Source organism: Ensifer sp. R1-3 (assembly GCF_056739175.1).
Genome location: NZ_CP096516.1, coordinates 796,857 through 854,325, shown reverse-complemented (window position 1 = coordinate 854,325; position 57,469 = coordinate 796,857). Strand labels below are relative to the sequence as shown.

48 protein-coding genes (2 of these 48 only partly in view) are annotated in these 57,469 nt (G+C 63.5%); 15 read left to right on the top strand and 33 right to left on the bottom strand.

What is annotated here, in order from left to right; translation table 11 throughout:
* The 4 genes in view from hutI to hutU are tightly spaced (at most 2 nt apart) and all read left to right on the top strand, a layout consistent with a single transcriptional unit that may run on beyond the window.
* Positions 1 to 1,202, top strand: partial view of an imidazolonepropionase gene (gene hutI, locus M1D43_RS21285; RefSeq protein ID WP_014527217.1) — the 3' portion only. 46 nt of this gene lie to the left of the window's left edge; the window shows 1,202 of its 1,248 coding nt (coding positions 47–1,248); its start codon lies beyond the left edge, outside the window; its stop codon occupies positions 1,200 to 1,202.
* On the top strand, positions 1,199 to 2,734 hold the full coding sequence (gene hutH / locus M1D43_RS21280) for a histidine ammonia-lyase (protein ID WP_010975687.1): 1,536 nt from the start codon (positions 1,199 to 1,201) through the stop codon (positions 2,732 to 2,734). The genes hutI and hutH overlap by 4 nt, the downstream gene beginning before the upstream one ends.
* Position 2,735: 1 nt before the next feature.
* Entirely contained in the window at positions 2,736 to 3,551 is an 816-nt protein-coding gene (hutG, locus tag M1D43_RS21275; protein ID WP_010975686.1) for an N-formylglutamate deformylase, read from the top strand.
* 2 nt (positions 3,552 to 3,553) lie between these two features.
* Complete coding sequence (gene hutU / locus M1D43_RS21270) at positions 3,554 to 5,227, top strand: urocanate hydratase (protein ID WP_033043727.1); 1,674 nt, start codon at positions 3,554 to 3,556, stop codon at positions 5,225 to 5,227.
* 197 nt (positions 5,228 to 5,424) lie between these two features.
* Here the strand turns inward: hutU and M1D43_RS21265 are convergent, their stop codons facing one another.
* The 6 genes from M1D43_RS21265 to M1D43_RS21240 all read right to left on the bottom strand — a co-directional run bounded on the left by M1D43_RS21265 (position 5,425) and on the right by M1D43_RS21240 (position 12,168).
* Complete coding sequence (locus M1D43_RS21265) at positions 5,425 to 6,639, bottom strand: MFS transporter (protein WP_014527219.1); 1,215 nt, start codon at positions 6,637 to 6,639, stop codon at positions 5,425 to 5,427.
* A 73-nt stretch (positions 6,640 to 6,712) separates the two neighbouring features.
* Positions 6,713 to 8,146 carry a M81 family metallopeptidase gene (locus M1D43_RS21260; protein ID WP_010975683.1) on the bottom strand — a complete coding sequence of 478 codons (1,434 nt, stop codon included), beginning with the start codon at positions 8,144 to 8,146 and terminating at the stop codon, positions 6,713 to 6,715.
* 8 nt (positions 8,147 to 8,154) lie between these two features.
* Complete coding sequence (locus M1D43_RS21255; protein WP_014527221.1) at positions 8,155 to 10,074, bottom strand: beta-N-acetylhexosaminidase; 1,920 nt, start codon at positions 10,072 to 10,074, stop codon at positions 8,155 to 8,157.
* A gap of 24 nt (positions 10,075 to 10,098) precedes the next feature.
* Positions 10,099 to 10,875 carry an SDR family oxidoreductase gene (locus M1D43_RS21250; RefSeq protein ID WP_010975681.1) on the bottom strand — a complete coding sequence of 259 codons (777 nt, stop codon included), beginning with the start codon at positions 10,873 to 10,875 and terminating at the stop codon, positions 10,099 to 10,101.
* Positions 10,876 to 10,894: 19 nt separating this feature from the next.
* The gene (locus M1D43_RS21245; protein WP_014527222.1) at positions 10,895 to 11,758 is read right to left on the bottom strand and encodes a MurR/RpiR family transcriptional regulator; all 864 of its coding nucleotides are present in this window, start codon (positions 11,756 to 11,758) and stop codon (positions 10,895 to 10,897) included.
* Positions 11,759 to 11,778: 20 nt separating this feature from the next.
* On the bottom strand, positions 11,779 to 12,168 hold the full coding sequence (locus tag M1D43_RS21240; RefSeq protein ID WP_010975679.1) for a RidA family protein: 390 nt from the start codon (positions 12,166 to 12,168) through the stop codon (positions 11,779 to 11,781).
* 117 nt (positions 12,169 to 12,285) lie between these two features.
* Here M1D43_RS21240 and M1D43_RS21235 point away from each other — a divergent pair, with 117 nt between their 5' ends.
* Together M1D43_RS21235 and M1D43_RS21230 are read left to right on the top strand one after the other, a co-directional pair.
* Entirely contained in the window at positions 12,286 to 12,777 is a 492-nt protein-coding gene (locus M1D43_RS21235) for a hypothetical protein (RefSeq protein WP_033044300.1), read from the top strand.
* 22 nt (positions 12,778 to 12,799) lie between these two features.
* Positions 12,800 to 14,272: a M81 family metallopeptidase gene (locus M1D43_RS21230; RefSeq protein WP_014527224.1), complete on the top strand. Its 1,473-nt coding sequence runs from the start codon at positions 12,800 to 12,802 to the stop codon at positions 14,270 to 14,272.
* 80 nt (positions 14,273 to 14,352) lie between these two features.
* Here M1D43_RS21230 and M1D43_RS21225 read toward each other — a convergent pair whose 3' ends face one another.
* The 11 genes from M1D43_RS21225 to osmF form a co-directional block, all read right to left on the bottom strand.
* Positions 14,353 to 14,736: a VOC family protein gene (locus M1D43_RS21225; RefSeq protein WP_010975676.1), complete on the bottom strand. Its 384-nt coding sequence runs from the start codon at positions 14,734 to 14,736 to the stop codon at positions 14,353 to 14,355.
* 150 nt (positions 14,737 to 14,886) lie between these two features.
* Positions 14,887 to 15,387: a GNAT family N-acetyltransferase gene (locus tag M1D43_RS21220; protein WP_010975675.1), complete on the bottom strand. Its 501-nt coding sequence runs from the start codon at positions 15,385 to 15,387 to the stop codon at positions 14,887 to 14,889.
* 2 nt (positions 15,388 to 15,389) lie between these two features.
* The gene (locus M1D43_RS21215; RefSeq protein ID WP_014527225.1) at positions 15,390 to 16,523 is read right to left on the bottom strand and encodes an ABC transporter ATP-binding protein; all 1,134 of its coding nucleotides are present in this window, start codon (positions 16,521 to 16,523) and stop codon (positions 15,390 to 15,392) included.
* A gap of 88 nt (positions 16,524 to 16,611) precedes the next feature.
* Positions 16,612 to 17,841, bottom strand: a complete 1,230-nt coding sequence (locus tag M1D43_RS21210) for an ABC transporter substrate-binding protein (RefSeq protein WP_010975673.1) — start codon at positions 17,839 to 17,841, stop codon at positions 16,612 to 16,614.
* Positions 17,842 to 17,870: 29 nt separating this feature from the next.
* Positions 17,871 to 18,728 carry a carbohydrate ABC transporter permease gene (locus M1D43_RS21205; RefSeq protein ID WP_010975672.1) on the bottom strand — a complete coding sequence of 286 codons (858 nt, stop codon included), beginning with the start codon at positions 18,726 to 18,728 and terminating at the stop codon, positions 17,871 to 17,873.
* A complete protein-coding gene (locus tag M1D43_RS21200) occupies positions 18,725 to 19,609 on the bottom strand; it encodes a carbohydrate ABC transporter permease (protein WP_010975671.1) in 885 nt (294 codons plus the stop codon). Before M1D43_RS21200 ends, M1D43_RS21205 begins: the two co-directional genes overlap by 4 nt.
* 12 nt (positions 19,610 to 19,621) lie before the next feature.
* Positions 19,622 to 20,782 carry a Gfo/Idh/MocA family protein gene (locus M1D43_RS21195; protein WP_014527226.1) on the bottom strand — a complete coding sequence of 387 codons (1,161 nt, stop codon included), beginning with the start codon at positions 20,780 to 20,782 and terminating at the stop codon, positions 19,622 to 19,624.
* A gap of 189 nt (positions 20,783 to 20,971) precedes the next feature.
* On the bottom strand, positions 20,972 to 21,709 hold the full coding sequence (locus tag M1D43_RS21190) for an ABC transporter permease (RefSeq protein ID WP_010975669.1): 738 nt from the start codon (positions 21,707 to 21,709) through the stop codon (positions 20,972 to 20,974).
* Positions 21,709 to 22,647 carry an ABC transporter ATP-binding protein gene (locus M1D43_RS21185; protein ID WP_010975668.1) on the bottom strand — a complete coding sequence of 313 codons (939 nt, stop codon included), beginning with the start codon at positions 22,645 to 22,647 and terminating at the stop codon, positions 21,709 to 21,711. The genes M1D43_RS21190 and M1D43_RS21185 overlap by 1 nt, the downstream gene beginning before the upstream one ends.
* Complete coding sequence (locus tag M1D43_RS21180) at positions 22,644 to 23,843, bottom strand: ABC transporter permease (RefSeq protein ID WP_014527228.1); 1,200 nt, start codon at positions 23,841 to 23,843, stop codon at positions 22,644 to 22,646. The genes M1D43_RS21185 and M1D43_RS21180 overlap by 4 nt, the downstream gene beginning before the upstream one ends.
* Positions 23,844 to 23,920: 77 nt before the next feature.
* Positions 23,921 to 24,838 (bottom strand): glycine betaine ABC transporter substrate-binding protein OsmF, encoded by a 918-nt coding sequence (gene osmF, locus M1D43_RS21175; RefSeq protein ID WP_014527229.1) that lies wholly within the window; start codon positions 24,836 to 24,838, stop codon positions 23,921 to 23,923.
* 238 nt (positions 24,839 to 25,076) lie between these two features.
* On the opposite strand from osmF, the gene M1D43_RS21170 reads away from it, so the two are divergent.
* Positions 25,077 to 26,450 (top strand): FAD-containing oxidoreductase, encoded by a 1,374-nt coding sequence (locus tag M1D43_RS21170; RefSeq protein WP_014527230.1) that lies wholly within the window; start codon positions 25,077 to 25,079, stop codon positions 26,448 to 26,450.
* Positions 26,451 to 26,643: 193 nt separating this feature from the next.
* Here the strand turns inward: M1D43_RS21170 and M1D43_RS21165 are convergent, their stop codons facing one another.
* The 6 genes from M1D43_RS21165 to M1D43_RS21140 all read right to left on the bottom strand — a co-directional run bounded on the left by M1D43_RS21165 (position 26,644) and on the right by M1D43_RS21140 (position 32,780).
* Positions 26,644 to 27,438, bottom strand: a complete 795-nt coding sequence (locus M1D43_RS21165) for a dimethylarginine dimethylaminohydrolase family protein (RefSeq protein WP_010975664.1) — start codon at positions 27,436 to 27,438, stop codon at positions 26,644 to 26,646.
* 33 nt (positions 27,439 to 27,471) lie between these two features.
* Complete coding sequence (locus M1D43_RS21160; protein ID WP_010975663.1) at positions 27,472 to 27,900, bottom strand: OsmC family protein; 429 nt, start codon at positions 27,898 to 27,900, stop codon at positions 27,472 to 27,474.
* A gap of 20 nt (positions 27,901 to 27,920) precedes the next feature.
* Positions 27,921 to 28,376: an RbsD/FucU family protein gene (locus M1D43_RS21155; RefSeq protein WP_013850735.1), complete on the bottom strand. Its 456-nt coding sequence runs from the start codon at positions 28,374 to 28,376 to the stop codon at positions 27,921 to 27,923.
* Positions 28,377 to 28,500: 124 nt separating this feature from the next.
* Positions 28,501 to 30,885, bottom strand: a complete 2,385-nt coding sequence (locus M1D43_RS21150; protein ID WP_014527231.1) for an aldehyde dehydrogenase family protein — start codon at positions 30,883 to 30,885, stop codon at positions 28,501 to 28,503.
* Between the two features lie 4 nt (positions 30,886 to 30,889).
* The gene (gene deoC / locus M1D43_RS21145; RefSeq protein ID WP_014527232.1) at positions 30,890 to 31,894 is read right to left on the bottom strand and encodes a deoxyribose-phosphate aldolase; all 1,005 of its coding nucleotides are present in this window, start codon (positions 31,892 to 31,894) and stop codon (positions 30,890 to 30,892) included.
* Between the two features lie 94 nt (positions 31,895 to 31,988).
* On the bottom strand, positions 31,989 to 32,780 hold the full coding sequence (locus M1D43_RS21140; RefSeq protein WP_014527233.1) for a DeoR family transcriptional regulator: 792 nt from the start codon (positions 32,778 to 32,780) through the stop codon (positions 31,989 to 31,991).
* Between the two features lie 241 nt (positions 32,781 to 33,021).
* Between M1D43_RS21140 and M1D43_RS21135 the strand changes: the two genes are divergently transcribed.
* Positions 33,022 to 38,469, top strand: coding sequence for an MG2 domain-containing protein (locus tag M1D43_RS21135; protein ID WP_498814502.1), 5,448 nt, complete (start codon positions 33,022 to 33,024; stop codon positions 38,467 to 38,469).
* Positions 38,470 to 38,477: 8 nt separating this feature from the next.
* On the top strand, positions 38,478 to 40,619 hold the full coding sequence (pbpC, locus tag M1D43_RS21130) for a penicillin-binding protein 1C (protein WP_027990133.1): 2,142 nt from the start codon (positions 38,478 to 38,480) through the stop codon (positions 40,617 to 40,619).
* A gap of 38 nt (positions 40,620 to 40,657) precedes the next feature.
* Here pbpC and M1D43_RS21125 read toward each other — a convergent pair whose 3' ends face one another.
* The gene (locus tag M1D43_RS21125; protein WP_010975656.1) at positions 40,658 to 40,963 is read right to left on the bottom strand and encodes a DUF982 domain-containing protein; all 306 of its coding nucleotides are present in this window, start codon (positions 40,961 to 40,963) and stop codon (positions 40,658 to 40,660) included.
* Between the two features lie 375 nt (positions 40,964 to 41,338).
* Between M1D43_RS21125 and M1D43_RS21120 the strand changes: the two genes are divergently transcribed.
* Together M1D43_RS21120 and M1D43_RS21115 are read left to right on the top strand one after the other, a co-directional pair.
* Positions 41,339 to 41,818 (top strand): Hsp20 family protein, encoded by a 480-nt coding sequence (locus M1D43_RS21120; protein ID WP_013850739.1) that lies wholly within the window; start codon positions 41,339 to 41,341, stop codon positions 41,816 to 41,818.
* Positions 41,819 to 41,941: 123 nt separating this feature from the next.
* Positions 41,942 to 42,448, top strand: a complete 507-nt coding sequence (locus M1D43_RS21115; protein WP_014527237.1) for an Hsp20/alpha crystallin family protein — start codon at positions 41,942 to 41,944, stop codon at positions 42,446 to 42,448.
* 206 nt (positions 42,449 to 42,654) lie between these two features.
* Here M1D43_RS21115 and guaD read toward each other — a convergent pair whose 3' ends face one another.
* Together guaD and M1D43_RS21105 are read right to left on the bottom strand one after the other, a co-directional pair.
* Positions 42,655 to 43,998, bottom strand: coding sequence for a guanine deaminase (gene guaD / locus M1D43_RS21110; RefSeq protein ID WP_014527238.1), 1,344 nt, complete (start codon positions 43,996 to 43,998; stop codon positions 42,655 to 42,657).
* A complete protein-coding gene (locus M1D43_RS21105; protein WP_013850741.1) occupies positions 43,995 to 45,233 on the bottom strand; it encodes a urate hydroxylase PuuD in 1,239 nt (412 codons plus the stop codon). Before M1D43_RS21105 ends, guaD begins: the two co-directional genes overlap by 4 nt.
* Positions 45,234 to 45,382: 149 nt before the next feature.
* On the opposite strand from M1D43_RS21105, the gene M1D43_RS21100 reads away from it, so the two are divergent.
* A complete protein-coding gene (locus tag M1D43_RS21100) occupies positions 45,383 to 46,330 on the top strand; it encodes a LysR family transcriptional regulator (protein WP_010975651.1) in 948 nt (315 codons plus the stop codon).
* Between the two features lie 11 nt (positions 46,331 to 46,341).
* On the opposite strand, the gene M1D43_RS21095 is transcribed toward M1D43_RS21100, so the two are convergent.
* Positions 46,342 to 47,322, bottom strand: a complete 981-nt coding sequence (locus M1D43_RS21095) for a quinone oxidoreductase family protein (RefSeq protein ID WP_014527239.1) — start codon at positions 47,320 to 47,322, stop codon at positions 46,342 to 46,344.
* Between the two features lie 100 nt (positions 47,323 to 47,422).
* Between M1D43_RS21095 and M1D43_RS21090 the strand changes: the two genes are divergently transcribed.
* Complete coding sequence (locus M1D43_RS21090) at positions 47,423 to 47,815, top strand: winged helix-turn-helix transcriptional regulator (RefSeq protein ID WP_014527240.1); 393 nt, start codon at positions 47,423 to 47,425, stop codon at positions 47,813 to 47,815.
* On the opposite strand, the gene xdhC is transcribed toward M1D43_RS21090, so the two are convergent.
* From xdhC to uraH, 4 genes are read right to left on the bottom strand one after another with little or no spacing between them, the layout of a single operon-like run.
* On the bottom strand, positions 47,805 to 48,662 hold the full coding sequence (xdhC, locus tag M1D43_RS21085) for a xanthine dehydrogenase accessory protein XdhC (RefSeq protein WP_013850744.1): 858 nt from the start codon (positions 48,660 to 48,662) through the stop codon (positions 47,805 to 47,807). The two genes, M1D43_RS21090 and xdhC, sit on opposite strands and share 11 nt — an antisense overlap.
* A gap of 35 nt (positions 48,663 to 48,697) precedes the next feature.
* Positions 48,698 to 51,031 (bottom strand): xanthine dehydrogenase molybdopterin binding subunit, encoded by a 2,334-nt coding sequence (xdhB, locus tag M1D43_RS21080; RefSeq protein ID WP_014527241.1) that lies wholly within the window; start codon positions 51,029 to 51,031, stop codon positions 48,698 to 48,700.
* A 13-nt stretch (positions 51,032 to 51,044) separates the two neighbouring features.
* Positions 51,045 to 52,526 (bottom strand): xanthine dehydrogenase small subunit, encoded by a 1,482-nt coding sequence (gene xdhA / locus M1D43_RS21075; RefSeq protein ID WP_014527242.1) that lies wholly within the window; start codon positions 52,524 to 52,526, stop codon positions 51,045 to 51,047.
* Positions 52,527 to 52,531: 5 nt separating this feature from the next.
* Entirely contained in the window at positions 52,532 to 52,903 is a 372-nt protein-coding gene (gene uraH, locus M1D43_RS21070) for a hydroxyisourate hydrolase (protein WP_010975645.1), read from the bottom strand.
* A 167-nt stretch (positions 52,904 to 53,070) separates the two neighbouring features.
* Here uraH and puuE point away from each other — a divergent pair, with 167 nt between their 5' ends.
* Both puuE and alc read left to right on the top strand, forming a co-directional pair.
* Entirely contained in the window at positions 53,071 to 54,486 is a 1,416-nt protein-coding gene (gene puuE / locus M1D43_RS21065) for an allantoinase PuuE (RefSeq protein WP_014527243.1), read from the top strand.
* Between the two features lie 9 nt (positions 54,487 to 54,495).
* Complete coding sequence (gene alc / locus M1D43_RS21060; protein WP_014527244.1) at positions 54,496 to 55,518, top strand: allantoicase; 1,023 nt, start codon at positions 54,496 to 54,498, stop codon at positions 55,516 to 55,518.
* A 93-nt stretch (positions 55,519 to 55,611) separates the two neighbouring features.
* On the opposite strand, the gene M1D43_RS21055 is transcribed toward alc, so the two are convergent.
* Both M1D43_RS21055 and M1D43_RS21050 read right to left on the bottom strand, forming a co-directional pair.
* Positions 55,612 to 56,019: a DUF2442 domain-containing protein gene (locus M1D43_RS21055; protein ID WP_014527245.1), complete on the bottom strand. Its 408-nt coding sequence runs from the start codon at positions 56,017 to 56,019 to the stop codon at positions 55,612 to 55,614.
* Between the two features lie 272 nt (positions 56,020 to 56,291).
* Positions 56,292 to 57,469 carry the 3' portion of an NCS2 family permease gene (locus M1D43_RS21050; RefSeq protein ID WP_014527246.1) on the bottom strand. Its footprint extends 115 nt past the window's final position, so only the last 1,178 of its 1,293 coding nucleotides appear in the window; its start codon lies off the right edge, out of view; its stop codon occupies positions 56,292 to 56,294.

The window sequence follows — 57,469 nt, the reverse complement described above, 5'->3', positions numbered from 1 at the left end:
GCAATGCACGCCTTGCCACACTTCGTGAGGAGCTGGGCCCACTCGGGATCATCGAAGACGGCGTTATCGCCGTTCGCGGCGAGCGGATCGTCTATGCCGGTCCCGAAGCCGGTCTGCCTTCGGAGCTTGCTCGCGCCGACCAGGTCTTCGATTGCGAAGGCCGCTGGGTCACCCCGGCGCTGATCGACTGCCACACGCATATCGTCCATGGCGGCAACCGCGCCCGGGAGTTCCAGCTCCGCCTCGAAGGCGCGACCTATGAGGAGATCGCGCGTGCCGGAGGCGGCATCGCTTCGACCGTCGAGGCAACCAACGCCCTTTCCGTCGAGGCACTCGTGGAGGCCGCACTTCCACGGCTCGACACCCTTCTCGCCGAAGGCGTGTCCACCGTCGAGGTTAAGTCGGGCTACGGTCTCAACGTCGAGGCCGAACTCAAGATGCTGCGCGCCGCCCGCCGGCTGGAAAGCCTGCGCCCGGTGCGCATCGTCACCAGTTATCTCGCAGCCCATGCGACCCCGCCGGAATTTCGCGGACGCAACGGCGACTACATCGCCGAAGTCGTCCTGCCAGGCCTCACCGCAGCTCACGCCGAAGGGCTCGCCGACGCCGTCGACGGCTTCTGTGAAGGCATAGCCTTTTCGCCGGCGGAAATCGCTTCGGTCTTCGGCAGGGCGAAGTCGCTCGGCCTGCCCGTGAAGCTTCACGCCGAACAGCTTTCGGATCTCGGCGGCGCGAAGCTCGCTGCTTCCTACGGCGCTCTCTCGGCCGACCACCTCGAATATCTCGACGCTGCGGGAGCCGCCGCCATGGCGAAGGCCGGCACGGTCGCCGTCCTCCTGCCTGGGGCTTTCTACACCCTCCGGGAAAAGCAGCTTCCGCCTGTCGAAGCACTCCGAGAAGCTGGAACGCGCATCGCCATCGCTACCGATTGCAACCCCGGCACTTCGCCGCTGACCTCGCTGCTCCTCACCTTGAACATGTCCGCGACGCTTTTCCGCCTGACGCTGGAGGAATGCCTCGCAGGCGTTACCCGTGAGGCCGCCCGTGCGCTCGGGATCCTCGGAGAGACCGGCACGATCGAAGCCGGCAAGTCTGCGGATCTTGCCATCTGGAACATCGATCAACCGGCGGAATTGATCTACCGTATCGGTTTCAATCCCCTTCGGGAGCGGATCTTCAAGGGTGAAAGGATTCTCCGATGACCGTCATTCTCAGGCCCGGCTCCGTTCCGCTCAGTGACCTCGAAACGATCTACTGGACCGGCGCACCGGCGCGCCTCGATGCCGCCTTCGATGCCGGCATTGCCAAGGCCGCAGCGCGGATCGCCGAGATCGTGGCGGGCAATGCGCCGGTCTACGGCATCAACACGGGCTTCGGCAAACTGGCCTCGATCAAGATCGACAGCTCCGACGTGGCGACGTTGCAGCGCAATCTGATCCTCTCGCACTGCTGCGGCGTAGGCCAGCCGCTCACGGAAGACATCGTGCGCCTGATCATGGCGCTCAAGCTGATCTCGCTCGGCCGCGGCGCCTCCGGCGTTCGGCTGGAGCTCGTCCGGCTGATCGAAGCGATGCTGGACAAGGGCGTGATCCCGCTCATTCCCGAAAAAGGCTCGGTCGGCGCTTCCGGCGACCTGGCGCCCCTTGCCCATATGGCCGCCGTGATGATGGGTCATGGCGAAGCCTTCTTTGCCGGCGAACGCATGAAAGGCGACGCTGCATTGAAGGCGGCGGGGCTCTCGCCGGTAACGCTTGCCGCCAAGGAAGGCCTGGCGCTGATCAACGGCACGCAGGTCTCCACGGCTCTCGCCCTTGCCGGGCTCTTCCGCGCACACCGCGCCGGCCAGGCCGCCCTCATCACCGGCGCCCTTTCGACCGATGCGGCCATGGGCTCTTCCGCCCCCTTCCATCCGGATATTCACACGCTGCGCGGCCATAAGGGCCAGATCGACACGGCCGCCGCCTTACGGCAGCTGCTGACCGGCTCCCCAATTCGGCAGAGCCATATCGAGGGCGACGAGCGGGTTCAGGACCCCTATTGCATCCGCTGCCAGCCGCAGGTGGATGGCGCTTGCCTCGATCTCCTGCGCTCCGTCGCAGCCACGTTGACGATCGAAGCCAATGCCGTCACCGACAATCCGCTGGTGCTTTCGGACAATTCCGTCGTTTCCGGAGGCAACTTCCATGCCGAACCGGTCGCATTTGCCGCCGACCAGATCGCGCTCGCGGTGTGCGAAATCGGCGCCATTTCCCAGCGCCGCATCGCCCTTCTGGTCGACCCTGCGCTCAGCTACGGCCTGCCGGCCTTTCTGGCCAAGAAGCCGGGCCTCAACTCCGGACTGATGATCGCTGAGGTCACTTCGGCGGCGCTGATGTCGGAAAACAAGCAGCTCTCCCATCCGGCCTCCGTCGACTCGACGCCGACCTCGGCGAACCAGGAAGACCACGTGTCCATGGCCTGCCACGGTGCGCGCCGGCTTTTGCAGATGACGGAAAACCTCTTTTCGATCATCGGCATCGAGGCGCTCGCCGCGGTGCAGGGCATCGAGTTCCGCGCGCCGCTCACCACCAGCCCGGAACTTCAAAAGGCTGCCGCAGCCGTGCGCGGCGTCTCCTCGAGTATCGAGGAAGACCGCTACATGGCCGACGACCTCAAGGCCGCGGGCGATCTCGTCGCGTCGGGCCGATTGGCCGCCGCCGTCTCCGCGGGCATTCTTCCGAAACTGGAGAACTGACATGGCCGTCTTCGAAGTCAGGCAGGGCAGCTCGCCCGTCATCCTCGGCTTTCCGCACACGGGCACCGACGTGCCTGCCTCGATCCGGGAACGGCTCAACGACAATGGCCGCATCCTCGCCGATACGGACTGGCATATCCACGATCTCTACCAAGGTCTTCTGCCGGACGCGACCGCGGTTCGCGCGACCTTTCACCGCTACGTCATAGATGCCAATCGCGATCCTGCAGGCGTCAGCCTCTATCCCGGCCAGAACACAACCGGGCTCGTGCCCGAAACTGATTTCGATGGTCTGCCTATCTGGAAAGAAGGCGAAGGTCCGACGGAGGTCGACATAACAGAGCGCCTGCGCGATTTTCACGCGCCCTATCACGCGGCGCTCTCCGCAGAGATCGCCCGCGTCAAGGCGATCCATGGCGTCGTCGTGCTTTACGATTGCCATTCTATCCGCTCGCATATTCCCTTCCTCTTCGAAGGCCGGCTGCCGGACTTCAATATCGGCACCGATATGGGAAAGACCTGCGCCACTGAAATTGAACGGGCAGCCGCAGAAATCGCAGCCGGAGCAGAGTGTTACAGCCATATCCTCAATGGCCGTTTCAAGGGTGGGTGGACGACCCGTCACTATGGCCGCCCGGAACAGGGCGTGCACGCGATCCAGATGGAACTGGCGCAATCGACGCATCTGGCGACGGAAGCACCGCCCTTCGCTTTGGACAGGGCGAAAGCCGACAGGCTTCGCCGTCCGCTGAAAGCCATTCTGGAACGCATCGAAACAGTCGCTAAAGAGCTCAAAAGGACAGGGAGCGAGGCATGAACATGAACAATCCGCGCCACAATATTCGCGAAGTGCGCAGCCCGCGCGGCACCGAGATCAGCGCCAAGAGCTGGCTGACGGAAGCGCCGCTCCGCATGCTGATGAACAATCTCGACCCTGATGTCGCCGAAAATCCGCACGAGCTCGTCGTCTATGGCGGCATCGGCCGCGCAGCCCGCACCTGGGCCGATTTCGACCGCATCGTGGCGTCTCTGAAGGACCTCAACGAGGACGAGACCCTCCTCGTCCAGTCCGGCAAGCCGGTCGGCGTCTTCCGCACGCACAAGGATGCTCCGCGGGTGCTGATCGCCAACTCCAATCTCGTGCCGCACTGGGCGACCTGGGATCACTTCAACGAGCTGGATAAGAAGGGTCTTGCCATGTACGGCCAGATGACCGCCGGCTCGTGGATCTATATCGGCACGCAAGGCATCGTCCAGGGCACCTATGAGACCTTCGTGGAGGCCGGTCGTCAGCACTATGGCGGCAACCTGAAAGGCAAGTGGATCCTGACGGGCGGCCTCGGCGGCATGGGTGGAGCCCAGCCGCTCGCCGCCGTCATGGCCGGCGCCTGCTGCCTCGCCGTCGAATGCAATCCGGACTCGATCGATTTCCGCCTGCGCACGCGCTACCTCGATGAGAAGGCCGAGACGCTCGAAGAAGCCATGGAAATGATCGAGCGCTGGACGAAAGCCGGCGAGCCAAAATCGGTCGGCCTGTTGGGCAATGCAGCCGAGATACTCCCGGAAATGGTCCGTCGCGGCATCCGCCCCGATATGGTCACGGACCAGACCTCGGCGCACGATCCGATCAACGGCTATCTGCCGAAGGGCTGGACGATGGCCGAATGGAAGGCCAAGCGCGAGAGCGACCCGAAGGCGGTCGAGAAGGCCGCCCGCGCCTCGATGCGCGACCATGTCGAGGCGATGCTCGCCTTCTGGGATTCCGGCGTCCCGACCCTCGACTACGGCAACAACATCCGCCAGGTGGCCAAGGACGAAGGTCTCGAGCGCGCTTTCGATTTCCCCGGCTTCGTACCGGCCTATATCCGTCCGCTGTTCTGCAGGGGCATCGGCCCCTTCCGTTGGGCGGCGCTCTCCGGCGATCCGGAAGACATTTACAGGACTGACCGGAAGGTGAAGGAGCTGCTGCCGGACAACAAGCACCTGCACAACTGGCTCGACATGGCGCGCGAGCGCATCGCTTTCCAGGGCCTGCCTGCACGCATCTGCTGGGTCGGACTCGGCGATCGTCACCGCCTCGGCCTCGCCTTCAACGAAATGGTGCGCAGCGGCGAGCTGAAGGCGCCGATCGTGATCGGCCGCGACCATCTCGACTCCGGCTCAGTCGCCTCGCCGAACCGCGAGACCGAGGCGATGAAGGACGGCTCGGATGCGGTCTCCGACTGGCCGCTGCTGAACGCGCTCCTCAACACCGCCTCCGGTGCTACCTGGGTGTCACTGCACCACGGCGGCGGCGTCGGCATGGGCTTCTCGCAGCATTCCGGCATGGTGATCTGCTGCGACGGTACCGACGATGCGGCGCGCCGCATCGAGCGCGTCCTGTGGAACGACCCGGCAACGGGCGTCATGCGCCACGCCGATGCAGGCTATGACATTGCGGTAGACTGCGCTCGTGAAAAGGGCCTGCGCCTGCCGGGCATATTGGGGGAGTGATCTTAGTCGCTCAGTGAACACGGTCAGGACCGTACCCCTCCGCCCCAATCCCTGTGCTCGTCACAGGGATGAGAGCGGCGCCGCGTCTGCGGTGCGGAAGAGTCTTTTCAGCCCAAGGACTTGGGCTGGCTGGACTCCTGTGACAGGCACAGGAATGAGGGGTGGTTGAAGGTGAGGCCGGGCAGCCTCTGTCTTCTTCAGGACGCAGACGCTTTTCCTCGGCGGTCGCCATCCAGGAAAAGCAGCAGCAAGAGCCCGGCGATGCCTGCAAGGGAGCTTAGAAGCGCGGCTCCCGAATAGTCGCTGATGCGCGTTCCGAGCGCAAAAAGAGCGGCGCCGAATCCTGCCCCCAGGAAGACGTTCACCGAGATCAGCGAACTGCCCAGACCGGGCCGGTCCGCGATCAGTTCCTGCAGATAGGTGATCGGGATGCTGATCAGCGCCGCTGCGCCGAAAGCGCTGATGAGCGTCAACGCATAAATGTGCCAGCGCTCGGTCGAAAGCCCGAGCAGGGCCATGTTCAGGACATAGATTGCCGTGCCGAGCGCGAGCGCATCGATATGGCTGAGCCGGTACTGGATACGTCCCCAGACCACGATGAACACCACCTCCAGAAAAGCGACGATACCGACGATGATGCCGATGTCGCTCACCTTGCCGCCGGCTGCACCGGTGACGATCAGCGGCAGCACCGCCGCAGTGACGTGCAGCATTGACGAGATCAGGGCGATGGCGAGAAGCCGTGCCAGAACGCGCAGCGATAATATCTCGCCGAAGGACGCGAGAAACGAGAGGCGTTTGCCCAAAGCACCGTCCACGCTCGCCTTTTCCGGCAGCAGCCGCAAGACGAGCACGAAATTGGCGAGACAGCCGAGGCTTGCCAGAAGATAGGCCGGCAGCATGCTGCCGCGCGCCGACAGCACCAATCCGACCAGTCCGGGAACCAATACCCAGGAGAGCGATATGGCCGCACGAATGCCGGAATTGACTGCAGCCGCATGCCTGCCGCCCATCTCTTTCGCAGCCGTGCGGACATAGGCGAAGAGCAGCGGATTGAGTGCGCCGTGAACGGGCAACAGCATGAGGGCCGCAAGTACGAAGCTCCCCTTAGTCGGCAGCAGATAAACCGCCCCGTAACCGACAACCCCGCAGAGAATGACCGCCAGCATCAGTGTCCGGTAATTGCCGACGCGGTCGGCGACGATGCCGATCGTCACGCTGACCGCAACATTGACCAGTGCCGCTGCGAAGATCAGCGCCGAATAGAACCCGTCGCTCAATCCCAGTTCGGTGATGCCGACGACCGATTGGTAGGGCGACGTCGCGGCCCCCGAAAAACCGAACAGGACGATGGCGATCATGCTCGTCCGGATGACCGGATTGCGCATGGCGATCAACAGCGGGGAAGACATGAGGGGGCAAAGTCCGCGGAAGGGGAACGTCTTGACGAAACCCGCCCGGAGACTCGGGGGCGGGTCTACAATCTCAGGTCCAGCGAGCGGACAGGCTGGCGCTGGGGTGAAACTCGAAATCGCGGTCGAAGGGGAAGATCGGCCGCTGCCGGTGCAGGCTTTCCAGCTTCTCGATATCCTGATTGACGACGCCGTTCGTCAGCGCCATCAGGTTCGGATTGGCGATCGGCGCAAGCTCCGGCGAGAGGTAACCGGACTTGACGACGAGCAGCCGCGCGGTCCCCGGGTGGAGACCGAGGCGGGCAAAGTCCTCGATGTTATGATAGGGGCGGCGTCGCGCCGACAACACGACCACTATGCCTCCGACCTGAACCACCGCCTGCCGCTCGGCAACCGGTCCCGGATCATCCAGATGCACCACTTTGGCCTCGACCTCTGCGGACGGGCTCGACGGGTCGAGACTGCCGCCGATCCGCAACGTCAGCGTTCCGCCCGCGCCGGTCACGAAACAGGCTTCGACGGCCGGCCGATCGGCAATGCCGGCGATCAACGCATCGCGCCAGCCGCGCTCGAGAAGCGCGATCAACACATCCGCCCGGTCGCCGACGCCGCCACCCGTGGGGTTGTCGCCGGAATCGGCAAGGATTACGGGCGCCGTGGTCGCCCGCTCGGCGATGCCGAGCATGTCGGCCAGCGATCCGGTGAGCGATCCGAAATGAAAGTTGTCCCTTTGCTGCCAGTAGTTTGCAGCGATTTCCTCAGCCGCCTTCGAGGCGGCGCCCTTGTCCGAGCCAGTGACGACGGAGCAGGCGGTCGCTCTCGGCTCGTCGGCCCAGACGTAGCCCACCATCAGATTGGCGTCGAGGATGCCGGGCCGCTTGTCGAATTCAGGCAGGACGCGATAGAGGCTCGCCGCCGGCTCGCCCTCCGTCGAAGTGCGTTCTCCGGGAAGGAGAAGCGGCACCCGTGCCCAGGCGACACCGGGCCGCTTGCCGGAACGAAGCGCCTCCACCAGCATCGACCATGCCCGAACCATGGTCTCGCGCGTATCGATATGCGGCGCGGTCCGGTAGGCCGCAAAGATATCGATCTGATCGATGATCCGCTGACTGACATTGCCATGGAGATCGTAGCTGACGGCAAGCGGGCAATCGGGGCCGATGACGGCGCGGGCGGCGGTGATCCAGTCGCCCTCGGCGTCGTCCATCCCGTCGACCTTGATCGCGCCGTGCATGGCGAGATAGAGCCCGTCGAGAGGGAGCGCGGCTTTCAGCCGCGCCAGGAACTCGGTCTTGAAGGCGTCATAGGCCGGGCGCGAAACGGGGCCGCCGGGGATGGCCCGCGCATGCAGGAGCGGAAGGTGGTTTATCCCTTCGGCGCTCAGGAAGCCGAAATAATCAGACCGCAAGAGGTCCTCTCCCCTCAGCACCCGGAAATCTTCGACCGTCATCAATACGGGCGAATAGGTGCTGCATTCCGTATGGATTCCACCGACGGCGACACGCATGGCTCAACTCACAGAATGGGACTCAAGGGCGCGATCGCGGCAAAGCGCAGCCAATCCTTCTTGTCCTTCGGGGTCCAGGCCGCCTCGGCGATTGCCGGCAGCCGGGGAAAGACGAGGCGGTTGAAATAACCGCGTGACAGGAAATGCTCGGACCAGATGCAGGCCTGGACTCCCTTCATCCGGCTCTTCAGCTCTTCCGGGAACTCTCCTTCCGCCTCATAGGCATAGGTGTGCGCCGGCGCCGCCGTGCCGGCCCAGCTCGCGCCGGGCTCCTGCCACGCATCCGCCTGGGCCATGTCGAGATAATAGGCCTGACCCGGGGTCATCACGACGTCGTAGCCTTCGCGCGCAAGCTCGATGCCGACTTTCGGGTTCTCCCAGGCCATCAGCAGCGTGCCCTCGGTTCCAACGCCGCCGCCATGCGCGACCTCGTTCCAGCCAACGAGTTTGCGCCCGCGCGCCGTCAGCATCTGTTTCACCTTCTTGAGGAAATAGGACTGCAGCGCGAAGGTGCCGGAAATCCCTTCCTGCTCCATGAGCTTTCGCGCCAGCGGTGACGCGAGCCATGAGCCGTCGGCCACCTCGTCCCCGCCGACATGGATATACCGGCTGGGAAAGAGCTCGACCATTTCGTCGAACACCTTCTCTAGGAATTCATAGGTGAGCGGGATGGCCGGGTTCAGGGCATTGTTCGGATAGCCCTGGACCGAGTGGTAGCTTTCCGGCGCCTCCTGGCCATCGGAGAGTTCGGGAAGCGCCACGAGCGCGGCAGTGCTGTGGCCGGGTATGTCGATCTCCGGGACGACTTCGATGCTGAGCGCCGCAGCATGCGCGACGATCGCCTTCACGTCCGCGTGGCTGTAGAAGCCGCCGACCGGTTCGGCGCCGTTGCCGAGTTGAGGCAGCATAGGCTCGTCCGGGCCGCGCATGACGCCGAGCGTCGTCAGCGTCGGATAGGCCTTGATCTCCAGCCGCCAGGCTTCGTCGTCGGTCAGGTGCCAGTGGAAGATGTTGAGCTTGAACCAGGCGAGAATATCGATGAGCCGCACGATGTCGGCCGTCGGGTAGAATTGCCGCGAGACATCGAGGTGACAGCCGCGCCAGCCATAGCGTGGCCGGTCCGCGATTTCGCCGGAGGCGGGAAACCTGAAATCGCCTCCGTGGTTTCGCGCGCCGTCGATCAACTGCGCGAGCGTCGTCAGGGCATATTGCCTGCCGGCCGCCGCTCCATAATCAAGCCGGATCTCCCGATCGGAAAAGGCAAGCCTGTAGGCTTCGCCTTCGAGCTCCGCTTTTTTCTTGAAGACGATCGGCAGCCCTTGCGGGGACGGCGCAAGACTGAAGGGAGCGTGTCCGGCCGAAAACAGCCGATGGAATAGAGCGAGGACGTTGGAGACGGCATCGACCTCGTCCGCATTGCTTTCCGCTGCGGGATAGAGGACGTCCGGTACCGCTTCTCCAGGCGCCGCGTCGATCTCGGCAGGCCAGGGCTGCAGCGCGAAAGGAAGCTCGAGCCGGCCTTTGGGAAGACATACCGGCGGCAGCTCGCTCACGGCGCCTTCGAGACGAAGGTCGGAGACCGCCACGGGAACATGACTGCCATCGGCGAGCGTCAGATAGGCCGATTTTGCCCCGTCGGTGCAATGCTTCGCCTCGCGGTGCAGACCATTGACGGTGAACGTCCAGTGTTCGCCATGGGCGAGCGTCAGTCCTTCGGGCGGCGCGAATTCATGGAAATTGGCGTTGCGGCGCAGGAAAACCGCGTTTTCGCAAGCGGCCCCTTCAATGACGCGGGTGAGCGAGGTGTAGACCAGCCGGAAGGCGCTGAGCGGCCCGCCCGATAGATTGAAGAGGCTGAAGGTGAAGCGCCCGAACGGACCGCCATCCGGTTGCCAGGCAGATTCGAGGCGATAGAGAACCGGCAGCATGAACATCCTCCCAAGGTGGAATTGTCAGTAATGGATCGATTGCGAGAAGGTCCGCGCGACTTCCGCCTGTCCGGCGGTCAGCCCGCAGTCGACCGGCAGGCAGATGCCGGAGATGGCTCCGGCGGCGGGGCTGGCAAGGAAATGCACCGCTTCGGCGACGTCCTTCGGGTCGACGATACGCTGCAGGGGATACCAGCGCTTCGCCTCCTCGAAGACCTGCGGATTGGCGGCTGCGCGTGCCTCCCAGGCCTGCGTGCGCACCGTGGCCGGCGCCACCGCATTCGCGCGGATGCCGAACTTGCCGTATTCGACGGCGATCAGTCGCGTCAGGTGCAGAAGGCCCGCCTTGGCGGCGCTATAGGCCGGATGGCCGAAAACATTCATGCCGTTCACCGAGGCGATGTTGACGACCGAGCCCCGGCTCTCTTTCAGCATTTCTTCGACAGCCCGGAAACAGAGAAAGGCCGCTTCGAGGTTGAGTGCATTGTCCATGCGCCAAATGTCCTGCGTGGTGTCGTGCAGGCTGACCGCGCGGGCGGCACCCGCATTGTTCACGAGGGTGCGCACGGTGCCGACGGAGGCGGCAGCCTGCGCCATTGCGGCCACGCTTGCGACGTCCGTCACATCGCAGGGGACGGCCAGGAAGCGCTCCGTTCCGCCGAGTTCACGCGCCGTCCTCTCCGCCGCCTCAGTGTTGATGTCGGCTACGAGAACGGTGTCGTGTCCGTCGCCCAGGCGCGCGGCGATAGCGCGGCCGATGTCGCCGGCAGCTCCTGTGACGATCGCTACGGATTTCGGCATCGGCGTTCCTTCTGGCACGTCAGTCTCCGAGAAGCTGTCGGTCGTCGCCATCCCTGTGCACCACCAGCTGCTGCTTGATGCGCCTGAGCGTCACCGTCGCCTGCGGCTGGACGCGGTAGGCGACGAGGCTCGCGACGATATCGAGCAGTGCGATGTAGGCGATACGGGTGGAGGTCGGACGATAGATGTTGTTTCCTTCCGGCAGGTCGACCGGCACGGTGATATCGGCGGCCTGCGCGACCGGACTGCCGCTCTGGGTAAGCGCGATCGTCGGCACCTTGGCCTCGCGCGCAAGCGTGAAGGCGCGCACGATCTCCGCATTGCGTCCCGAAAAGGAGGAGCCGACAATAACGTCGGCCGGCCGTGCGGCCGCCGCCATCATCATCTGCATGCTGTGATCGGAACTTGCGGTGATGCGCAATCCCAGGCGGAAGAGACGGTTCTGGAACTCCCCGGCGATCATCGAGGAGTTGCCTCCGGAACCGAAGGCATAGATCATTTCCGCTTGCGCAAGCCGGTCGGCTGCCCGCTCGATCGCTACAAGGTCGAGCGAACGGTGCAGCAGGAAGAGCGCATTCTGCGCCTTGGTGATGATATCCTGTGCCACATCCCCGGGCTCCTGGCTCTTCGGCTCGGGCTTCAGGTAGCGCATGCCGACATAGGGTGTGCGTGCCAGCTGCACCTTGAAATCGGAAAAGCTCTCGCAGCCGAGGCGCCGGCAGAAGCGCGTGACCGTCGGCGGCGAAACGTCGGCCTTGCCGGCAAGCTCAATGATCGAAGCGTTCACCGCAAACTCGAAATCGTTGAGCAGGATATCGGCGATGCGGTTCTCCGATTGGGATAACCGCCCCCTCTCCTCCTGCAGTGTCGCGAAAATATCCATCGAACGGCGCCCTTCCCCCTTCAGGCGTCCTTCGGCTTATAGGCGACGCAATCGATCTCCACCTTGCAATCGACCATCATGGAGGACTGTACGCAGGCGCGCGCCGGCGGATGAGCTCCGAAATAATCCTGATAGATCCGGTTGAAGCTCCAGAAATCGCGCGGATCGTCCAGCCAGACGCCAACTCTCACCACGTGCTCGACACCGTAGCCGGCCTCTTTCAAGATGGCCAGAAGATTGCCGATCGCCTTGTGCGTCTGGGCGACGATGTTGCCGCCGATGATCTCGCCGTTTTCCATCGCGACCTGACCGGAGACGTGAAGCCAGCCGCCCGCCTCCACGGCACGTGCGAAAGGCAATGTTTTTCCGCCTGCGCCCACCTGTTCGGCACCATAGCGCTTGATCGACATCGAGGACCCGTTCTGCAAATTATTTTCTTTATCCGTTGACAAATGACCATAGAACACGGAATTTGGCCAGTGAAAATCGACATTTATGAAAAGAATTTCAATACCGGGCAAAAATGCATGCGGAATCCCTTCCAGAATCCGTTTCCAGAAAGCGACACGGCGCGCCATTCCATATGGGAGATGTTGGTTAGCCGCGATATCGACGCGTTCCTGGCCGCCGACTGGTCGATGGTAGCCGACGATTTCGTCGAGGAGAGCTTCATCGGCATCGACGGACGGCGGGAGACGAACCCGGACAAATGGCGGCTCACCTTTCCCTCGCTCGCCGTCTATCGCGACGAATGGCTGCGCCAGGCGCGGGACTTCGCCGGGCAGTCCTTTGCCGAGGATCCGCGGGAAGCGATCTTCACCACCACGACCCTGGAAGACATCGAGGTCGACGGAGAGCTTGCCCTTGCGCGCAAGAAATTCGACGGCGGGCTGAAGAAAGCGGACGGCACGTTCGACGTGATGAAGTGGCAGACGGTTTACTATTGCCGCCTCCACCGGGGCCGGTGGAAAATCTGCGGCTTCACCGGCTATCTCCCCAATCCGATGGGGTTGAACTGAGTTGACGGACAAGGCGAAGCCATTGCGCATCTTCACGGCGGCGCTCGCGACCGAGACGAACACCTTTTCTCCTATCTGCATAGACAGGCGCGCATTCGAGGCATCGCTTTATGCTCCGCCCGGAAAGCACCCCGAAACGCCGACGCTCTGCACCGCGCCGATCACCGTCGGCCGCCGCGTGACCGCGCAAAAAGGCTGGGAACTGATCGAAGGCACCGCAGCCTGGGCGGATCCTGCCGGTCTCGTCAATCGCCAGACCTATGAGGATCTGCGTGACGAAATTCTCGGCCAATTGCGTTCCGCCCTGCCCGTCGATGCCGTCGTTCTGGGCCTGCATGGGGCAATGGTCGCCGACGGCTGCGAGGATACCGAAGGCGACCTGCTTCAGCGCGTGCGCGAAATCGTAGGTGCGGACGTGCTCGTCTGCGCCGAACTCGACCCGCACAGCCACCTCACCGCAAGGAGAGCGGCGGCCGCGGATTTCTTCGTCTTCTTCAAGGAGTTCCCGCACACCGATTTCGTCGAACGCGCCGAAGACCTCTGGCGGATCGCGATCGATACGCTCGAGGGCCGCGTAACGCCGGTGATGTCCATTTTCGACTGCCGGATGATAGACGTCTTCCCCACCTCGCGCGACCCCATGCGCAGCTTCGTGGACAAGCTGATGCAGATCGAGCGGGACGATGCCGATGTGCTGTCATTGTCCGTCGTGCATGGATTCATGGCCGGCGACGTTGCGGAAATGGGCACCAAGATGCTGGTCGTCACCAACGGCAAGGCGGAGAAAGGCGAGGCTCTCGCCCGTGAGCTGGGTCTCGAGCTCTTCTCCCGCCGCGGCACGTATCGCATGCCGGAGATCGACGAACGCCAGGCAGTGGCACAGGCGCTGGCGGCTCCGGCCGGTCCCGTGGTGATTGCCGATATGTGGGATAATCCAGGCGGCGGCACGGCGGGCGATGCGACGGTCGTGTTGGAGGAACTCATTGCGAGGAACGCGACCGACACGGCGATCGGCACGATCTGGGATCCCATGGCCGTGCAGATCTGCATGGCGGCCGGCGAAGACGCCGAGATCCCCTTGCGCTTCGGCGCGAAATCCGGGCCCGGCACGGGGCGGCCGATCGATGGCATCGTCAAGGTCGTCAAGCTGGTGCGCAATGCGGAAATGCGCTTCGGAGAGAGCTTCGCCCCCTTCGGCGACGCCGTTCATATCCGCTTGCATGGCATCGACATCATCCTGAACACGACGCGCGCCCAGAGCTTCGACCCGAGCCTTTTCTCGGTGATGGGCATCGATCCCACGTCGAAAAAGATCCTCGTGATCAAATCCACGAACCACTTCTTCGCGTCATTCTCCAAGATCGCGTCCGAGATCCTCTATTGCTCTGCCGGGACGCCCTACCCCAACGACCCGGCGCGGACTCCCTATCGGCGCGCAAGGCGCGACATCTGGCCGATGACGACCGACCCGCACGGGTTGGCGGGAGGCTTGTGAACCTCCTAGGCGCGCTCGCCGGCTGAACCAAGCGAGCCGACAAGTCGGAACTTTCCGAGCTGATCTGGGGACCTGCGTCGTCAGCGAACCGCCGGCTGAAACAGCTCTACAATGTTGCCGGAAGGATCAATCAGCAGTATCTGCGATCCGCCGGGCCCGGTCACGACGTCGTTGCGAAACCTGACGCCGGCGGCGCGCAGGCGTTCGACCTCGACAGCCAGGTCGTCGACGATGAGATGAATCCGGTTCCAGCCGCCCGGCGAAGGACGTTCGCCGTCCGGCATTGGCCGGCCCGCTGAGCTCAATGGGCCGCTCAGCAATAGCCGCAGGGCTCCCCGCCTGACATCCGCGAAAGCGGGAGCGTGGTTGGAGAGAAGCGAAAAGCCGAGATGCTTCGTGTACCATTCGACCGCAGAATCGACGTCGTCGACCATGTAACGCACGTTGACGGTTGTTTCCGACATTCCCGCCTCCCGATCCGAGTTCACCAAAGCAACCTGAATGCGCCACCGATTTTCGCGCGATTGCTCGTGACGTCAATGTCCTTTCGCAACTGCTGGCCACCCTCGCTCCCACGTGCGGCGAGGGTGGCCGCATGTGGGACGGGCCGGCACTCAATCTGCGATGCGTTTCACCATGATGACATCGTCGATCTCCCGACCCTCGTGAAGAAAACCGCTTGGTATGCGGCCGGCTACAGAAAACCCCTCGCGATGGTAAAATCGGATCGCCGCCGGGTTGTCGGCGCTGACGGCAAGCTCCAGCTGTTTGATGCCCTCGTTTCGTGCGTAATCCGCGACAGCATCCAGAAGCCGCTTCGCAAGCCCGGTTCCGCGCAGTTCCCGGCGCAGATAGACCATGACGAGCGTCGCACGATGCGCCATCTTGCTTGCGCTCTGACGCATCAGGCCCATGATCCCGACTGGAACATCGTCCTGGAAGGCAACGAAGACGGGGTTGCCGACGGTTCTGCGCCGCCACTCCTCGTCCGGCAGCTTTTCCCAATCTTCGGCGCTGCTGGCAAAGAAGGCAGGCTCCGTCCGCAGCGCTTCCAGCCGAATGCTGCGGAAGGCCTCGGCTTCGTCGATACCAAGCAGCCTGATCGTCGCGCTCACGATTACGCCGCCGCCGGGTCGAAGAGCGCCATGTCGATGTCGGTCATCTCGACCCGGCGCTCGAAGGCCGTGCCGTTCTCGTCGAAGAGATGGCAGTCGACGGCGCGGATGCCGGTCCTGATCGGTTCGTCCGCACGAATCGCGAGCGTTCCCGGCAGCATGGCGCAATAGTTCTCGCCCTCTCCGTCGAGCGCCACATAGGCCACGGTGTGAGCGCCGAGACGCTCGATTACCGATGGGGTGACCGTCAGCGTCAGGTCAGCGGCACCCATCTGGATGTGTTCCGGCCGGACACCGAGCGTTAGGGTTCGGCTGGCCATGCCCGCGCGGGGAACGACCGGCACGAGGATAGTCTGCCCCTTGTAGTCCACTTCCACGCCGGCGTCGGTGACGCCGGTGCAGGCGACCGGCAGGAAGTTCATCTTCGGATGCCCGATGAAGCCGGCGACGAATATATTGGCGGGCTTGTGATAGAGCTCGAGCGGCGCTCCCGTCTGAGCGATCTCACCGGCATTCAGCACGACGATCCGGTCCGCCATCGTCATCGCCTCGACCTGGTCGTGCGTGACGTAGATCATCGTCGCCTTCAATTGCCGGTGCAGTTTCGCAAGTTCGATGCGCATGTCGGCGCGCAGTGCAGCGTCGAGGTTCGACAGAGGCTCGTCGAAGAGGAAAATCTTCGGCTCGCGCACGATCGCCCGGCCGATCGCCACGCGCTGGCGCTGGCCGCCCGAAAGCATGCCGGGCTTCTGCTCCAGCCGCTGGTCGAGATGCAATATGCGGGCGGCATGTTCGACCTTCGCCTTCAGCTTCTCCTCGGGCATTTTCTCGACCCTGAGCGGAAAGGCGATATTCTCGAACACGCTCATATGCGGGTAGAGTGCATAGGACTGGAAGACCATGGCGATGCCCCGCCTGACCGGCGGCAGATCGTTGACGCGTTTCCCGTCGATGACGATGTCGCCGGCGGTCGTCTCGTCAAGCCCCGCGATCATTCTGAGCAATGTGGACTTGCCGCAGCCGGAAGGCCCGACAAAGACCACGAATTCGCCATTCCCGACTTCGAGCTCGATGCTCTTCAGCACCTCGTAGCTGCCGTAGAATTTCTGAACCTTGTTGAGAGTGAGCTGTCCCAATAAACTGTCTCCGGCCACCGGCGCAGCGGCATTTCCGCCAATATTGAAGGCGGGACCGCCGAGCCGAAGCCCCGCGGTCCCGGCGCGTTTACTTGTACTGTTCGAGGTCGGCGGCCGCCTTTTTCAAGGCATCCGCCGGCTCGGCCTTGCCGGTCACCACCGACTGGACCATCTCGATCATCGTGTTCTGAAAACCTTTGAAGTCCTTGAAGAGCGGCTCCGGGCCACCATAGGCTATCCCGTCGATAAACGGCTTCCAGGACGGATCGGCCTTGACGAATTCGTCCACCTTCGGAGACGGCCGAAGCGGCGTCAAACCTGCACCGCCCTGCAACTCGTACTCGCCCTGCGGGCCGGGAGAGGTGATGAACTTGGCGAACTCGATCGCCTTTTCTTCGACACCCGTATCCTTGAACACCACAAGGCTGTCGGTGATCAGCAGCGTGCCGTCGCCCTTGGCCGAAGGGCCGAGCGGCAGCGGCGCTACACCCCAATTGACCTTCGTTTCCTTCAGCCGGGCGGCAGCTCCGGAGCCCGATTGGATCATGCCGACTTTCCCGTCAAGGAAGATGGCGCGGATTTCGTTCTGCTCGTAAGCCGTCGCCCCCTCGACAGAAAAGGGAGTGATGTCCTTGTAGGCCTGCAGGGCGGCAAGGACTTCCGGGCTGTCGATGACGATATTGTCGCCGTCGATGACCTTGCCGTTATTGGTATAAACCCAGTGCATGAACTGGTGCATCGTGTTGTCGAAGGTCTTGGCCGGAAGTCCGTAGCCCGCAATGCCGGTCTTTTCCTTGATCTGCTTGGCGAAGGCGATCTCCTCGGCCCAGGTTTTGGGCGGGACTTCCGGGTCGAGACCGGCCTGCTTGAAAAGGTCCTTGTTCCAGTAGAGTGCCTTGGTGGAAAATGCGATAGGCACGCCCCACTGCGTTCCCTCGAACGTCACCGTGTCGACGATATTCGGATAGTAGCCCTTTTTCTCGTCCTCGGTCATCGGGACCGGAACGATCAATTCGTTCTCGGCGAACTCCTTGAGCGCGCGCGATCCGACATAGGCCATGCCGACCGGAGTCCCGGCCACGGCAAGCGTCGTCGCCTTGTCCTGACACTGGGCCCAGCCGACGACTTCGGGCGTCACCTTCCAGCCGGGATTCTTCCCCTCCCATTCCTTGATGTATTTCTCGTGGATAGGATCGATCGTGTCGCCGCAATAGATCCAGCTGATTTCCTGGTCCGCGGCCTGTGCGGCGACGCTGCCGAGAGCGGTCGATCCGAGCAGCGCAAGCGTGAGAAAGGTAGCTTTGTAGGCAATAGTCACTGATGAAACTCCCCTGTTTTAATGGTTGCTTATTGTTTCACCGCGCCGGCGGTCAGGCCGCTGACGAGATAGCGTTGAAGGAAGAAGATCACGATCACGGCCGGGGCGATGCCGACGAAACTTGCCGCCATCAGCTCGTTCCAGACCACCTCCTGCCGGCCGAAATAGGCGAAAAGGCCCACGGGCAGCGGCATGTACTCGCTCTTCGAGTTGAAGGTCAGCGCGAAAATGAACTGCTGGGCATAGGAGCCGATGAAGGTGGTGATCGCCACTACGGTGATGCCCGGCATGGCGATCGGCAGGATCACCCGGCGTAGCGTGTAGAAATGGCTTGCACCGTCGACGAAGGCTGCCTCGTCCAGCTCGCGCGGGATGCGCATCATGTAGGTGCGCAGAAGCCAGATAGCGGAGGGGATCAGGAAGGCGACACCCGGCACGATCATGGCGAAATAGGTGTTCAGTACGCCGAAGCTGCGCATCAGCCGAAAGAGAGGGATGAGCAGCACGGCGCCCGAGAACATGTTGACCGCCAGGAAAGCGGCAAGCAGCGCCCCGCTGCCGCGGAACTTGAAGCGCGCAAAGGCATAGGCCGCCGGCACCACCAGCGCCAGCACGACGGCTGTCACGATGATGGAGATGAAGAAGGAGTTGAAGATATAGCGGGCGAAGCCCGGCACGCTTACCCACATGGTGCGATAGGCCTCGAAGGAACCGTTCTCCGGCCAGAAGCGGTAGGGAGAGGAAAAGAGGCGGCCCAGCGGCTTCAGAGATACGAGGAAGCCTTCGACGAAAGGCGCGAGGATGAAAGTGAGGAAGACGAAGATGCCCCCATAGATGCCGACGAGCTCGTACCAGCGGTAGCGGTTGATCATTGCGGGCTGGCTCATCGGCTTTCTCCCGTGGCAAGGCGGTGCGTGACGCGGAAATAGGCGATGCAGAAGATCGACAGGAAGATACAGATCAGCACGGCGCGCGCCGCGCCCTCCCCGTATTTCTTCGAGCCGATCGCGGTCCGGTAGGTGTCGATGATCATCGTCGTCGTGTCGCCGTTCGGCCCGCCCTGGGTCAAGATCCAGATGATGTCGAACGAGTTGAAGGTGGCGATCAGCGACAGCATCGACATGGTGATCATCGACGGCACCAGAAGCGGCAGGGTGATGCGGCGGAAGCGGTAGAAGCGCCCTGCTCCGTCAGTCCAGGCGGCCTCGTAGAGATCCTGCGGGATCGCCTGCATCGAGGCGAGCATGTAAAGCGTCACCAGAGGCACGCCGATCCAGACGTCGGTGACGATGGTCGCCCAGAAAGCGGTGGAGCCATGCGCCAGGAAGGCGACCGGACCGTCCACCAGCCCCCAGTTCTGGAGCGTCCCGGAGATCATTCCGAACTGGCCGTTATACATCCAGCCCCACATGAAGATGCCGATCGCCATGGGCACGATCCACGGCGGCATGGTGAGCACGCGAAAAAGCGCCCGCCCCGGCACTGCGGCGTTCAGCATCACCGCTCCGAATGTGCCGATGATCATCTTGATCGTCACCGAGAAGGCGGTCCAGACGAAGGTGCGGAGGATCACTTCCGCGAAGGTGGCGTTGAAGATCTTGTCGTAATTGGCCGTGCCGACCCATTTGGTCGTCTTCTTCAGCGAGGCGTCGGTGAAGGACAGGACGAAGGTATCGACCAGCGGATAGGCGACGATAACCGTCACGTAGAAGACGGCCGGAAGAAGCAGGACCCAGGCGAAGATGATCGTGCTGCGCCGAACGCTCATCCCCTCCCCCTCTCAAGCCGCACGGGCATGCAGGGCTTCGTCGAAGCGGTCCCAGAGCGGCCGAAGATCGACGACCGTCCTCTTCATCCGCGCCTCGTCCATGGACAGCGCCAGAATGCCCGCTTCCAGCGCATCGAGCGGCGAGACCGGCAGGGGACCGCCATCCCGCACATGCGCGATGATCTCGGCCGCCATCTGCTCGTCGGCGCCGTAGTGTTGCGAAAGTGCCGTCTCTTTGGCGTAGCGCTTCTCCACCACCTTCCGGCCCGACAGCACCTCGTGCACGTCCAGATAGCCGCGGATGAAGTCGCCCTCCGCCATGCCGCGCGATCCGATGACGCAAAAGCGACGGAACTGGTCCGGCACGTTGAGGTTGGTGTGGAAGTTCATCGCGACGCCGTTGGCATATTCGACGATGGCGACCTGATAGTCGATGATGTCGCCATCACTGTCGAAGACCTTGTCGGAGCCGAGCCAGCCGCTCGGCTTGCGGTGGAAAAGCTGCAGGTCGTTTACGCCGTCGCGGCTGGGATCATTGGCCGGGATGAAGCTCTTGCGGCCGCCGAAACTGGCGACGCGTTCCGGGCGCGCGCCGACCACGCCGTTGTAGAGATCGAGGTCGTGGCAGCATTTCTCGAGCATGAAGCTTCCGGCATAGCGTCCATAGCGGCGCCAATCGCGCATGAAGAACGCGCCATGATAGGGCTCTATGTGCTCGGCGGCCTCGATCGAAACCACATGGCCGAGCGTTCCTGCGGCTTGCGCGGCGCGCAGGTCACGATAGAGCGGCGCATAACGCAGCACGAGGCCGACCATCAGCCGGTCGGGCCCGTGTTTCGAAAGCAGCGCCGCAAGTTCCAGGCTCTGCTCGATCGTGCTGACGATGGGCTTCTCGCAGAAGATCTTGAGCCCCGCCTCGAGGCCGATACGGATATGATCGAGATGCATGTGGTTCGGCGAGCCGATCATCAGGAGATCGAGCTTTTCGCCGGCGATGAGCTCTTCAGGCGTGGCGTAGGCCCTGCCGGCGGAAATGCCTTTCTCGGTAAGCGTGGCAAGGCCGGCCGGCTCGGGATCCACATATCCCGCGACCTCGAAGGCTTCGTCGATCGCCTTGAAGACATAGCCCAGGTATCCCAGACGGAATCCGAGTCCGATTATCCCGACTTTCATTGCTCGCGCTGTTCCCTTGTCTCGGCGTAATTATTTTTCGTAGACTGGGACAGATTTTTCATTGCGTCAATGAAAAATCGGAAAATGCGCCAGATTGTGAAATTCATTTTCATTCCTGGCGTTAAGTTTAGCTCACGCCCAAGCTGGCGGCCTGACGCATCGCATCAATTCGATTGGACGCGAGGCGCTTCAGATGTGCGCTCGACCCGCGAATGCCCGTTCAAGCCCCTGGAGCGCATCGTGAATGAGGACGGCAAGCGCTCCAACGATCAAGCCGCCCTGGAGGACAAAAGCGAGATTGTTGGACTGAAGTCCGGCGATGATCACCTCGCCGAGCGTCCTGGCCGCGACCGTCGAGCCGATCGTCGCCGTCGCGAGACTGATCACGACGGAAAGGCGGATGCCTGTCAGGATCACCGGCAGCGCCAGCGGAAGCTCGATCCTGAAGAGCCGCTGGCGGCCGGTCATTCCCGCGCCGCGTGCAGCCTCCATCACCGTCGGCGGCAGAGTGGTCAGTCCGGTCAGGGCATTTTCGAAGATCGGCAGAAGGCCATAGAGGAAAAGGGCGATCAGGGTCGGCTTCTCGCCGAAGCCGTAAATCGGTACCGCAAGCGCGAGGACCGCCACCGGCGGGAAAGTCTGGCCGATGTTGACCAGACTGCGCGAGAGCGGCAGAAACTCGGCGCCGGCCTTCCGCGTAACGATGATCGCCAGTGATACGGCGACGATGGTCGCGGCCACCGTCGCGACGAACACGGTCCGCAAGTGCAGGACCGTCAGCCAGAACAGGCTGCCCTGGTTGTAGACGGCCGGCGCGTTCTCTTGCACCAGAGGTTTCAACAGCGGCTCGAACCAGGCGGGCTGCACCAGGAAAGCCAGCAACACGGCGAGCACGGTCAGCCGAAACAGATTGGGCAGCGTGGCCATCACTGCCGCCTCGCCGCACGCTTCACGATCGCTTCGAGCGTGATCTTGCCCAGGATCGCGCCGTCCGCCGCCGCGACCGGCAGTGCCGAACGGCCCGTCCACAGAAGCTCCGACAGCGCGTCACGCTGGCTGAGAACTTCCGGAACCGGCCGGCCCTCGGCCGAGCCGGGCTCGACCGCCTCGCCGACCGTTTCGATGTCGAGCAGCCGGAATGGACGCTCGCTGGCGCCGACCAGCGTCTCGACGAAGGGCGTGGCGGGCCTGACGAGCATTTCGGCCGGCGTCGCATATTGCACCACCTCGCCCTTGTCCATCACCGCGATCCTGTCGGCAAGGTGGAAGGCCTCTTCCATGTCGTGGGTGACGAGGATGATCGTGGTGCCGAAATGTTTCTGGATGGCGGCGAGGTCGTCCTGCGCCTTGGCGCGGATGATCGGATCGAGCGCGCCGAAGGGCTCGTCCATCAGGAGTACGTTGGGCTCCGCCGCAAGTGCCCTTGCAACGCCCACGCGCTGCTGCTGCCCGCCGGAAAGCTCGTGAGGGTAGCGCGGTCCGAATTCCGAGGGATCGAGCTGGAACAGCTTCAGCAGCTCCTCCACCTTGGCATCGATGCGGGCTTTCTCCCAGCCGAGCAGCGTCGGCACGGTCGCGATGTTCTGCGCGACTGTCCTGTGCGGGAAGAGGCCATGGCCTTGAATGGCGTAGCCGATACGCCGGCGCAGCTCGAAACCCGGAATCGATCGATTGTCCTCGCCGTCTATCTTGATCGTCCCTGCCGTCGGCTCGACGAGGCGATTGATCATTCTGAGGAGCGTCGTCTTGCCGGAGCCGGAGGTTCCGACGACGACGGTGACCGTATGCGGCGCGACCGTCAGCGACACGTCGCTCACGACCGTCGTGTCGCCATAGCGCTTGGATATTTCCTCGATTTCGATCATGCGGCGTTGCCTCGGCTGCGGTTCGGCATGGTCATCTCGATCAGCGCGTCGAGCACGATCGCCGCGGTAAAGGCCAGCACGACAGTCGGAATTGCGCCGAGCAGCACCAGGTCCATCGCCGTCTGACCCACCCCCTGGAAGACGAAGACGCCGAAACCCCCGCCGCCAATAAGGGCGGCGATCGTCGCAAGCCCGATGTTCTGCACCAGCACGATGCGGATGCCGGTCAGGATCACCGGAAAGGCCAGCGGAAACTCGATCGCGACGAGGCGCTGGCGGTCCGTCATGCCGATGCCCCGCGCCGCGTCGTTGGCCGCGTGCGGCACGCCGGCAAGCCCGACGACTGTGTTGGCGACGACAGGCAGCAGGGAGTAGAGGAAGAGGGCGACGAAGGCAGGGGCGGCACCGATGCCGCGGATGCCGATCGCCGCAGCGCCGGGAATATTCGCCGCGACCCAGCCGAGCGGCGCGATCAGAATGCCGAAAAGTGCAATGGAAGGGATCGTCTGGATGGCGTTCAGGACATTGAGCACGCCGGCCCGAAGCCGTTCGACGCGGTGACAGAGAATGCCGAGCGGCAATCCGACGACGGTCGCTGCGACCAGCGAGCCGAGCGCCAGCGTCACGTGACGGCCCGCCTCGGTCCAGAACAGGTCGGAGCGGTTGGCATATTCCTTCATGATCGAAAGGTCGTCCCAGCGGCCGGTGACGAGCATTCCTCCAGCGAGGACGAGGACGCCCGCGAAAACGAGAAGCCGCAGACCAGGTCCCGGATTGAGGCGGGTCAAGGCGTCCGCGACCAACAGGGAGAAGGCGAAGACCAGAACCCAGAAGCCGGAAGCCGGAGACACGCGTGCAAAGCTGTTGTCCGGCGGCGTCAGGTGATCGGCCGCCACCCCGATCAGAAGGGCGAGAGCTGCCAGCGCAGCCAGTGCCACGGCCATCCGCAAGAGGCGCGGGGTCCTGAGAAACGCGACGCCGGCGCCGGCAATCACGAGGGCGAGGAGCCCGTAGCCGAGCGGCGGCGGAAGTGCCTCCAGGATTGCCCGTGCTTCGCCCTGAATGATCCGGTTTGCACGAAACGTCGCGAAAGGCGCAAGGAGAGCGCCATAGAGGACGAGGATCGCGATGATCAGGCCGAGCTTGTCGAAACGGAAGGCCAAGCGTTCCCTTGTCTGGATGATGCCAGTCGCCATTCAGCGGTCCGTTCGAGGCAGGTGAAGGAAGAGCGCGGTCGAATCTTATCGGACCAGCGCCCTCCCCCGACGTCAAGCTATTTCAGGAAGCCGTTTGCCTTCAGAAAGTCCTCGGCAACGGCCTTGGCCGACTCGCCGCCGACCTGCACGCGGCCATTGAGCTCCTGCAGGGTGGTGAGGTCGAGCTTTTCGAAGACGGGCTTCAGGATCTCTTCGATCGTCGGATTTTCCTTGAGAACCGCTTCGCGGATGATCGGCGCCGGCTGATAGACCGGCTGGACGGCCTTGTCGTCCTCGAGAACCACGAGACCGGAGGGCGCAATGCCTCCATCGGTGCCGTAGACCATTGCCGCATTGGCGCCATTCGTCTGGTTTGCCGCAGCCGCGATCGTCGCGGCGGTATCGCCTCCGGAGAGCGTGATGAGCTGTTCCGGTTTCAGCTTGAAGGAATAGGTCGTCTGGAACGCAGGCAAGGCAGCGGCGGAGTTGACGAATTCCGACGAAGCCGCGAGCACGACCTCGCCGCCGCCAGAAACGAATTTGCCGAAATCCGATAGCGTCTTGAGGTTGTTCTTCTCGGCAATGTCCTTGCGCAGCGCGATCGCCCAGGTGTTATTGGCCGGAGACGGCGTCAGCCAGACGATCTTGTTGGCGTCATAGTCGAGCTTCTTCGCCTCTTCATAGGCTTTCGCCGCATCCTTCCAGGCCGGATCGTTGGCCTTCTCGAAGAAGAAGGCGGCGTTGCCGGTATATTCGGGATAGATGTCGATCTCGCCGGCGATGATCGCCTTGCGCACGACAGGGGTGGCGCCGAGTTGCACGCGATCCGTCGTCTTGATGTCGTTGGCGTTCAGGACCGAGAGGATGATGTTGCCGAGAACGCCGCCCTCCGTGTCGATCTTCGAGGAAACGACGACCTCGGCTTCGGCAGCCGCGGTGGTGAGTGCAAGCGCAATGGCGGCACCGATCAGTGTCCTGGTGAAGTTCAGTCGCATGATTGTCTCCCTCGGTTTTGATCTCGAATTTTGATCACGCTTTCCGCGCTGCGTCCGGCCAAGACGTTCCATATATGTCAGCTTTCCGGAAAAAATCGAGCTTAAGCTGTCTGCACTTGATATCCGTTCCATGGCGCCGTCCGGATCGGGCGGCAAACGTTGCCGTCGATGCGCATTGCAATCGGACGTAATGTGGACCACTCTTCCGCCCGGCGCCAGCATCTCTCCGGAGGTTGTCATGAACAAGCATTTCGATGCGATCGTCATCGGTGCCGGCCAGGCGGGACCTTCACTCGCCGGACGGTTGTCGGATGCGGGCAAGACCGTTGCACTGATCGAGCGCAAGCTTTTCGGCGGCACCTGCGTCAATACCGGCTGCATGCCGACCAAGGCGATGGTCGCGAGCGCCTATGCGATCCACACCGCCCGACGCGGAGCCGAATACGGCATGACGACAGGGCCTGTCTCGGTCGATTTTGGTCGCGTCATGGCGCGAAAGGAAAAGGTCCGGCTCGATGCCCGCTCAGGCGTCGAGAAGTGGCTCAAGGGTATGAAGAACTGCACCGTCTTCGAGGGCCACGCCCGTTTCGAAGGTCCGCGTGAGGTCCGCATCGGCGACGAACTGATTTCGGGGGAGCGGATCTTCGTCAATGTGGGGGGCCGCGCCGCAGTTGCCGATCTGCCCGGCGTGAACGACGTCCCTTATCTCACCAACAGTTCGATCATGGACCTTGCCGAGCTGCCGGAACATCTCGTCGTGGTGGGCGGCAGCTATATCGGGCTTGAATTCGCCCAGATGTTCCGCCGCTTCGGCTCCGACGTCACCGTCATCGAAAAGGGCGCGCGGCTGATCGGGCGGGAGGATCCGGAGGTCTCCGACGCGATCCGTGAGATCCTCGAGAACGAAGGCGTTCGAATACGCACGAATGCGGAATGCATCCGCTTCTCGAACCATGCGGACAGCGTAGCCGTGGGCGTGGATTGCACATCTGGCGAGCCGGAGGTGAGCGGTTCTCATGTGCTGCTTGCGACCGGCCGCCACCCCAATACGGATGATCTCGGCCTGGACAAGGCGGGCGTGAAGACCGACGAACGGGGCTATATCGAGGTCGACGACAGCCTGCGCACCAATGTTCCGCATATTTTCGCAATGGGAGACTGCAACGGCCGCGGCGCCTTCACGCACACCTCCTATAACGACTTCGAGATCGTCGCCGCCAATCTCATCGACGACGATCCGCGCCGGGTGAGCGACCGCATCCAGACCTACGCCCTCTATATCGACCCGCCGCTCGGCCGCGCCGGCATGACCGAGACCGAGGCCCGCAAGAAAGGACACAAGCTGCTGATCGGGACGCGCCCCATGACAAGGGTCGGCCGCGCGGTCGAAAAGGGCGAGACGCAGGGCTTCATGAAAGTCATCGTCGATGCGGGCACCGACGAGATTCTCGGCGCATCCATCCTGGGCACAGGTGGTGACGAGGCGATCCAGAGCATCCTTGACGTGATGTATGCGAAGAAACCCTACACGATGATCGCCCGCGCGGTGCACATCCACCCGACCGTGTCGGAACTCATCCCGACGGTGTTCGGAGATCTGTCGTCGGCGTAGGGTCGGGGGGATTGCCCCTCATCCGCCTGCCGGCACCTTCTCCCCGCAAGCGGGGCGAAGGGGACCCCTGGGTCCCTCCTCATGCTCCAGCCTCCGCTGGAGAACTGTGGCCGCGCCGCTTGTCCCTTCTCCCCGTCTCGGACGGGGATCCGGCCTGTTGGGCTCATTCAGAACGCTCTCTGCGCGGCTCCCGTCAAACCTTTTCGCTGAACCACCTCAGCGACATGCAGGAAAGCCCCGCGTCGATCTTGCCTATCTCCGTGGTCTTCAGCGGGACGACCCTATAGCCGGCCTTGTCGAGCATCTCGATCGTCCTGGGAAAATCGGAACCGACCAAGACCACGTCGTTGACGCGCAGTGCGTTCGCGGCCGGCTCTTCTCCCTCGGGAATGATCATCTGCCTGAACTCCCCGAAGACGCCGGATCGTGCAAGACGATCGGTGGAAAGGATCGTCTCGTCGTCGAGGAGCGAGCAGTCGGTCTTGAAATGCAGGACGCCCTCCGGGGTCGCGACGACTTCGCTCTTGCGCCCGAGTTTTTCGAGGCAGGCCTGCAGCGCCGCCGCGCCCGCCGTGTCGGTTCTCGCCGACAGGCCGATCATCACGCTTTCGCGCGTTGTCAGCACGTCGCCGCCGTCGGCATAGCCTTGCGGCAGGTCGAGCACCGTCTCGAACATGTCACGCAGCGTCGGCGCGATTTCCTCGACTTCCTTGACGCGCGTGGCCGCTCCCGGCCGAAGCAGGACCGCCCCCTCTGTGAAGACCAGAGCGGGGTCCTCCACGAAAATCGAGTCCGGAAAGGCTTCGAGCGCCGGCAGGACCGTGACCTTCACGCCGGCATCGCGCATCGCCTCGACATAGGCGTCGTGCTCGGCCTTCACTCCCTCGTAGGTGGGGCTGCCGCGATCCTCCGCGCGCAAGCCGTTAACGACCGATCGTGACGGCGAGCGCACGATGATGGAATTGAATTGATAGGCCGGACGCGTCATCGCGGACTCTTCTCCCTCTGGTTGGTTTTTTATTTAAGCGGACACGGTGCTTACGAAATCCGGACTGCCGCGCAACGTGTTGCTGACTGTGCAGATCTCCTCCTCCGCCGCCTCCATGATGGCGTGGCGCACGGTGTCGTCGAAATCGCCCTTGATAACGAAGGCGATATCGAACCGCGCGACGCGCGACGGCTCGTCATGGGCCTTCTCACCGGTGACCTTGACCGTAACTTCCGTGAGCCGGTCGAGCACGCCGAAACGGCTCGCGGCGATGCGTGCGCTGAGCACCAGACAGCTCGCGAGCGATGCGTAAAGAAGGTCGAGCGGCCCGAATCCCGGCTGCGAAGGACTGGTGACGATATCGAGTTCGCCGCCGGTCAGCGATGTCACATGCGGAAAGCCGGTGCGGCCGACTACGGCGGTCGCGCCAGTTTCCCGCGTCCTCACTTTGAGCTCGGCCATGGGGCGTAACCTCGCGCGGCTCAGGCGTTTTCCGGGGGAATGACGCCCTTGGTGAAAAGAAAGCAGCCGTAGAAGCGTGTCTCGCCTGTTGTGATGACGCAGTAGGCCTTCTTTGCTTCCTCGTAGAAGGCAAAGCGCTCGATCCCGTACATCGGAGCGGGCTTCCCTTCGGCGCGGTCGATCTCGGCCTGCACCTCGCGCTGCACCGCCGGGACCTCGTCCGGCGCCCCCATGACTTCCATGCGCCCGGCCGAGGGCTGAAGCGGCGTGTCGAGCGGTAGGACCGAAAGGATCGCCCTTGCCGCGCGCGCCGAAGAAACATTGTCGATGTGCAGCAGTTTGCCGAGCGTGGTCTGCCGGGCGATGGCATCCGACGGGAAATTGGTATCGGAAATCACCAGCGTGTCGCCATGGCCCATCGATCTCAGCGCGTGCAGCACATCGGCATTGAGAGCCGGGTCGATATTCTTGAGCATTCCTGTCCTTCTCCACTGCAAAGCGCGGTCGCATCAGGCCGTTTCTGGCGCGCGCCGTCAACAGCCTGTTGCTCTTTCTCCACGCTTCCGATGCGACGACCACCGCTCTGCGGAGAGCGGGAGGCTATTCGCCGTAGGGAATCCAGATGTTCTTGACATCGACCGCTCGCCGCAGGAACGCCTGTCCTTCGGCGGCCGAGCGATCCGTCCAATCGATCGCCTTGCCGTAATCCACGAAGGTACGCTTGAGGTTGCCGACGGACAGCTTCTCGACGAGTGTCGAAAGTTCCGGCGAGCCGAACGCCCAGAGCGCGTCCACGTCGTTGTGCGCGGCGAGTGCCTTGGCGAGTTCGATCGCAGATCCGGTGACGATATTGATGACGCCGGGCGGCACATCCGAGGTCTCGAGGACCGAATAGAAGTCGGTCGCAGCCAGAGGATGCGCTTCGCTCGGCACGGCGACCACCCGGTTTCCGACTGCAATCAGCGGTGCCACGAGACTGACAAGCCCGAGCAGCGGCGCTTCCGGGGGGCAGATGACGCCGACGACGCCCTGGGGTTCCGGCATGGCCAGTGCCACGCCGCGCAGGGGCGGCTGGTGCACGGTGCCCTCGTATTTGTCCGCCCAGGCTCCGTAGCTGAACAGCCGGGCAATCGAAGCTTCGACCTCCGCTCGGGCATTGGCTGCCGAGGCCCCCGTCATGGCGGCGATGCGGTCGGCGAATTCCGCCCCGCGGCTGCTCAGATTCTCGGCGATGTAATAGAGGATCTGGGCGCGGTTATGCGCTGTTGCCGAAGACCAGCCCGAGGCGCCCCGCGCCGCAACGACGGCATTGCGGATATCCTTGCGGTTGCCCTCGCCGACTTCGCCGATCACCTTGCCTTTCGGGGAAAGCACGGGCCGCGAATAGTTCCCGTCCGGCCGCGCCTGCTTGCCGCCGACGAAGAGCTTGGCAGTGCGATCGAGCGCCGGAACGGCGAAATCACCGGCGGCCTGCTTCGGGGCCGGCAAGCCGTGTTCGGGGCGCAGCTTGCGCCCCATCCAGGCCCTCGGCTTCAGATATTCGTAGCAGCCCTCTCGCCCGCCCTCACGGCCGAAGCCGGATTCGCGCTTTCCGCCGAAGCCGCTCGACGCATCGAAGAGGTTGGTCGCATTGACCCAGACGACACCGGCCGCAAGCTTTGCGGCAACATGCAGGGCAAGACCGATCGTTTCGCTCCAGACGCTCGCGGCAAGGCCGTAGCGGCTATGATTTGCAAGCTGGATCGCCTCCTCCGGCGTACGGAAGGTCATCGATACGGCCACCGGCCCGAAGATTTCCTCGGTCGCGACGACGGAAGTCGGCTGGACGCCGGTCAACAGCGTCGGCCGAAAGAAGCTGCCGCCCTTCGGGAGTTCGATCTTCGGCTGATGCATCGATGCGCCTTCGGCGACGCCCTTCGCCACCAGCTCTTCGATTCGCTGCAACTGCACCGGCGCGACGATCGCCGCCATATCGATCGCCTTGTCGAGCGGATGACCGACGCGGAGCGTCTCCATGCGCCGCTTCAACCGGTCATGAAAGACCGGCGCCACGCCCTCCTGCACCAGAAGGCGTGAACCGGCGCAGCAGACCTGGCCCTGATTGAACCAGATCGCATCCACGACGCCTTCGACCGCCGCGTCGATATCGGCATCGTCAAAGACGATGAAGGGCGACTTGCCGCCAAGCTCCAGCGTCAGCGACTTGCCGCTCCCCGCTGTCTTCTCGCGGATCAGGCGTCCGACTTCGGTCGAGCCGGTAAAGGCGATCTTGTCGATATCCTCGTGCTCGACGATCAGCGCCCCCGTCTCGCCCTCGCCCGTCACCACGTTCAGCACGCCCGGGGGGAGACCCGCTGCAGCGGCAAGCTCCGCGAAGAGCAGCGCCGTCAAGGGCGTAAACTCCGCAGGCTTCAGGATGACGGAATTGCCGAGCGCCAGCGCCGGCGCAACCTTCCAGGCGAGCATCAGGAAGGGGAAGTTCCAGGGGATGACCTGTCCGACAACGCCCACGGGCATCTGGTCGGCGAATTCCGTCTCCTGCAGCTGTGCCCAGCCGGCATGATGATAGAAATGGCGAGCGGCAAGCGGTATGTCGATGTCGCGCGTTTCCCGGATCGGCTTGCCGTTGTCGAGCGCTTCGACGACGGCGATCAGGCGCGCATGGCGCTGAATCAGGCGCGCGAGCGCATAGAGGTGCCGGGCGCGGGCATGTCCGGAGAGCTTTGCCCACGGGCCCTGCGCCTTGCGCGCTGCCGCCACCGCCGCGTTCACGTCGTCGCGCCCGCCATGTGCGATTTTCGCGAGCAATTTGCCCGTTGCGGGCTCGAACGTGTCGAAGGATTTGCCGGATGCTGAACCGACGAATGTGCCGTTTATGAAGTGGCCGAGCTTGCCTTCGTGCCGAGCGAGCCAGGCGCGCGCCTCGGTATCGGCTTCGGGGGCCGGGCCATAGGACATTTCGTCGAAGAAAGTGGCAACGCTCATCTGATTATCCGATCGGGTGTCTGTTGAGGGCCGAATAGGCGCCGCTGACATGATGTTCGAGCTGGCGCTCGATGTCGGCGAGCAGGCTCGATGCCCCGACGCGGAAAAGGTCCGGTTCGAGCCATTCCCGCCCAAGCTCTTCCTTCATCAGGAACTGGTAGTTCAGCACATCCTTCGCGACGGAAATGCCGCCGGCCGGCTTGTAGCCGACCTTGATTCCGGTCCTCTCCTCATAGGCCCTGATCATCCTGAGCATGGCGAGGGTGACGAGCAGGGTCGCGTTCACCCCTTCTTTTCCGGTCGAGGTCTTGATGAAGTCGGCGCCCGCCATCATGCAGACGAGCGAAGCCCGCGCGACGTTGCGAAGCGTCTTGAGATCGCCGGTCGCGAGGATTGCCTTGACATGCGCATCGCCACAGGCCGCACGGAAATCCCGCATTTCGTCGTAGAGCGCCTGCCAATTTCCGGTCAGCACGTGCTCGCGTGTGATGACGATGTCGATTTCCCGAGCACCATCCGCAACCGAGGCCTTGATTTCCCTGAGCTTCACGTCGTGGGGGACGAGACCGGCCGGAAAGCCCGTGGACACTGCCGCCACGGGAATGCCGGAACCCTCCAGGGCCTCCACCGCGGTCGAAACGAAGCGATGATAGACACAGATCGCCCCGGTCGTGATGCCTCGATCGCCCATGCCGAGCGCGTCGAGAATGTCGTGACGCACCGGCTGGCGCGCCTTGGCGCAGAGGCGTTTGACGCGCTCGGCCGTATCGTCGCCGTTGAGCGTCGTGAGATCGATGCAGGTGACGGCTTTCAAGAGCCAGGCGGCCTGCGCATCCTTCTTGACGGTGCGCCGGCCAGGCAGCGTCTGGACGCGGCGCTCTGCCGCAGAGAGATTGACGCGCTGATCGAGCACCCAGGATAGGTCGAGCTCGACACCGTCATTGCGCGGCCAGTTATGGCCCGCGCCGGCGGGGTCCACCGCCGCGCTTTTCAGAGCAAGGTCTTCCAACCGATTTCTCCCTCTTCCCGGACCACCGGCGGCGCGCTTCAAAGAGCGAACAACAGAATGTTAGCTTTCTAACACGATATTTGTTAAACTTTCATCATTTCCGCCGCCTGTCAAGGCGGGGTTGTCCGCTCTCATACATTCCCGGCACAGGCATCAAATCGGCGGCCAACGCGGTTTCGCCGTGTTCTGTGATAAGCGACCGGAAAGCACTGGGCGGAGCAAAGAAAGCCGCCTTCAGCTTGCCGAGCTTGCTGCTGTCGGCGACGAGGTAATTCTCGCGCGCCAGCGAAATTACCTTCTGCTTGACCGGCACCTCGTGGAAATGGACGCAGGTCGCTCCCCTAGCCGGGTCTATTCCGGCCGCCGAAAGAAAGGCGACATTGATGCCGAGCTGGTCGAGCGTCTCGATTCCGGGCGCGCCGGAAAAGGAAGCCGACGACGGGTGATAGACGCCGCCCAGCATTACCATGCGGAGATTTGTTTTCCGCGTCAGCCTTTCGGCCGTGTTCAGGGAATAACATATCGCCGTGATTGCGTAATCGTCCGGTATCAGCTCGACCAGGTATTCCAGCGTCGTACCACAATCGATGAAAATCGTCTCATCGGGGCGAATGTGCCGGGCGGCATGAATGCAAGCCTGCCGCTTGGCGCCGGCGTGAATGTCGGCCGCGCGGGCAAGCTCGTAGGGCGCATCGCCTTCGATCTCAGCGGCCGGTACGATATGCCCGCCCAGATATCCGAACAGTCCAGGGTTGTCGGCGACATCACGGCGGACGGTCATTTCCGATACGCCTAGCAGCGCCGCCGCCTCTTTCAGGTGCACGACCCGCCGCGCCGAAAGCGCGTCGGACAAGGTGGCAATGCGTGTTTCCCTGCGGCTGGCCATGGCTCTTCCAAATTATAAAGAAAGCATTTTGCGCAATGTTAATCTGTGAGAAATATCACACGATCGCCTCGGCCCGCAAGCGATCCGCTGGGGCAAAGCTGGCCGTACGAACTGGCTTGTGGGCTCGTGCTTCAGGGCCGGGTTGTCCCTGAACTCGCCGTTTCCTCGATTGACAACGCCCAGCGAAGGTTGAAAAAGTGATGTACAATCGAAGCGGCCAGCGTCGGGGGGACTTTTGTCTATGCGCGCGTTTCTCGGTCTTTCCACCCTTCTTTTCACACTCGTTTCCCTGGGAATGCCGGTCGCAGCGGCCGAGCCCGAACGCCGGATCGAGATTACCAACGATGCCGACTATTTTGGCTTCGATCTGCGCACCGAGCAGAACGTATCGCTCGACCAATGCCAGAGTGCCTGCATTGCCGACCGCTCCTGCAGGGCCTTCACCTACAATCCAAAGGTGAAGTGGTGCTTCCTCAAGTCCGACTTCAACCAGTTGAATACGTTCCCGGGGGCCATCGCCGGCAAGGTCGCCGAAACCGCCGCCGGCGAAGCCGACATCGGGGCACCGCCGCGCCTCGATTTCGTCTCGGATGATCTCCTGCAGCAGGCGCGCGATGTGAAGGCGAATCTCGTTCTGGCCGACGACCAGCAGGGATTCGGGGTCAACGGCCTCGTCGAGACGGCGCGCAGCGAGTTGACGGCCGGCAACTTCGTCGCCTCTCTCAAGGCCTTCCGCGGCGCGCTTGCAATAACGCCGGAAGACGGTGCGCTGTGGCTGGAGACGGCTGAGGCCGCCAACCGGTTTGACGGCGGCACGGACATGGCGAGCGAAGCCGCCCTTGCCGCGCTCAACGGCTATGAACTGACGCGGACCACGCAACGTCGCGCGCATGCGCTGGCCATTCTCGCCCAGGCACTCGACAAGCTGCAGAACTATCGCGCCGCGCTTCAGTCCTACAAAGCCAGCCTCGAGCTCGTGCAGGCAAATGCAGTCGAGACGGCTTATCTCGATCTCAAGGCGCGGCAAGGTTTTCGGGTCACCGGCCACACGGTCGATGCAGACAGCGCCAGCCCCCGCGCCTGCGTGCAATTCTCAGAGCCGCTTCTGAAGAACGGTCCCGATTATTCCTCCTTCGTGACGCTCGATGGCGCCGCGCCGAAGGCGGTGGAAGCCAAGGGCAGCGAAATCTGCGTCGAAGGCCTGGCGCATGGCCAGCGTTACAAACTCGTGCTGAGGCAGGGCCTGCCCTCCTCCGTCGAGGAAGTCATCGAGACGCCCGTCAGCCTCGACGTCTACGTGAAGGACCGCGCGCCGATGGTCCGCTTCACCGGCGACAGCTTCGTTCTGCCCTCGACTGCACGTCGCGGCATTCCGATCGTCTCGGTCAACACGGAAAGTGCCAAGCTCAAGCTCTACCGTATCGGCGACCGCAACATCTCTTCGCTGCTCACGAGCTCCCAGTTCCTGACCCAGATCGACGGCTACAGCGAGGAGCGCATCAAGGACGAGAGCGGCGAGCTGGTCTGGCAGGGCAGCATCGAAATCGAGACCGAGCTGAACAAGGAAGTGGTGACGAGCTTTCCGGTCGACGAGGCTCTGCCGCAGCGCAAGCCCGGCGTCTACGTGTTGACGGCGAGCTCCGGAACCGGACTTGCACAGGATTGGGATGCGCGCGCCACGCAATGGTTCGTCGTGTCCGACATCGGCATGTCGACCTTTGCAGGCACGGATGGGCTTACCGTCTTCGCGCGTTCGCTTGCGAGCGCCAAGCCTCTTGCAGAGGTCGAATTGCAGCTGGTCGCGAAGAACAATGAGGTGCTCGGGACGGCGACGACCGATGCGGAAGGACGCGCAACCTTTTCCGCCGGGCTGATCCGCGGCACGGCCAGCGTGACGCCGTCGGCGATCACCGCCCGAAAGGGTAGCGACGACTACGTGTTCCTCGACATGACGCGCGCCGGCATCGACCTTTCCGACCGAGGCGTTACCGGCCGCGCCGCACCGGGTGCGATCGACGTCTTCGCCTGGACGGAACGCGGCATCTATCGCGCGGGCGAAACCGTTCATGCCGCAGCGCTCACCCGCGACGTCAACGGTGCCGCGATCGAAAAGTTGCCGCTGACCTTCGTTTTCCTGCGCCCGGACGGCGTCGAGGACCGCCGCCTCGTCAGCGACGGCGGCAAGCTCGGCGGGCACACGCTCGATCTGCCGGTCCCTGAAAATGCGATGCGCGGCACCTGGACGATGCAGATCTTCACCGATCCAAAGGGCTCTGCGATCGCCGAGAAGCAGTTCCTCGTCGACGACTTCGTACCGGACCGCACCGAGTTCGACCTGACGAGCGAAGCAAAGGCGATCGAGGTCGGCACCCCGATCGAAATCGTCGTCGACGGACGCTATCTCTACGGCGCACCGGCCGCGGGCCTGACGCTCGAAGGCGAAATTGCCGTGAGGCCGACACGCCGGAGCGAAGCGTTCAATGGCTATTTCTTCGGCCTCGCCGACGAAGAGGCAAGCGAGGACACGCGCCTGCCGCTGGAGGGGCTGGAGCCGCTCGATGAAAACGGCAAGTCGGTTTTCCATGTCGATCTCGCCGAAGTTCCCGGAACGACGCAGCTGCTCAACGCCAATGTGACCGTTCGCATGCGCGAGGCCGGCGGCCGCGCGATCGAGCGCACATTGACCCTTCCGGTGAAACCCGAGGGACCGATAATCGGCATCAAGCCGGAGTTCTCCGGCGACCTCGCCGAAAACTCGGTCGGGAAATTCCACGTCATCGCGGTCGACGCGGACGGCACCAGGACCGCGATGCCGGGTCTCCCCTGGAAGCTGATCAGCGTCGAACGGAATTACCAGTGGTATCGCGACGGCACCGCCTGGAAATACGAGCCGGTCATCTCCACCAAACAGGTCGCGAGCGGCTCGGCCGACGTGACGGAGGACGGCGCCGAAATTTCGGTCCCGGTCGGCTGGGGCCGTTATCGGCTGGAGATCGAGGCGGCGGCCCTTGACGGGCCGGCTTCGAGCGTTGAGTTCGATGCGGGCTGGTATGTCGAGGCCACCTCCACGGAGACCCCAGACGGGCTGGAGATCGCTCTCGACAAGGAGAACTACGCGGTCGGGGAGACGGCGAAGCTCAAGGTCTCGCCGCGCTTTGCCGGCGAACTGCTGGTGACTGTCGGCACGGAAACCCTGGTGACGGCGAAGACCGCGGCCATTGCCGAAACCGGTGGCGAGGTGGAACTGCCGGTGACGGCCGACTGGGGTACCGGCGCCTATGTCACCGCGACGCTTTACCGCCCGGGCGAAGCCCAGGAGAGCCGCATGCCCATGCGGGCGATCGGTATCAAGTGGCTCGCCGTCGATCCGGCGGACCGAAAGCTCGCCGTCAGCTTGGACGCGCCCGACAAAACCGAGCCGCGCCGGCCGCTCGATATCGGCCTTCAGGTACGGGGCGTCGGCACCAATGAAGACGCCTATGTCACGGTTGCCGCTGTCGATGTCGGCATCCTGAACCTGACGCGCTACGAAGCTCCGGACCCCGACGGATGGTATTTCGGTCAGAGGCGGCTCGGCCTCGAGATGCGCGATCTCTACGGACGATTGATCGACGGCTCGCTCGGCGCGACCGGCCGGCTGCGCACGGGCGGCGACGGCGGACAAATGCCGATCCAGGGCAGCCCCCCGACCGAAAAGCTCGTCGCCTTCTTCTCGGGCGCCATCAAGCTCGACGCCGAAGGCATGGCGAACATGCGCTTCGACATTCCGCAATTCAACGGAACGGCGCGGATTATGGCGGTCGCCTGGACGAAATCCGGCGTCGGCCACGCGGTCAAGGACGTGGTCATCCGCGATCCGGTCGTCGTGACTGCGAGCCTGCCGAAGTTCCTGGCGCCGGGAGACCGGGCCGAATTGCGGCTCGATATCGCCAACGCCGACGGGCCGGCGGGCGATTATCAACTGCAGGTCACGACCAACGGCCCGGTCACCGTCGAACAGACAGCGGCCGAAATGATGAACCTCGACGCCGGCGGCAAATCCGCTCTGACTCTGCCGCTCGCCGGACAGTATTCGGGAGACGGTCTCGTCACCGTCAGGCTCTCGAATGCCGCGGGCCTGTCGCTGGAGCAGACGCTGAACATTCCTGTCCGCCCGGCTGCCCTTCCGGTCACACAGCGTCATGTCGTCAATGTCGCCGCGGGCAGCAGCCTTACGGTGGACGAGCAATTGCTCGCCGACAGCCTGCTGCAGGGCGCCTCTGTCAGCCTCAACGTCACGCGCTCGGCCGCCTTCGACATCCCGGCGCTTCTGATGACGCTCGACCGCTATCCCTACGGCTGCGCCGAGCAGACGACGAGCCGCGCCTTGCCCTTGCTCTATCTCAGCGAGCTTGCCAAGCAAGCCGGGCTTGGAGACGACGAAGGTGTGAAGAAGCGCGTGCAGGAGGCGATCTATCGGGTCCTTGCATATCAATCCTCCGCCGGCAGTTTCGGCCTTTGGAGCCCCGGCTCCGGCGATCTCTGGCTCGATGCATACGTCACCGATTTCCTTACCCGGGCGCGGGAACAGAAATTCGACGTGCCGGAACAATCGATGGTGCAGGCACTCGAAAACCTACAGAACGCGCTGAGCTACGAGACCAACGTCAAGGACCGCGGCAACGAGATCGCCTATGCGCTCTATGTCCTTGCGCGCAACCGCAAGGCCGCTATCAGCGATCTGCGCTATTATGCGGACGCGATGCTCGGCGATTTCCCGACCCCGCTTGCCAAGGCCCATATCGCCGCGGCGCTCGCGCTCTATGGCGATGCCCGGCGCTCGCAGGATATCTTCGCGGCCGCGGCCAATATGTCGACCGGGCTCGTCAATGTCAGCCTCGCCCGCTCCGACTACGGCTCTTCGCTTCGCGACGGCGCGGCCGTGCTGGCGCTGGCAGCCGAGAGCCGGCCCGTGCCGCCGATCATTCCCGAGCTATCCAGGGTCGTTGCCCGGGAGTGGCAGCAGGCTAGATACACGAGCACCCAGGAACAAACCTGGATGCTCCTTGCCGCACGCGCGATCCAGGGGGGCGACGAGGACATGAGGATCGAGGTCAACGGCGCAGCGCGCACGGGCAGTTACGCCGCCCGCATGACCGGCGACGCGCTGATCGAGCATCCGGTCGTTATCCGCAACGAAGGCACCGACGCGGTCTCCGCCGTGGTCACGACCGTGGCGGCGCCGGCGCAGCCGCTCTCGGCCGGCGGCGAAGGCTTCACCATCGAGCGGAGCTATTACACGCTCGACGGAACGGCGGCTAATGTCAGCGAGGCCCGGCAGAACGAGCGCTATGTCGTGGTGCTGAAGGTGACCGAGACCAACGACTGGCCGTCCCGGGTGCTCATCACCGATCTCTTGCCCGCCGGTTTCGAGATCGACAATCCAAGCCTCGTCGACAGCGCCCAGCTCTCGAATTTCGAATGGATCGGCGAAGTCCAGGCCGCCCACACAGAATTCCGCAGCGACCGCTTCGTGGCCGCCTTCGACCGTTCGACGGGCGACAACCGCGAGATCACGCTCGCCTATGTCGTGCGCGCGGTGACGCCCGGCACCTACGACCATCCGGCCGCGAACGTCGAGGACATGTACCGGCCGCAATTCTCGGCGCGCACGGCGACCGGCCGCATGGAGGTGCAGGCAGCCCAGTAGGACGCAGGATGATGTTCTCTCGGCGAAAGTCGTACCGCAACGGCATTGTGCCGGCCTCACGCGACCCATCCGGACGCGGCCGGGCGATCGTCGCGTTATCCCTCGCCCTAATCCTGTCCGCACTCGCAGTCTTCACCCTCGAATGGGCGGACAGGACCTTTCCGCCGCCCCTCTCCGTGGCCGGTACGGTCTCGGCCGAAGTTCTCGACAGAGACGGCCACCTCCTGCGCGCCTTCGCGACCAAGGATGGACTGTGGCGGCTGAAGACGACCGCTCAGGACGTCGACCCGCGCTTCATCGAGATGCTGATCGCCTATGAGGACCAGCGCTTTCGCGAACATCACGGGGTCGACCCGTTGGCGCTCGCTCGTGCCGCGCTGCAATTCGTCACCAACGGCCGTATCGTCTCCGGCGCATCGACGCTTTCCATGCAGGTGGCGAGGCTTATCGAGCCGCGCGAGCGGCGGACGCTGGGGGCGAAGCTCCTGCAGGTGGCGCGCGCTATCCAAATCGAACGGCGCCTCGGCAAGGACGAGATTCTCGATCTCTATCTGACGCATGCGCCCTATGGCGGCAATCTCGAGGGCGTGCGCGCGGCAAGCCTCGCCTGGTTCGGCAAGGAGCCGCGCCGCCTCTCGGCGGGAGAGGCAGCACTGCTCGTCGCAATGCCGCAACTGCCGGAAAAGCGCCGGCCCGACCGCAATCTTGCCGCCGCCGAAGCGGCCCGCAAACGCGTGCTCGCCCGCGCGGCGGTCGCCAGGGTCATTGGCGAAGGCGAAGCGGAGCGGGCGGCGATGACCGCCATACCGACGCGGCGCCTGCAGCTTCCCGCCCATGCTGCCCACCTCGCCGAGGCGGCGCGACGGAAGGATCCGGCGGGGCGCCTGTATCCGACGACGCTTAGCCGCAATATCCAACGCGGCCTCGAAGGCGTCGCACGTGAAGGTGCTGCAAGGCTCGGTCCCAAAGTGTCGGTCGCCATGGTCATGGCCGATATCAGGACCGGCGAGATCGTCGGCGAGGTTGGCTCGGCCGACTATTTCGACGCAAGCCGCTCGGGCTGGATCGACATGTCGCGGATCACCCGCTCCCCCGGATCGACGCTGAAACCCTTCATCTACGGTCTTGCCTTCGAGGAGGGTCTCGTCAGCCAGGAGACGATCATCGAAGACCGGCCGGCGGACTTTTTCGGCTATCGGCCGCGCAATTTCGACATGAATTATCAGGGCGACGTCACCGTGCGCCAGGCGCTGCAACTGTCTCTGAACGTGCCGGCGATCCGCCTGCTCGATGCCGTCGGTCCGTCGCGCCTGATGGTGCGCTTCCGGCGCGCCGACGTCAGGCCGAAATTGCCGCCGCACGAGGCGCCGGGGCTTGCGATCGGCCTCGGCGGCGTCGGCATCACGCTTCGCGAGCTCGTGCAGCTCTATGCGGGCCTTGCGAACCAGGGCTGGCCGGTGCGCCTCGGCGACGGCATCGAAGGCGTCCCCGGTCCCACCGACGGCGAGCCGCTGCTGTCGACGGTCGCCGCCTGGCATGTCGCCGACATACTCTCGGACGTGCTGCCACCGGCGGGAAGCCGCCGGCACGGCATCGCCTACAAGACCGGCACCAGCTACGGCTATCGCGACGCCTGGTCCGTAGGCTTCGACGGCCGCTATGTGCTCGGTGTCTGGGTGGGCAGGCCCGACAATGGCGCGGTGCCCGGCTTGACCGGTTACGGTGCGGCGGCGCCGATTCTGTTCGAAGGATTCGCTAAGGCGGGGGTCGCCATCACACCCCTGCCCGGCCCGCCCGCGGGCGCCGTCCGGCTTGTCCAGGCCGATCTGCCGATCAGCCAGCGACGCTTCTCGGTCACCGCGAACGGGCTGCTTTCGGCTTCGGTCCGTGAAGCGGCGCCGCAGATCGTGTTCCCGCCCGAAGGCGCCCGCGTCGAGCTTGGCGCGCAAGGGAATGACGGGATCACGCCCTTGACGCTGAAGCTCCAGGGCGGCCGAGCGCCCTTCCGCTGGCTTGCCAATGGCCGTCCGCTGCCCGACGTGACCCGACGGCGCGTCAGTCAATGGCAGCCGGATGGCGGCGGCTACTCGACGCTCACGGTCATCGATGCGCTGGGGCGTGCCGCCAGCGTTCGCGTCTTCGTCCAGTGAAACAATATGGACGCTCCACCCGACCGCCGGTCCCCCCTTCATGCCGTGTGCGCGGCCTTGACGGTATCGCCTTGCGGCTCGCGGGCCGGAGGCGCCATGACGAGCGGCATGCCCGCCTCAAGGCAAGCGGCGATGAAGGCTTCCCGTGCCACTGCCGCCGGCGTCATCCGGTTCAACGCCCGCCGACAGGTCCGCACCGCCCGTTCGTAGCGCTCGCCCTTCCTGAGCGGCCACTCGTTTTCCAGGAAGTCGAGGGCCTCGTAAACGGAGGCAAAAGTGTGCGTCAGACCGTTGGAAAGGCGCACGGTGAGAGGGATCGTCCAGGGGATCTCATTGAGAAGCATTTTTCCTCCTTTCCTATGCCGTCAATGAATTGCACGCCCGCTGCACTTCCACGGGTCGAACGAACCATGCAGCGCTGCGGGGTGCCATATTGATCTCTGCGCGTCTCGAAAACGTATCGCGCTGAACAGATATTGGAGCGGAAAAGGTAAATTCAAGAACCCCGATCAGTGGCTTGGGCCCTCTTTCGATCGGCCAGTTTTCGCGGTCGCCGGGGGGCCGGGCAAAGGAACGAAAATCGATGTTCGGGACCCCTTGAAACCCGGCTTCGAATGACTAAATCGGGTGCGAGAGCCGCCTGTAAGGGGCTCGCAGTCGAGGAGCTCCGTTCTCTTCGGCGCTCCTCATCGTCCATGTTGCTCAAGGAGGATATGGCTATGAGAACAAGCTTCGATTTCTCGCCGCTGTCGCGCTCCAGCGTTGGCTTCGAACATCTGTTCGACCTCTTGGATTCCGCAAGTCGCCTGGCGCCCAACGACAACTGGCCGCCCTACGACATCGTGCGGGTCGGCGAGAACCAGTACCGGATCGCAATGTCGGTAGCGGGCTTCGCCCCGGACGAGATCACCATCACGCACGAGCAGCAGATGCTGACCGTCACCGGTGCGAAAGCCGGAGAAGACGACACCGAATATCTCTACCGCGGTATTGCCGCACGCAATTTCGAGCGTCGCTTCCAGCTCGCCGACTTCGTAACGGTCACTGGCGCCAACCTCGCCAACGGCCTGCTCAAGATCGACCTCGTCCGTGAGCTTCCCGAGCAGATGAAGCCGCGTCGGATTGAGATACATCAGGCAGAAGCATTGCCAGCCGGCGAAGCCTCGAAACAGATCGAAGGCGAAAAGCACGCAGCGTAGCCGCACATGCATACCGCACCGAAGCGCCGGCGTCCGCCGACGCCTCGGTTCTCGGCGGATTGGAGCGGGAAAGCGCCGGAAATTACGCACCTCCCGCTCCACTGCAAAGAAAGGAACGGACCGATGAATGTACGTGATCTCATCCCATGGGGCCGTGCGCAGGGCCAGGTGCCGGCTTCCTATCGTGACAACGACCGAAATCCCTTCCTGGCGCTCCACAGGGAAATGAACCGCCTGTTCGACGACGCCTTCCGCAGCTTCGAAACCCGCCTGCCCATCAGCGGCTTTTCGGGTTTTGCAGGTGGCTGGCCGAGCGTCGAGGTCTCCGACCGGGATAAGGAAATCAAGGTGACCGCGGAACTGCCGGGTCTCGATGAAAAGGATGTCGAACTGTCCTTGTCCGACGGCGTGTTGTCGCTGCGAGGCGAAAAACGGGCAGAGACCGAGGACCAGGAAAACCAGTTCTCGGAGCGATATTACGGACGCTTCGAGCGGCGCATTGCGCTCGGATACGAGGTGGACGAAAGCAAGGTGAATGCGACCTTCCGCAATGGCGTCCTGACCGTTACTCTGCCGAAGACCGAGCAGGCCCAGTCGAAAGCCAAGCGCATTGCCATCAACGGGCGGTAGTAGCCTGTTGCGGTCCCAGCGGTGGGCGAACGCCCCTCATCCGCCTGCCGGCACCTTCTCCCCGCGGGCGGGGCGAAGTGACTGGCGGGCACCCTTTCGCGTCCCTCGCGAAAGCTCACGGAGACTGCCGCTTGTCCCTTCTCCCCATCTAAATGGGGCGATCGCAGCCGGATGCTACTGCACGTTTCCTTTGATCGTACTTTTAGCTAAGCCATTGCCAGTACCCTGACGGCCTCGGCCTTCGTCTCCCGCCGCCCGCTCTTCATCGGCTTGCCCGCAACATATACCTCAGCCACCGAGCGATCGTCGCCCATGGTCTGCAGAACGAAAAGCTCTTCGGCAAGCGTCGAGGCAACCTGCATCCTGAGCTCCATGGCCGGCTTGGCGCGGCTGTCGAGGACGACGATGTCCGCATCCGCGCCGGCGTGCAGCGAGCCGATCCGATGTTCGAGGTCGAGCGCGCGCGCGTTGCCGAGCGTCAGCATGTAGAAGGAGTTGAGCGGGGAGAGCCGCTGGCCCTGCAGGTGCAGAACCTTGTAAGTCTCGTCCATCGTTTCTAGCATCGAGAAACTCGTCCCGCCGCCGACATCGGTCGCGACCGCGTGGCGCGCGCCAAGCCTGTCGAAACGGTCGCGATCGAAGAGGCCACTGCCGAGGAAGAGGTTCGAGGTCGGGCAGAAGACGCCGACCGCCCCGGTTTTTGCGAGGACAGATATTTCGCGGTCGCTCAGATGGATGCAATGGCCGAGCAGAGTCTTGCGGCCGAGAAGCTCGTAGCGTGCATAAATGTCGGTATAGTCCTTCGCTTCCGGATAGAGCGAAGTGGCGAAAGCGATCTCGTCGCGGTTTTCGGACAGGTGGGTCTGAACGTAGCAATCCGGATGCTCGGCAGCGAGCACGCGGCTCACCTCCATCTGCTCCGGCGTCGAGGTGATCGCAAAACGCGGGCTGATCGCATAATGCGCGCGGCCGCGGCCATGCCACTTGGCGATAAGCGCCTTCGTCTCGTCATAGCCCTTTTCGGGCGTGTCCCGCAACGCGTCGGGCGCGTTGCGGTCCATCATCACCTTGCCGCCGATCATCAGCATGTTGCGCTCTTCGGCTGCCGTAAAGAATGCATCGACGCTTTCCGGATGCACCGAGCAATAGGCGGCCGCCGTCGTTGTGCCGTTGGACAGGAGTTCGTCCATGAAGCGGTCGGCAATGAAGGCCGCGTGCTCGGGCGCCTTAAACTTCTGCTCCTCGACGAAGATGTAGGTGTTCAGCCATTCGAGGAGCTGCGCACCGTAGGAGGCGATCGCCTGTGTCTGCGGGAAATGCAGGTGCGTATCGATGAAACCGGGCATTACCAGATGCGGCCGATGATCGGCGATCTTTACGCTGGGCCCCACATGTTTCGCCACGTCACCGTAAGGACCGACGCCGGCGATCTTGCCTTTGCTCACGAAAACGGCGCCGTCCTCGAAGAAACGATAGGAGCCGGCATCGTCGACGCCCGCGGGCTCCTTGACGAAAGTCAGCACGCGGCCGCGGATCAATTGATCGCTCATTGGACTTTTCCTTCCGTTACGGTCGTCTCGTACCAGCTGGCGATAAGCTGGCGTTCCTCCTCGGTAATGCCCGTGACATTGGCGGGCGGCATGGCATGCGAGCGCCCCGCCTGCAGGTAGATTTCGCGGGCATGCGCGACGATGTCGCCATCGGCTTCGAGAACGACGCCCTTCGGCGGCACGATTATGCCTTCCCATCCCGGCTCGCGCGCATGGCACATGGAACAGCGGCCAAGCACGGTGTCGCGCACTTTGGAGAAGTCCGGTGACGCGACGACGGCCTCGGCGGCCGTCGAAGCCCTGGCCTCTCCGCCGTCGGAGAGGACCTTGGGCACGGTGGAGAGCCACATGATGGCGATGAACAGAAGCACCGTCGCGAGCCAGGTCCAGGTCGGGCTGCCCTTGTTGGCGTGGCGGGTGTTGAACCAATGGCGGATCGTGACGCCCATGAGGAAGACCAGCGAGGCGATGATCCAGTTATACTGCGTCCCGAAGGCGAGTGGATAATGGTTCGACAGCATCAGGAACAGCACGGGCAGCGTCAGATAGTTGTTGTGCGTCGAACGCTGCTTCGCCTGCTTTCCGAGCGCAGGATCGGGCGTGCGACCTGCGATCAGGTCGGCAACAACCTTTTTCTGGTTCGGGATGATGATGAAGAACACATTGGCCGACATGATGGTTGCCGTGAAGGCGCCGAGATGCAGATAGGCGGCCCGGCCCGTGAAGAGTTGGGTGTAGCCCCACGCGACGATGACGAGGATGAAATAGAGCAGCACCATCAGCCGCGTATTGTCGTTGCCGAACGGCGAACGGCAGATCATGTCATAGGCGAGCCAGCCGAAGCCAAGCGAAGCCAGCGAGATGGCGATTGCCATCGGCTTCGAGACGTCGAGCACGTTCGGATCGATGAGGTAGAGGTCCGCGCCGGCATAATAGACGAGCGCAAGCATGCCGAAACCCGAGAGCCAGGTGACGTAGGACTCCCATTTGAACCAGATCAAGTGCTCCGGCATGTTTTCCGGCGCAACCAGATATTTCTGGATGTGGTAGAAGCCGCCGCCATGCACCTGCCACTCTTCGCCATAGGCGCCGACCGGCATGCCCGGACGCTGCTTCAGCCCCAGGTCGAGCGCGACGAAGTAAAAGGATGAGCCGATCCAGGCGATGCCGGTGATGACATGCAGCCATCTGACCGCAAATGTCAGCCAATCCCAGGCGATGGCATACTCGTACATTGAGTTCTCCCCATTTCTCTCGCGTTCATTATGTGTCATTGCTTGGGGAGGCGGGAACGGCGCCATCGCACCAACTCTTTCAAAAAAAACTATAAAATCGAAGAGAGGCCGGAGCGCTACGTTCGCGCCGGAAGAGCAGAGGCGGAAGCATGTCCTATCTCGATAATGTGCGTGTGTTCGTGCGCGTCGTGGAACTTGGAACACTATCGGCAGCGGGCCGCGATCAACGCGTCACGCCGGCCGTTGCCAGCAACAGAATCAAGGAGTTGGAGCGGCATATGGGCGTGCGCCTGTTCAACCGCACCACCAGAAAACTGACGCCGACCGAGCACGGACGGGTCTTCTACGAAGGCGCGGTAAAGATCCTCGAGGCGGTCAACGAGGCGGAGAGCGCCATTGCCGATCTTTCAAGAAATCCGAAGGGAGCGCTGAAGATCACCGCCCCGCTCGGCATCGGGCGGCGGCTGATCGCGCCCGGCATACCGGAGTTTCACGACCGCTATCCGGATATCGAGGTGCGGTTGCGCCTCTCCGATCATAATGTCGACATCCTTGCCGAGGGCGTCGACATCGCCTTCAAGCTCGGCATACTCGAGGATTCGAACCTGCGCATGCGCGGCATCATGAACTGCGACCGCGTGCTCTGTGGGTCGCCGCGGTATTTCGAAAGGCGCGGCATCCCTTCGTCGCCGGACGACCTCCTCAGCCATAGCCACGACTGTCTTCTGCTGCGCTATCCCGGGTCGAAGGAGTATTACTGGACCTTGCAGACGCCGGATGGCGTCCGCAAGTTCGAGGTCGGCGGCCCTTATGATTCGGATGATGGCGACGTGCTAACCCAGTGGGCGCTCGACGGACGCGGCATCGTCAACAAGCCGCTCTTCGAGGTGAAACAGCATATCGACGAGGGCTTGCTCGTCCCGGTGCTCGAAGAGACGCCACCGCTCGGTGCACAGCTCGCGGCGATCTACCCTCACAAGCGCTTCCAGGATCCGAAGGTGCGGTTGATGATCGACTTCATGGCCGAGCGCTGTCAGCGGCTGATCGGCAAGATGCTGGCCGAGTCTGCCGAAGTGCAGGAGCGTTCCAGCGCTTGAGCGAAGCGCCCTCAGGGCACAAGCACGACCTTACCGATCGTTCGGCGGCTCTCGATAGCCCGGTGTGCGTCCGCGGCCCGATCAAGCGAAAAGCGACTGTCGATCGCGACCGTCAAGGCGCCCTCTTGCGCCCGGGTGAAAAGCTCGGTGAGGTCCGCCTTCAATCCGGCGAGGTCCAAGAGCGGCAGTAAGGCGAAGCCGCGCAGGGATTGGTTCAGTGCGAACATCGATTCTACTTGCCGGCCGCTCAACGCAAACCTGCCGAGGGCGCCGAAAACCAGCTCTCCCGCCGGTACCAGCAGATCGATCGCAGCGTGGGTAAATTCGCCGCCGACGAAATCGTAAAGAATGTCGACCCCGCCACCGTTCAAAGCCTCCCTGAGCGTTGCCGTCCAATCAGGCGCCGCATAGTTGATGCCGAGGTGAGCACCGAGCCAACGGGCGGAGTCGAGCTTTTTCTGCGAACTTGCAACCGCTACAATCGTCCGCGCGCCGCCGTCCCTTGCCAATTGCACGAGCAATGAACCCACACCGCCTGCCGCAGCGCTGATCAGCAGCGTTTTGTTCTGCAGCGAGCTTTGCCGGACGAGATAAAGAGCCGTGAGGCCCTGCACCATCAGGGCAACAGCGGCTTCGAAGGACAGTCCGTCCGGGATCGGTACCAGCATCGCGGCATCGACCGATACATATTCGGCATATCCGCCGGTACCCCGCCCATGAGCGAACATCGGGACCGCGACACGACTGCCGATGATATCCTGGGAAAGATCCTCCCCGACCGCTACGACGACGCCGGCGACCTCCACACCTGGGATCATCGGCAGTTCGGGCGTGACCGCGTAGCGATCCTGCCGCATCAGAACCTCGAAATAGTTGACGCCAACGGCGCCCACGCGGACGAGCGCCTCGCCCCTTCCCGGACTCGGTGTAGCGACATCGACGCTTTGGAGCACGTCTGGCGACCCGAAGCGGCGGAACTCAATGGCCTTCATAAGAACTTGCCTCGAAACTGTTGGTTTGCGCGGCTATTTAGGGCTAGTCTTCAGACCGCATCTACACACTCTTTCGTTCCATACTGACCGATGGGTAACCATGGCTGAGATCATAAAGAAATTGCCGGTGCTGCCCTCCGAGCGCGCACTCAAAGTGATTTCCGGACGCTGGAAAGCCATCGTCCTCTACCATCTGTTCGATAGGCCGAAGCGGCTGTCCGAGTTGCGAAGGCTGATACCCGCCGTCAGCCAGAAAGTGCTGATCCAGCAGCTCCGCGAAATGGAGGAGCATGGCCTCGTACACAGGGAGATTTTCCGCGAGATACCGCCGCGCGTCGAATATTCGGCGACGACGCTCGGCGTCAGCCTCGAGCCCGTCCTGCTGGCACTTTGCGAGTGGGGTCAGCGCCACGCCGCCGAACTGAACGAGGTCGATCACGTGGCAGACTGCGTGATCCGCCCGCGAAAGGGCGACAACCGGGCTATGCCTTGATCGATCTCCGGCTCTTCGGGGTGGGCGCGCGAGGCTGCAGATGGCGGTTCAGCGCCGCAGTCAGTATCTCGGCCGCGGCAAGCGCTGCGATCACCGGCGGCCGCTTGTCCTTCACCGCCGTACCGCCGATCGGGCAGACGAGCCTCCCGAAAAGCTCAGGACGATCGACCTCTCGCGACAGCCAGTTCTTGAAAGTCGCGCGTTTTGTCTTCGAGCCTATCATGCCGACGTAACTGGCGTCTTCGCGCCCGAGCGCCTCAGTCGCGATCAGGAAGTCGAGTGCGTGATCGTGGGTGAGGACGACGAAGGCGCTGTCCGGCGGCGCGTCGCGCACGATGGCTTCGGGCATTGCGGTCAGGCAGGTCTCGATACCCGGCACGTCGGCGGCCGAGAGTTCGTGCTCGCGCGTGTCGACGAGAACGGTCCTGAGCGGCACGTGCGACAGCGCCATTGCGAGCGCGTTGCCGACGTGGCCGGCGCCGAAGATATAGACATGCGGCCGATGCGCGATCTCATCGTCGCTGCGTTCGATAAGTGCCGCACGCGTGTCCGCATCGACCTTTTTGAAAGAAAGCGCGACATGACCGCCGCAGCATTGGCCGATCTCCGGGCCGAGGGGGATCGCCAATCGGAGATCCGCGTTCGCCCCTTGAACGAGCTTGCGCGCGTGGTCGATCGCCATGAATTCAAGCTGTCCGCCACCGATCGTGGAGAAGGTGCGATCTTTTGAGACGAGCATCCAGGCATCCGCATCGCGCGGCGTCGAGCCTGCCGCGCTCGCCACCTCGACAAGCACGCAGGCCGTTCCACGGCTCAGGAAATCCCGTATGTCCTCTCTGCGCGCCATCTCAGTCATCCACTATCTTCGCCGCGCGATCGTCCCTACCCGGCCCGGGCGGCGCGCAGGCGCTCGACCGCCATCAGCACGCGCTCCGGCGTTGCCGGGGCATCAATACGCGGCGGAATACGATAATCCGCGACGCTCGCCGCCGCCATGGATATCGCCTCCAGAACCGAAATCCCCAGCATGAAGGGAGGTTCCCCGACCGCCTTCGAGCGCCGGATCGTCTCCTCCCTGTTGATGGACCATTCGGCCAGACGCACGTTGAAGACGCGCGGGCGATCGGACGCGAGCGGGATCTTGTAGGTGGAGGGCGCATGCGTCCTCAGCCGGCCCTTGGCATCCCACCAGAGTTCCTCCGTCGTCAGCCAGCCCATGCCCTGGACGAAGGCACCCTCGACCTGACCGAGGTCGAGCGCCGGGTTCAGCGACTTGCCGACATCGTGGATGATATCGGTCCGCTCGACCTGGTATTCGCCGGTCAGCGTGTCGACGCTGACCTCGGAGCACGAGGCGCCGTAGGCGAAATAATAGAACGGACGCCCCCGCCCCTCGGCGCGGCTCCAGTGGATCTTCGGGGTCTTGTAGAATCCGGCCGCCGAAAGCTGCACGCGCGCGGCATAAGCCGCCTTGATAAGATCGGCAAAGGCGATGCGCTCGGCGCCGATCCGGACCGTGTTGGGCTCGAAGGCGATATCAGCTTCGCCGACGCCGTAGCGCTCGGCCGCGAAGCGCACGAGCCGCTCCTTGATCTGCTGGCAGGCATTGGCGGCCGCCATGCCGTTGAGGTCCGAACCGGACGAAGCGGCCGTCGCCGAGGTGTTCGGCACCTTGCCGGTCGAGGTCGCCGTCACCTTTATATGGTCGAGATCTACCTGGAACTCGTCCGCCACGACCTGCGCCACCTTGGTGTAGAGCCCCTGCCCCATCTCCGTGCCGCCGTGGTTCAGCTGGATCGAACCGTCCGTATAGACATGGACCAGGGCGCCGGCCTGGTTATATTCCGTCTTGGTGAAAGAGATGCCGAATTTCACCGGCGTCAGCGCGATACCGCGCTTGATGACGGGGCTCTCGCGGTTGAAGGCGATGGCCGCCTGCCGCCGGGCGGCATAGTCGGACGAAACCTCGAGCTCCTCGATGATCCGGCCGATGATGTTGTCTTCCACCGTTTGGTGGTACGGCGTCAGGTTGCGCCCCTCGCCGCCGTAGAAATTGAGCTTGCGGATTTCCAGCGGGTCCTTGCCGAGCGCATAGGCGACGTCTTCGATCATCCGCTCGCCGCCGACCATGCCCTGCGGTCCGCCGAACCCCCGGAACGCGGTGTTCGAGACCGTGTTGGTCTTCAGCGGGCGCGAGCGCAGCCGGACATTCGGGTAGAAATAGCAGTTGTCGGCGTGGAAGAGCGCGCGATCGGTCACCGGTCCGGAAAGGTCGGCCGAGAAGCCGCAGCGGGCGGCGAAGACGGCGTCCACCGCCTCGATGCGGCCATCGTCGTCGAAGCCGACCTTGTAGTCGACGTGGAAGTCGTGGCGCTTGCCCGTCGCCGTCATGTCGTCGTCGCGGTCGGGGCGCACTTTAATCGCGCGGCGGTATTTCCTCGCCGCCACTGCCGCAACCGCGGCGAAAAGATTTGCCTGCGTCTCCTTGCCGCCGAAGCCGCCGCCCATGCGCCGGACGTTGACAGTCACGGCATTCGACGGCACGCCCAGCACATGGGCGACCATGAGCTGCGTCTCGCTGGGATGCTGGGTCGAGGAGAAGACGGTGACTTCATCATCTTCGCCGGGAATGGCGAAGGAGATCTGGCCTTCGAGATAGAAGTGATCCTGGCCCCCGATGCGCATCTCGCCCGAAACGGTGTTTTTCGCCTTGGCAAAGCCGGCATCGATGTCGCCACGCTCGAGCTTCAGGGGATCGATCACCAGCGGATAGTTCGCGGCGGCCGCTTCGAGAACATCCGTCACATGCGGCAGATCGCGATAATCGATCTTTACCTTGGCGGCCGCGCGCCGGGCGGCCTCGCGCGAGGTGGCGATGACCGCGAAGATCGGCTGGCCGTGGAACTCGACCTTGCCGGCCGCGAAGACCGGATCGTCGTGCTTGTGCGCCGGGCTGATATCGTTTTCGCCGGGTATGTCCTCCGCCGTGAGCACTCCCACGACACCCGGACTGTTACGCACCGCCTCGAAATCCACCGACAGGATTTCGGCATGCGCGCGCTGCGACAGCCCCAGATAGCCGTGAAGCGTACCGGCGGGCTCGGGAATATCGTCTATATACTCGGCGGTTCCGGAAACATGCTTGTGACCGGATTCGTGGCGTTCCTTGTCGTGGACGGCGCCGCGGACGCGATCGACGGGCTGCATCACATTCATGGGTCCACCCTCTCTACATAGCCACCGCGACCGTGCGGTCGATCCGGATATTGCGCGTTTCCTGCGTTTCCAGATGGAACCGCCGCAGGAGATTCCTGGCAACGAGCATCCGATATTCAGAAGAGGCGCGCCAGTCGGTGAGCGGCGTGAAATCCCGCTCGAAGGCCGCCACGCCAGCCTCGATGGCAGCGTCGTTCCATTGCGCGCCCTTGAGAGCGGCCTCCACATTCGACGCGCGCTTCGGCGTGCCCGCCATGCCGCCAAAAGCGATAGCGACGTCGGCAACCTTGCCGTCACCGTCGAGCTTCACGCGGAACGCGCCGCAGACTGCGGAAATATCTTCATCGAAGCGTTTCGTGATCTTGTAGACAGCGAAGCGCTCGGTCTCGTCCAGGAAGGGAATCCGGACAGTCTCGACGAATTCGCCGGGTTCGCGATCCTGTTTTCCGTATTCGATGAAGAAGGCTTCCAGAGGCAGCGTGCGGCGGCTTGTTCCCTTGCGCAGGGTCACCGAAGCGCCAAGTGCGATCAGCGCCGGCGGCGTGTCGCCGATCGGCGAACCGTTGGCGATATTGCCCCCGACCGTGCCCATGTTGCGCACCTGCTCGCCGCCGATGCGGTCCCAGAGCTCGCGCAATTGCGGGAAGTTCCGGACGATGACCGGATAGGCCTCCGTGTAGCTCACGCCGGCGGCAAGGGTGATACCGTCCGGCGCGATGGAAATCCGCCGCAGTTCTTCCAGATGCGAGAGATGGACGACCGGCGCGATGTCGCGCATGAACTTCGTGACCCAGAGCCCGACATCGGTCGAACCGGCGACGATCGTCGCCTTGGGGTTCGCCTCGAGAACCGCAGCGAAATCGTCCAGCGAGGCCGGAAGCACGACGCGCTCGTCTTCGCCACCGATCTCGACGCGGCAGCCGTCCCGAAGCGCCTCCAGCTGCCGCGTGATCTCCTCGCGTTCCACAATCAGCGGGTCCTTGCCGAGCTCGCCGACCGATGCAATCGCTTCCGCCGCCCGAATGATCGCCGCATAACCGGTGCAGCGACAGAGATTGCCCTGCAGCGCCTTCTCGATTTCCTGAACGCTCGGCTTCGCATTCGTCATCCAGAGGCCGTAGAGCGACATCACGAAACCGGGTGTGCAGAAGCCGCACTGCGAGGCGTGCGTGTCGACCATCGCCTGCTGCACGGGATGCAGCGGCCCGTTCGGCTGCGCAAGCGCTTCGACCGTCACCACATGGCAGCCGTCAAGCGAGGCCACGAAGCGGATGCAGGCGTTGACCGATTCGTATTTGAGCTTGCCGTCGAGAAGCCGGCCGACAAGCACGGTGCAGGCGCCGCAGTCGCCTTCCGCGCAGCCTTCCTTCGTGCCGCGCAGACTCCGGTCGATGCGCAGAAAGTCCAGCAGCGTCTGCACCGGCGAGACATCGGCAAGCTCGACGGGCCGGTCATTCAAAAGGAAACGGATCGTATTGCGGATTTCGGTCGTCATTGCCGTCAGCTCCCGCGATAGGTGGAATAGCCGTAGGGCGAAAGCAGGAGCGGCACGTGATAATGCGCGGCCCGGTCGGCGATCCCGAAGCGGATCGGAATCACGTCGAGAAACGGGTTCGCGCCGCGCTCGGCCGCAGTGCCGAGATATTCGCCGGCGTGAAAGCGCAGTTCGTAGGTGCCGGTTTCCATCGTGGAGCCGTTGAGAAGCGGCGCATCGCAGCGCCCGTCATCGTTGGTGCGGGTCGACGAGAGAAGCTCCGGCCGTTCACCTTCAATCCGGTAGAGGTCGATGCGCAGATTGCTTGCCGGTCTCCCGCTCGCCGTGTCCAGCACGTGGGTCGTCAGACGCCCGGGCGTTCCGTCTTGAACTTGCATTCTGTCGCTCCTCCGAAAGTCAGCATCGAGGATAGAGTATCCGAAGCGCGGGCGCCCTTGTGTAGCGGGTTCAACCTTCGAGACTTTCAAATTTTTCGGGGGGAATGGCGGGGCGGAATTCTCGCTACGAATTGGGGGACGAGACAATCTCTGGAGGAGCTGCTGCTATGAGATATCCCCGCGATCTCCTGGGCCATGGTCCGAACCCGCGTATCGCCTGGCCCGATGGCGCCCGGATCGCCGTTCAATTCGTGATCAATTACGAGGAGGGCGGAGAGAACTGCGTGCTTCACGGCGACGCGGCGTCCGAGGCCTTCCTCTCGGAAATCGTCGGCGCTCAGGCCTGGCCCGCCCAGCGCCACTGGAACATGGAATCGATCTACGAATACGGGGCGCGCGCCGGATTCTGGCGGCTGCACCGGTTGTTCACCGACCGGCAAATACCGGCCACCGTCTACGGCGTCGCCACGGCCCTCAAGCGATCGCCCGCCCAGGTGGCCGCCATGCAGGACGCCGGCTGGGAGATCGCCTCCCACGGCCTCAAATGGATCGAGCACAAGGATTTCGACGCCGAGCGCGAACGCGCCGAGATCGCCGAGGCGATCCGCCTCCACACGATCGTAACCGGAGAACGGCCGACCGGCTGGTACACCGGCCGCTGCTCCGTGAACACGCTCGATCTCGTGACCGAGGCCGGCGGCTTCGACTACGTCTCCGACGCCTATGCGGACGACCTGCCCTATTGGCATGAACATGCCGGCCGGCACCAGCTCGTCATCCCCTATACCCTCGACGCCAACGACATGCGCTTCGCAACGCCACAGGGCTTCAACAGCGGCGACCAGTTCTTCAGCTATCTGAAGGACAGTTTCGACGTTCTCTACGCCGAGGGAACTGCCGGCGCGCCGAAGATGATGAGCATCGGCCTTCACTGCCGTCTCGTCGGCCGGCCCGGCCGCGCCGCCGCATTGGCCCGCTTCCTCGACTATGTGCAGAGCCACGAGAAGGTCTGGCTCGCCCGCCGCATCGACATTGCCCGTTACTGGGCAGAGACCTATCCGTTCCAGCCGAACGAAGACCGTCCCTCGCGGCTTTCGAAGGATGCCTTCATCGATCGCTTCGGAGGGGTATTCGAGCACTCGGACTGGATCGCCAGACGCGCCTTTGCAGGCGAACTCGGCCCGGCCAACGATACGGCGACGGGACTGCACGCGGCGCTCTGCGCGGTCTTTCGCGAGGCAAGCGAAGAGGAACGGCTTGCCGTCCTCACCGCCCACCCCGATCTTGCCGGCAAGCTCGCCCAGGCGAAACGCCTGACCGAGAGCTCGACTTCGGAACAAGCCTCGGCGGGCCTCGACGCACTGACGGATCAGGAGCGCGAGCGTTTCACGAACCTCAACAATGCCTATGTCGAGAAGTTCGGCTTCCCCTTCATCCTGGCCGTCAAGGGGCGCAGCAAGGACGAGATCCTTGCCGCCTTCGAGAACCGTATCGGCAACGATCGGGAGACGGAATTCGTCACCGCGTGCCGCCAGGTGGAGCGGATCGCGCTCCTGCGGCTGCGCGACACGCTGCCGGACTGAGGCGGCGCCATGACGCGTGCCGGCGAAGCCCTGCCCGGCTTTGCGGGCGGGACAATCAACCTCGCTTCCGCAGGCCTTGGCGCCCGGGCGCTCTTTGCGACGGACGAATTCTTCGGCCCGCTGGAGCGTATGCTAAAGGACGAACCGGCCGCATTCCACCCCGGCCTTTACGACGATCACGGCAAATGGATGGACGGCTGGGAAACCCGCCGCCGCCGCGGCGCCGGCCACGACTACGCGGTTATCGCGCTCGCCGCGAAAGGGCGGATTGCCGGCTTCGACGTCGACACGTCGCACTTCACCGGCAATTATCCGAGCGCCTGCTCGATAGAAGCCTGTCATTCGGCGGAAGATCCGGACGAGGCGACCGAGTGGGTCCAACTGCTGCCGGTCACCGGCCTCGGACCGAATGCACATCACTTCTTCGCCGCGCACTCCGACGCGGTCTACAGCCATATCCGGCTGCGCATCCATCCGGATGGAGGTATCGCCCGGCTTCGGGTCTACGGCACTCCGGCACTCGATCTCAAGGCTATGGCGAACGAGACGATCGATCTTGCGTCCTGCCTGCTCGGCGGTCGAATCGTCGCCTTCTCCAACGGCCATTACGGCCACGAGCGCCTCATTGCCCCAGGGCGGGGCGCGAATATGGGCGACGGCTGGGAAACGCGCAGGCGGCGCGAACCGGGCTACGACTGGATCATCGTCAAGCTTGCCGCACGCGGGCACGTCGAACGGATCCTCGTCGATACCGCGCATTTCAAAGGCAACTATCCGGATGCTTGCTCGCTACAGGCGGCTGACCTCGGAGGCATGACTGCCGAGTGCGACATGCTCGTTGCCTCCTCCGCGATGTTCTGGAACGAGCTTCTGCCGCACCGGAAGCTTTCGGCCGACAGCGTCCATGAGTATGGGTCCGATATGCTCAGACATGCCGATCCGGTCACGCATGTGCGCCTGAACATCTACCCGGATGGCGGCGTCAGCCGGCTGCGCATTTACGGCCGGGTCGCTGACCCCAGATCACGATGACTTCGGGTCTGGTCGACCTGAATGAACGCGACCGATTCCAATAGGTTAGAGCGGGATTCCGGCGAAGAACCGCGCACACTTTTCTCATCCGCTCTAGCCGCGGGCCGCTTTGCGCGGCCGCCCGCCCTTGGCACCATTAGCACGCGCGGCTGCTGCCTTCGCCGGCGATGTCGCTTGCCCTGCCCTTCGTGCCATATAAGCCTTGGTGCCGAATATGCCGGCCAAAAGGCCCGGAATCGAAAGATCGACGTCCAAGGCTTCCCAATGCAGGCCATAACCTTCCCCAAGGATCTCGACTGCGGCGAGCTGATCGCTGCTTCCATCTTCCAGTCCCTGCGCCAGGCGTGGCGGAAAGGCGAACGTGCAGCCATTGATCAACTCCACGACAATGCGGCCGCTTCGCTCGTCATAGCGCGCAGATGCAGCACGCGGCTCTGTCTCTCGCGCTATCCGGCCGCTTTCCAAAGCTGCGTCGATCTGGGTGCCCGTCAGTTCAGCCATGAATCTCCCTCCATCTGCCGAGGAATTGCTGTTGCCGTTCGTTGACGATCTGCACCGCCCGGCGCACATCGCCCCGCTTCATGCCATCAGCCCAGACCGCGCTAGTAACCTATCACGATGGGTTACTCAAGTCCAACGCTGTCCCGCAAGCGCCGCGAAGTCGAGGAGTATGTCTTTGGGCCGGCAAGAACGCCAGAGGTTCGTCGGCTTGCCAAAGAGCGTGGCGGGTTGGAGGGGCCGCGCCGGTCGCGACCCTCCCCAACCCTGTTCGGTCACTCGGCGAAGAATGCGAAGCGGACGATGAACAGTGCCGCGACGAGCTGGGTCGCCGGGTGGATGACGTTCCACTTGCCGGTGCAGACCTTGAGGACCACGTAGCTTACGAAGCCGAAGGCGAGACCGTTGGCGATCGAATAGGTGAAGGGCATGGCGATAGCGGTTAGCGCCGCGGGTGCCGCCTCCGTCAGGTCGTCCCATTCGATCTCGGTGAGCTCACGCATCATCAGACCGGCAACGTAAAGCAGTGCCGGCGCGGTCGCATAGGACGGGACGGCGGCGGCAAGCGGCGAGATGAAGAGCGCGGCGAGGAACAGCACCGAGATCGTCAGCGCCGTTAGACCGGTGCGCCCGCCCGCCTGCACGCCCGAGGCGCTTTCGACATAGGCGGTCGTGCTGCTGGTGCCCATCAGCGAGCCGGCGACGATGGCCGAGCTGTCGGCAAGCAATGCACGCCCGAGACGGCTGGGCTTGCCCTCTTCCACCAGTTTCGCGCGCTTGGCGACACCGATCAGCGTGCCGGTCGCGTCGAAGACCTCGACCAGCACGAAGACTAGAATGACGTGGACGAGACCGCCATGCAGGGCGCCCATGATGTCGAGCTGGAGGAAGGTCGGCGCAATGCTCGGAGGCGCAGAGACGATGCCCTGGAATTCCGATACGCCGAGGAACATCGACAGAACCGTTACCACCAGGATGCCGATGAGGATGGATCCGCGGACATTGAGCGCGTCGAGCACGGCGATGACGAAGAAGCCGAGGATCGCGAGCAGCGGTCCGGTCTGCTTGAGATCGCCGAGGCCGACCAGCGTCGCCGGGTTGTCGACGACGATGCCGGCGTTTTTCAGGGCGATGATGCCCAGGAACAGGCCGATACCGGTCGCAATCGCGCTGCGAAGCGAATGCGGGATCCCAGCGATCAGCCAACTTCGAACCCCCGTGACAGTCAAGAACAGGAAGATGATGCCGGAGATGAAGACCGCGCCGAGCGCCTGCTGCCAGGTGAAGCCGAGGGCGGCCACGACCGTGAAGGCGAAGAATGCGTTGAGGCCCATGCCCGGCGCCATGCCGATCGGCCAATTGGCGACAAGCGCCATGACGGCGGAGCCCAGAGCGGCCGCAAGACAGGTCGCGACGAAAATCGCGTTGCGGTCCATGCCCGTGGTCGACAGAA

Excerpts from the sequence above, each read along its gene's own strand:
- hutH (WP_010975687.1), top strand. The coding sequence starts at position 1,199 with ATGACCGTCATTCTCAGGCCCGGCTCCGTTCCGCTCAGTGACCTCGAA.
- hutG (WP_010975686.1), top strand. The coding sequence starts at position 2,736 with ATGGCCGTCTTCGAAGTCAGGCAGGGCAGCTCGCCCGTCATCCTCGGC.
- hutU (WP_033043727.1), top strand. The coding sequence starts at position 3,554 with ATGAACAATCCGCGCCACAATATTCGCGAAGTGCGCAGCCCGCGCGGC.
- M1D43_RS21265 (WP_014527219.1), bottom strand. The coding sequence starts at position 6,639 with ATGTCTTCCCCGCTGTTGATCGCCATGCGCAATCCGGTCATCCGGACG.
- M1D43_RS21260 (WP_010975683.1), bottom strand. The coding sequence starts at position 8,146 with ATGCGTGTCGCCGTCGGTGGAATCCATACGGAATGCAGCACCTATTCG.
- M1D43_RS21255 (WP_014527221.1), bottom strand. The coding sequence starts at position 10,074 with ATGCTGCCGGTTCTCTATCGCCTCGAATCTGCCTGGCAACCGGATGGC.
- M1D43_RS21250 (WP_010975681.1), bottom strand. The coding sequence starts at position 10,875 with ATGCCGAAATCCGTAGCGATCGTCACAGGAGCTGCCGGCGACATCGGC.
- M1D43_RS21245 (WP_014527222.1), bottom strand. The coding sequence starts at position 11,758 with ATGGATATTTTCGCGACACTGCAGGAGGAGAGGGGGCGGTTATCCCAA.
- M1D43_RS21240 (WP_010975679.1), bottom strand. The coding sequence starts at position 12,168 with ATGTCGATCAAGCGCTATGGTGCCGAACAGGTGGGCGCAGGCGGAAAA.
- M1D43_RS21235 (WP_033044300.1), top strand. The coding sequence starts at position 12,286 with ATGCGGAATCCCTTCCAGAATCCGTTTCCAGAAAGCGACACGGCGCGC.
- M1D43_RS21225 (WP_010975676.1), bottom strand. The coding sequence starts at position 14,736 with ATGTCGGAAACAACCGTCAACGTGCGTTACATGGTCGACGACGTCGAT.
- M1D43_RS21205 (WP_010975672.1), bottom strand. The coding sequence starts at position 18,728 with ATGAGCCAGCCCGCAATGATCAACCGCTACCGCTGGTACGAGCTCGTC.
- M1D43_RS21200 (WP_010975671.1), bottom strand. The coding sequence starts at position 19,609 with ATGAGCGTTCGGCGCAGCACGATCATCTTCGCCTGGGTCCTGCTTCTT.
- M1D43_RS21195 (WP_014527226.1), bottom strand. The coding sequence starts at position 20,782 with ATGAAAGTCGGGATAATCGGACTCGGATTCCGTCTGGGATACCTGGGC.
- M1D43_RS21190 (WP_010975669.1), bottom strand. The coding sequence starts at position 21,709 with ATGGCCACGCTGCCCAATCTGTTTCGGCTGACCGTGCTCGCCGTGTTG.
- M1D43_RS21185 (WP_010975668.1), bottom strand. The coding sequence starts at position 22,647 with ATGATCGAAATCGAGGAAATATCCAAGCGCTATGGCGACACGACGGTC.
- M1D43_RS21180 (WP_014527228.1), bottom strand. The coding sequence starts at position 23,843 with ATGGCGACTGGCATCATCCAGACAAGGGAACGCTTGGCCTTCCGTTTC.
- osmF (WP_014527229.1), bottom strand. The coding sequence starts at position 24,838 with ATGCGACTGAACTTCACCAGGACACTGATCGGTGCCGCCATTGCGCTT.
- M1D43_RS21170 (WP_014527230.1), top strand. The coding sequence starts at position 25,077 with ATGAACAAGCATTTCGATGCGATCGTCATCGGTGCCGGCCAGGCGGGA.
- M1D43_RS21165 (WP_010975664.1), bottom strand. The coding sequence starts at position 27,438 with ATGACGCGTCCGGCCTATCAATTCAATTCCATCATCGTGCGCTCGCCG.
- M1D43_RS21160 (WP_010975663.1), bottom strand. The coding sequence starts at position 27,900 with ATGGCCGAGCTCAAAGTGAGGACGCGGGAAACTGGCGCGACCGCCGTA.
- M1D43_RS21155 (WP_013850735.1), bottom strand. The coding sequence starts at position 28,376 with ATGCTCAAGAATATCGACCCGGCTCTCAATGCCGATGTGCTGCACGCG.
- M1D43_RS21150 (WP_014527231.1), bottom strand. The coding sequence starts at position 30,885 with ATGAGCGTTGCCACTTTCTTCGACGAAATGTCCTATGGCCCGGCCCCC.
- M1D43_RS21140 (WP_014527233.1), bottom strand. The coding sequence starts at position 32,780 with ATGGCCAGCCGCAGGGAAACACGCATTGCCACCTTGTCCGACGCGCTT.
- M1D43_RS21135 (WP_498814502.1), top strand. The coding sequence starts at position 33,022 with ATGCGCGCGTTTCTCGGTCTTTCCACCCTTCTTTTCACACTCGTTTCC.
- pbpC (WP_027990133.1), top strand. The coding sequence starts at position 38,478 with ATGATGTTCTCTCGGCGAAAGTCGTACCGCAACGGCATTGTGCCGGCC.
- M1D43_RS21125 (WP_010975656.1), bottom strand. The coding sequence starts at position 40,963 with ATGCTTCTCAATGAGATCCCCTGGACGATCCCTCTCACCGTGCGCCTT.
- M1D43_RS21120 (WP_013850739.1), top strand. The coding sequence starts at position 41,339 with ATGAGAACAAGCTTCGATTTCTCGCCGCTGTCGCGCTCCAGCGTTGGC.
- M1D43_RS21115 (WP_014527237.1), top strand. The coding sequence starts at position 41,942 with ATGAATGTACGTGATCTCATCCCATGGGGCCGTGCGCAGGGCCAGGTG.
- guaD (WP_014527238.1), bottom strand. The coding sequence starts at position 43,998 with ATGAGCGATCAATTGATCCGCGGCCGCGTGCTGACTTTCGTCAAGGAG.
- M1D43_RS21105 (WP_013850741.1), bottom strand. The coding sequence starts at position 45,233 with ATGTACGAGTATGCCATCGCCTGGGATTGGCTGACATTTGCGGTCAGA.
- M1D43_RS21100 (WP_010975651.1), top strand. The coding sequence starts at position 45,383 with ATGTCCTATCTCGATAATGTGCGTGTGTTCGTGCGCGTCGTGGAACTT.
- M1D43_RS21095 (WP_014527239.1), bottom strand. The coding sequence starts at position 47,322 with ATGAAGGCCATTGAGTTCCGCCGCTTCGGGTCGCCAGACGTGCTCCAA.
- M1D43_RS21090 (WP_014527240.1), top strand. The coding sequence starts at position 47,423 with ATGGCTGAGATCATAAAGAAATTGCCGGTGCTGCCCTCCGAGCGCGCA.
- xdhC (WP_013850744.1), bottom strand. The coding sequence starts at position 48,662 with ATGGCGCGCAGAGAGGACATACGGGATTTCCTGAGCCGTGGAACGGCC.
- xdhB (WP_014527241.1), bottom strand. The coding sequence starts at position 51,031 with ATGAATGTGATGCAGCCCGTCGATCGCGTCCGCGGCGCCGTCCACGAC.
- xdhA (WP_014527242.1), bottom strand. The coding sequence starts at position 52,526 with ATGACGACCGAAATCCGCAATACGATCCGTTTCCTTTTGAATGACCGG.
- uraH (WP_010975645.1), bottom strand. The coding sequence starts at position 52,903 with ATGCAAGTTCAAGACGGAACGCCCGGGCGTCTGACGACCCACGTGCTG.
- puuE (WP_014527243.1), top strand. The coding sequence starts at position 53,071 with ATGAGATATCCCCGCGATCTCCTGGGCCATGGTCCGAACCCGCGTATC.
- alc (WP_014527244.1), top strand. The coding sequence starts at position 54,496 with ATGACGCGTGCCGGCGAAGCCCTGCCCGGCTTTGCGGGCGGGACAATC.
- M1D43_RS21055 (WP_014527245.1), bottom strand. The coding sequence starts at position 56,019 with ATGGCTGAACTGACGGGCACCCAGATCGACGCAGCTTTGGAAAGCGGC.